The organism is Pseudomonas sp. SWRI99, assembly GCF_014270125.1.
Lineage (GTDB): Bacteria > Pseudomonadota > Gammaproteobacteria > Pseudomonadales > Pseudomonadaceae > Aquipseudomonas > Aquipseudomonas hamedanensis.
Window position 1 is genome coordinate 54,266 of record NZ_JABWQR010000021.1, and the last position, 56,395, is coordinate 110,660.

At 59.8% G+C, this 56,395-nt stretch carries 53 protein-coding genes, 1 other RNA gene and 1 riboswitch (2 of these 55 cut by a window edge); of the genes, 38 read left to right on the forward strand and 16 right to left on the reverse strand.

Translation table 11 applies throughout. From position 1 onward, the window contains the following. Together HU743_RS17920 and HU743_RS17925 are read left to right on the forward strand one after the other, a co-directional pair. On the forward strand, positions 1-133 hold the 3' end of the coding sequence (locus HU743_RS17920; RefSeq protein WP_186650251.1) for a hypothetical protein. The gene continues 347 nt to the left of window position 1, outside the view; only the last 133 of its 480 coding nucleotides appear in the window; the start codon falls outside the window, past its left edge; the stop codon is at positions 131-133. Between the two features lie 63 nt (positions 134-196). Continuing rightward, positions 197-484, forward strand: a complete 288-nt coding sequence (locus tag HU743_RS17925; protein WP_186650254.1) for a PA4642 family protein — start codon at positions 197-199, stop codon at positions 482-484. Between the two features lie 194 nt (positions 485-678). On the opposite strand, the gene mqo is transcribed toward HU743_RS17925, so the two are convergent. Both mqo and HU743_RS17935 read right to left on the reverse strand, forming a co-directional pair. Further along, positions 679-2,187 carry a malate dehydrogenase (quinone) gene (gene mqo / locus HU743_RS17930; RefSeq protein WP_186619789.1) on the reverse strand — a complete coding sequence of 503 codons (1,509 nt, stop codon included), beginning with the start codon at positions 2,185-2,187 and terminating at the stop codon, positions 679-681. 704 nt (positions 2,188-2,891) lie between these two features. Next, positions 2,892-3,125, reverse strand: coding sequence for a hypothetical protein (locus HU743_RS17935; protein WP_186619790.1), 234 nt, complete (start codon positions 3,123-3,125; stop codon positions 2,892-2,894). 205 nt (positions 3,126-3,330) lie between these two features. Between HU743_RS17935 and HU743_RS17940 the strand changes: the two genes are divergently transcribed. Next, a complete protein-coding gene (locus tag HU743_RS17940) occupies positions 3,331-3,915 on the forward strand; it encodes a YajG family lipoprotein (protein ID WP_186551188.1) in 585 nt (194 codons plus the stop codon). Between the two features lie 193 nt (positions 3,916-4,108). Here HU743_RS17940 and HU743_RS17945 read toward each other — a convergent pair whose 3' ends face one another. Further along, on the reverse strand, positions 4,109-4,315 hold the full coding sequence (locus tag HU743_RS17945; protein ID WP_186636861.1) for a hypothetical protein: 207 nt from the start codon (positions 4,313-4,315) through the stop codon (positions 4,109-4,111). Positions 4,316-4,508: 193 nt separating this feature from the next. Here HU743_RS17945 and HU743_RS17950 point away from each other — a divergent pair, with 193 nt between their 5' ends. Continuing rightward, entirely contained in the window at positions 4,509-4,787 is a 279-nt protein-coding gene (locus HU743_RS17950; RefSeq protein WP_186551189.1) for a hypothetical protein, read from the forward strand. A 132-nt stretch (positions 4,788-4,919) separates the two neighbouring features. Here the strand turns inward: HU743_RS17950 and HU743_RS17955 are convergent, their stop codons facing one another. Next, positions 4,920-6,083: a 1-acyl-sn-glycerol-3-phosphate acyltransferase gene (locus HU743_RS17955; protein WP_186551190.1), complete on the reverse strand. Its 1,164-nt coding sequence runs from the start codon at positions 6,081-6,083 to the stop codon at positions 4,920-4,922. 142 nt (positions 6,084-6,225) lie between these two features. Between HU743_RS17955 and HU743_RS17960 the strand changes: the two genes are divergently transcribed. Genes HU743_RS17960 through HU743_RS17970 form a run of 3 tightly spaced genes read left to right on the forward strand, consistent with a single transcriptional unit; the run spans position 6,226 to position 7,344 of the window. Then, a complete protein-coding gene (locus tag HU743_RS17960) occupies positions 6,226-6,408 on the forward strand; it encodes a CPXCG motif-containing cysteine-rich protein (RefSeq protein ID WP_186650258.1) in 183 nt (60 codons plus the stop codon). 10 nt (positions 6,409-6,418) lie between these two features. Next, on the forward strand, positions 6,419-6,685 hold the full coding sequence (locus tag HU743_RS17965) for a DUF2007 domain-containing protein (RefSeq protein ID WP_186650261.1): 267 nt from the start codon (positions 6,419-6,421) through the stop codon (positions 6,683-6,685). Positions 6,686-6,720: 35 nt separating this feature from the next. Continuing rightward, positions 6,721-7,344, forward strand: coding sequence for an SOS response-associated peptidase (locus tag HU743_RS17970; protein ID WP_186619792.1), 624 nt, complete (start codon positions 6,721-6,723; stop codon positions 7,342-7,344). A gap of 112 nt (positions 7,345-7,456) precedes the next feature. Here HU743_RS17970 and HU743_RS17975 read toward each other — a convergent pair whose 3' ends face one another. After that, on the reverse strand, positions 7,457-9,598 hold the full coding sequence (locus HU743_RS17975; RefSeq protein ID WP_186650264.1) for a methyl-accepting chemotaxis protein: 2,142 nt from the start codon (positions 9,596-9,598) through the stop codon (positions 7,457-7,459). 258 nt (positions 9,599-9,856) lie between these two features. On the opposite strand from HU743_RS17975, the gene HU743_RS17980 reads away from it, so the two are divergent. Continuing rightward, entirely contained in the window at positions 9,857-10,672 is an 816-nt protein-coding gene (locus tag HU743_RS17980) for a M48 family metallopeptidase (RefSeq protein ID WP_186650267.1), read from the forward strand. Positions 10,673-10,746: 74 nt separating this feature from the next. Here the strand turns inward: HU743_RS17980 and HU743_RS17985 are convergent, their stop codons facing one another. The 3 genes from HU743_RS17985 to HU743_RS17995 all read right to left on the reverse strand — a co-directional run bounded on the left by HU743_RS17985 (position 10,747) and on the right by HU743_RS17995 (position 13,581). Continuing rightward, entirely contained in the window at positions 10,747-11,331 is a 585-nt protein-coding gene (locus tag HU743_RS17985) for a TMEM165/GDT1 family protein (RefSeq protein WP_186619794.1), read from the reverse strand. Between the two features lie 89 nt (positions 11,332-11,420). Then, positions 11,421-11,543: riboswitch (yybP-ykoY riboswitch) on the reverse strand. A gap of 40 nt (positions 11,544-11,583) precedes the next feature. Further along, entirely contained in the window at positions 11,584-12,582 is a 999-nt protein-coding gene (locus HU743_RS17990) for a class I SAM-dependent methyltransferase (protein ID WP_186650270.1), read from the reverse strand. A gap of 33 nt (positions 12,583-12,615) precedes the next feature. After that, positions 12,616-13,581 (reverse strand): 2-hydroxyacid dehydrogenase, encoded by a 966-nt coding sequence (locus HU743_RS17995; protein ID WP_186650273.1) that lies wholly within the window; start codon positions 13,579-13,581, stop codon positions 12,616-12,618. 293 nt (positions 13,582-13,874) lie between these two features. On the opposite strand from HU743_RS17995, the gene HU743_RS18000 reads away from it, so the two are divergent. From HU743_RS18000 to HU743_RS18020, 5 genes are all read left to right on the forward strand, one after another. Further along, a complete protein-coding gene (locus HU743_RS18000; RefSeq protein WP_186619797.1) occupies positions 13,875-14,504 on the forward strand; it encodes a LysE family transporter in 630 nt (209 codons plus the stop codon). A 265-nt stretch (positions 14,505-14,769) separates the two neighbouring features. After that, positions 14,770-16,452, forward strand: coding sequence for a fatty acid--CoA ligase (locus HU743_RS18005; RefSeq protein WP_186650276.1), 1,683 nt, complete (start codon positions 14,770-14,772; stop codon positions 16,450-16,452). 337 nt (positions 16,453-16,789) lie between these two features. Further along, a complete protein-coding gene (locus HU743_RS18010) occupies positions 16,790-18,679 on the forward strand; it encodes a DUF1302 domain-containing protein (protein WP_186619799.1) in 1,890 nt (629 codons plus the stop codon). 27 nt (positions 18,680-18,706) lie between these two features. Continuing rightward, on the forward strand, positions 18,707-20,071 hold the full coding sequence (locus HU743_RS18015) for a DUF1329 domain-containing protein (protein WP_186619800.1): 1,365 nt from the start codon (positions 18,707-18,709) through the stop codon (positions 20,069-20,071). Positions 20,072-20,277: 206 nt separating this feature from the next. Further along, on the forward strand, positions 20,278-23,013 hold the full coding sequence (locus tag HU743_RS18020) for a LuxR C-terminal-related transcriptional regulator (protein WP_186650279.1): 2,736 nt from the start codon (positions 20,278-20,280) through the stop codon (positions 23,011-23,013). Positions 23,014-23,112: 99 nt separating this feature from the next. On the opposite strand, the gene HU743_RS18025 is transcribed toward HU743_RS18020, so the two are convergent. Next, complete coding sequence (locus tag HU743_RS18025) at positions 23,113-25,917, reverse strand: M10 family metallopeptidase (protein ID WP_186650281.1); 2,805 nt, start codon at positions 25,915-25,917, stop codon at positions 23,113-23,115. A gap of 194 nt (positions 25,918-26,111) precedes the next feature. Here HU743_RS18025 and HU743_RS18030 point away from each other — a divergent pair, with 194 nt between their 5' ends. Both HU743_RS18030 and HU743_RS18035 read left to right on the forward strand, forming a co-directional pair. Then, positions 26,112-26,765: an MBL fold metallo-hydrolase gene (locus HU743_RS18030; protein ID WP_186650305.1), complete on the forward strand. Its 654-nt coding sequence runs from the start codon at positions 26,112-26,114 to the stop codon at positions 26,763-26,765. A gap of 117 nt (positions 26,766-26,882) precedes the next feature. Then, positions 26,883-27,617, forward strand: coding sequence for an OmpA family protein (locus HU743_RS18035; RefSeq protein WP_090286156.1), 735 nt, complete (start codon positions 26,883-26,885; stop codon positions 27,615-27,617). Between the two features lie 226 nt (positions 27,618-27,843). Here the strand turns inward: HU743_RS18035 and HU743_RS18040 are convergent, their stop codons facing one another. Next, positions 27,844-28,278, reverse strand: coding sequence for a DUF1043 family protein (locus HU743_RS18040; protein WP_016773251.1), 435 nt, complete (start codon positions 28,276-28,278; stop codon positions 27,844-27,846). 144 nt (positions 28,279-28,422) lie between these two features. Between HU743_RS18040 and HU743_RS18045 the strand changes: the two genes are divergently transcribed. From HU743_RS18045 to HU743_RS18060, 4 genes are all read left to right on the forward strand, one after another. Further along, positions 28,423-29,052, forward strand: a complete 630-nt coding sequence (locus HU743_RS18045; RefSeq protein WP_186635880.1) for an alpha/beta fold hydrolase — start codon at positions 28,423-28,425, stop codon at positions 29,050-29,052. A 24-nt stretch (positions 29,053-29,076) separates the two neighbouring features. Then, positions 29,077-30,432, forward strand: coding sequence for a tryptophan--tRNA ligase (locus HU743_RS18050; RefSeq protein ID WP_186650284.1), 1,356 nt, complete (start codon positions 29,077-29,079; stop codon positions 30,430-30,432). Between the two features lie 90 nt (positions 30,433-30,522). Beyond that, complete coding sequence (gene zapE / locus HU743_RS18055; RefSeq protein WP_186650287.1) at positions 30,523-31,617, forward strand: cell division protein ZapE; 1,095 nt, start codon at positions 30,523-30,525, stop codon at positions 31,615-31,617. Positions 31,618-31,732: 115 nt separating this feature from the next. Then, positions 31,733-32,779 (forward strand): acyltransferase, encoded by a 1,047-nt coding sequence (locus tag HU743_RS18060; protein WP_186650289.1) that lies wholly within the window; start codon positions 31,733-31,735, stop codon positions 32,777-32,779. Positions 32,780-32,866: 87 nt separating this feature from the next. Here the strand turns inward: HU743_RS18060 and HU743_RS18065 are convergent, their stop codons facing one another. Further along, positions 32,867-33,763: a GlxA family transcriptional regulator gene (locus tag HU743_RS18065; protein WP_186549152.1), complete on the reverse strand. Its 897-nt coding sequence runs from the start codon at positions 33,761-33,763 to the stop codon at positions 32,867-32,869. Between the two features lie 251 nt (positions 33,764-34,014). Here HU743_RS18065 and HU743_RS18070 point away from each other — a divergent pair, with 251 nt between their 5' ends. Then, positions 34,015-35,151 (forward strand): acyl-CoA dehydrogenase family protein, encoded by a 1,137-nt coding sequence (locus HU743_RS18070; RefSeq protein WP_186548984.1) that lies wholly within the window; start codon positions 34,015-34,017, stop codon positions 35,149-35,151. Between the two features lie 156 nt (positions 35,152-35,307). Here the strand turns inward: HU743_RS18070 and HU743_RS18075 are convergent, their stop codons facing one another. Beyond that, the gene (locus HU743_RS18075; protein ID WP_186619806.1) at positions 35,308-36,348 is read right to left on the reverse strand and encodes an NADP(H)-dependent aldo-keto reductase; all 1,041 of its coding nucleotides are present in this window, start codon (positions 36,346-36,348) and stop codon (positions 35,308-35,310) included. Positions 36,349-36,592: 244 nt separating this feature from the next. Here HU743_RS18075 and rplM point away from each other — a divergent pair, with 244 nt between their 5' ends. The 7 genes from rplM (at position 36,593) to HU743_RS18110 (ending at position 41,478) form a co-directional block, all read left to right on the forward strand. Further along, positions 36,593-37,021, forward strand: a complete 429-nt coding sequence (rplM, locus tag HU743_RS18080; protein ID WP_007917032.1) for a 50S ribosomal protein L13 — start codon at positions 36,593-36,595, stop codon at positions 37,019-37,021. Positions 37,022-37,035: 14 nt separating this feature from the next. Beyond that, a complete protein-coding gene (rpsI, locus tag HU743_RS18085) occupies positions 37,036-37,428 on the forward strand; it encodes a 30S ribosomal protein S9 (RefSeq protein WP_003228056.1) in 393 nt (130 codons plus the stop codon). 272 nt (positions 37,429-37,700) lie between these two features. Beyond that, complete coding sequence (gene petA, locus HU743_RS18090; protein ID WP_007917031.1) at positions 37,701-38,294, forward strand: ubiquinol-cytochrome c reductase iron-sulfur subunit; 594 nt, start codon at positions 37,701-37,703, stop codon at positions 38,292-38,294. Next, positions 38,294-39,505: a cytochrome bc complex cytochrome b subunit gene (locus HU743_RS18095; protein WP_186650291.1), complete on the forward strand. Its 1,212-nt coding sequence runs from the start codon at positions 38,294-38,296 to the stop codon at positions 39,503-39,505. Before petA ends, HU743_RS18095 begins: the two co-directional genes overlap by 1 nt. Beyond that, a complete protein-coding gene (locus tag HU743_RS18100) occupies positions 39,505-40,287 on the forward strand; it encodes a cytochrome c1 (protein ID WP_186650293.1) in 783 nt (260 codons plus the stop codon). The genes HU743_RS18095 and HU743_RS18100 overlap by 1 nt, the downstream gene beginning before the upstream one ends. A 146-nt stretch (positions 40,288-40,433) precedes the next feature. After that, entirely contained in the window at positions 40,434-41,051 is a 618-nt protein-coding gene (locus tag HU743_RS18105) for a glutathione S-transferase N-terminal domain-containing protein (RefSeq protein ID WP_186530436.1), read from the forward strand. 16 nt (positions 41,052-41,067) lie between these two features. Next, complete coding sequence (locus tag HU743_RS18110) at positions 41,068-41,478, forward strand: ClpXP protease specificity-enhancing factor (protein ID WP_186548993.1); 411 nt, start codon at positions 41,068-41,070, stop codon at positions 41,476-41,478. 87 nt (positions 41,479-41,565) lie between these two features. On the opposite strand, the gene HU743_RS18115 is transcribed toward HU743_RS18110, so the two are convergent. The 4 genes from HU743_RS18115 to HU743_RS18130 form a co-directional block, all read right to left on the reverse strand. Further along, the gene (locus tag HU743_RS18115) at positions 41,566-42,144 is read right to left on the reverse strand and encodes a BON domain-containing protein (protein ID WP_186548995.1); all 579 of its coding nucleotides are present in this window, start codon (positions 42,142-42,144) and stop codon (positions 41,566-41,568) included. Next, complete coding sequence (locus HU743_RS18120) at positions 42,141-42,734, reverse strand: phosphoheptose isomerase (RefSeq protein ID WP_008082788.1); 594 nt, start codon at positions 42,732-42,734, stop codon at positions 42,141-42,143. The genes HU743_RS18115 and HU743_RS18120 overlap by 4 nt, the downstream gene beginning before the upstream one ends. Before the next feature lie 104 nt (positions 42,735-42,838). Then, positions 42,839-43,201, reverse strand: coding sequence for a YraN family protein (locus HU743_RS18125; protein WP_186635726.1), 363 nt, complete (start codon positions 43,199-43,201; stop codon positions 42,839-42,841). Beyond that, positions 43,201-45,012 carry a penicillin-binding protein activator gene (locus HU743_RS18130; RefSeq protein WP_186650295.1) on the reverse strand — a complete coding sequence of 604 codons (1,812 nt, stop codon included), beginning with the start codon at positions 45,010-45,012 and terminating at the stop codon, positions 43,201-43,203. Before HU743_RS18130 ends, HU743_RS18125 begins: the two co-directional genes overlap by 1 nt. Before the next feature lie 177 nt (positions 45,013-45,189). Between HU743_RS18130 and rsmI the strand changes: the two genes are divergently transcribed. The 11 genes from rsmI to ftsW all read left to right on the forward strand — a co-directional run. Beyond that, a complete protein-coding gene (rsmI, locus tag HU743_RS18135; RefSeq protein ID WP_186619810.1) occupies positions 45,190-46,095 on the forward strand; it encodes a 16S rRNA (cytidine(1402)-2'-O)-methyltransferase in 906 nt (301 codons plus the stop codon). Between the two features lie 73 nt (positions 46,096-46,168). Then, positions 46,169-46,522, forward strand: an RNA gene (gene rnpB / locus HU743_RS18140) — RNase P RNA component class A. 401 nt (positions 46,523-46,923) lie between these two features. Next, positions 46,924-47,379 carry a division/cell wall cluster transcriptional repressor MraZ gene (gene mraZ, locus HU743_RS18145; RefSeq protein ID WP_122590036.1) on the forward strand — a complete coding sequence of 152 codons (456 nt, stop codon included), beginning with the start codon at positions 46,924-46,926 and terminating at the stop codon, positions 47,377-47,379. Between the two features lie 2 nt (positions 47,380-47,381). After that, complete coding sequence (rsmH, locus tag HU743_RS18150; RefSeq protein WP_186650308.1) at positions 47,382-48,323, forward strand: 16S rRNA (cytosine(1402)-N(4))-methyltransferase RsmH; 942 nt, start codon at positions 47,382-47,384, stop codon at positions 48,321-48,323. After that, complete coding sequence (ftsL, locus tag HU743_RS18155) at positions 48,320-48,613, forward strand: cell division protein FtsL (RefSeq protein WP_095123194.1); 294 nt, start codon at positions 48,320-48,322, stop codon at positions 48,611-48,613. The genes rsmH and ftsL overlap by 4 nt, the downstream gene beginning before the upstream one ends. Beyond that, positions 48,613-50,352: a penicillin-binding protein 2 gene (locus HU743_RS18160; protein ID WP_186619895.1), complete on the forward strand. Its 1,740-nt coding sequence runs from the start codon at positions 48,613-48,615 to the stop codon at positions 50,350-50,352. Before ftsL ends, HU743_RS18160 begins: the two co-directional genes overlap by 1 nt. Further along, on the forward strand, positions 50,352-51,815 hold the full coding sequence (locus HU743_RS18165) for a UDP-N-acetylmuramoyl-L-alanyl-D-glutamate--2,6-diaminopimelate ligase (RefSeq protein WP_186635735.1): 1,464 nt from the start codon (positions 50,352-50,354) through the stop codon (positions 51,813-51,815). Before HU743_RS18160 ends, HU743_RS18165 begins: the two co-directional genes overlap by 1 nt. Continuing rightward, positions 51,808-53,175, forward strand: coding sequence for a UDP-N-acetylmuramoyl-tripeptide--D-alanyl-D-alanine ligase (murF, locus tag HU743_RS18170; RefSeq protein WP_186650297.1), 1,368 nt, complete (start codon positions 51,808-51,810; stop codon positions 53,173-53,175). Before HU743_RS18165 ends, murF begins: the two co-directional genes overlap by 8 nt. After that, positions 53,175-54,257, forward strand: a complete 1,083-nt coding sequence (gene mraY, locus HU743_RS18175; RefSeq protein ID WP_126366224.1) for a phospho-N-acetylmuramoyl-pentapeptide-transferase — start codon at positions 53,175-53,177, stop codon at positions 54,255-54,257. Before murF ends, mraY begins: the two co-directional genes overlap by 1 nt. Before the next feature lie 5 nt (positions 54,258-54,262). Then, entirely contained in the window at positions 54,263-55,609 is a 1,347-nt protein-coding gene (murD, locus tag HU743_RS18180; protein WP_186650299.1) for a UDP-N-acetylmuramoyl-L-alanine--D-glutamate ligase, read from the forward strand. Between the two features lie 2 nt (positions 55,610-55,611). Continuing rightward, positions 55,612-56,395 carry the 5' portion of a putative lipid II flippase FtsW gene (gene ftsW, locus HU743_RS18185; RefSeq protein ID WP_186549160.1) on the forward strand. Its footprint extends 428 nt past the window's final position, so 784 of the gene's 1,212 nt are visible here — the first part of the coding sequence; it begins with the start codon at positions 55,612-55,614; its stop codon lies off the right edge, out of view.

The following is a 56,395-nucleotide window of genomic DNA, read 5'->3' on the forward strand; positions in this document are numbered from 1 at the left end:
GTTTTACCCGCTCGCCCAATACCGCGTGGTGATGGACCTGCTGCGCAACGACACGGTGTATGTGCAGTTCCTCAGTTACGCCAACGGCCACATCTGGGCCGATTTGCACACCGGCGCGGTGCGAGCGCGTTGAGCCGGGCGGCCGGGCAGGGGTAAACTGCCGGCCCCGTATGATGTCTGCGAGCTGGAGTCGGCAATGCGTAAAGATAAGAAACAAGTGATTGGTGACGAGATCGGCGATGAGCAGATCAAGCTGTTCCTCGATTTTGAGCCGGTCGACGCCACTTCGCCGTCGCTGCACAAACTGATCAAGGCCTACCGTGGGCTGCGCATCGATGATTTCGAGCGTTTTCTGGGCTTCTTCGTCGCGGCAGGTTACGACCTCGATGGCAAGGACGCGCAGGGCAAGACTTTTGTTGATCACATCAAGGATCAGCGTAATGCCCCGGATTACATTGAGCTTGTTGAGAAATACCGCGCCTAGCGCCATCCCTGTGGCGAGGGAGCTTGCTCCCGCTTGAGTGCGCAGCGCTCACAAGATGTCGGGGCCGCTGCGCAGCCCAGCGGGACGGTGCGACGATTCGACAAGCTCCCTCGCCACAGAGGTCAGGTTTCAAATTTCGGGTAAAAAAAACGCCCCGCACTCAATGAGTACGGGGCGTTTTTCATGCGGCGCGATCAAGCGAAGCTTGGTGTCTCGCTGCTTTCTTCAACCAGTTCCAGCGCAATGTTGTTCTGCGTATTGATCTTGCGATACAGCGCAGCATCGGTTTCCAGCACCTTTTCACGGGCCGGGAAGATTTCCGCCAGTTTGGCCGCCCACTCGCCGGACGCCTTGGCCGGGAAGCACTTCTCGATCAGTTCCAGCATGATCGAAACAGTCACCGACGCGCCAGGCGATGCGCCGAGCAGGGCGGCGAGGGAGCCGTCTTTCGCGGCAACCAGTTCGGTGCCGAACTGCAGGATGCCACCCTTTTTCGGGTCTTTCTTGATGATCTGTACCCGTTGGCCCGCCACTTCCAGGCGCCAGTCTTCGGCTTTCGCCTGCGGGTAGAAACGGCGCAGGGATTCCAGACGCTGTTCCATCGATTGCATCACTTCGCTGACCAGGTACTTGGTCAGGTCCATGTTGTTTTTTGCCACCGCCAGCATCGGCCCGATGTTGCCGGCGCGCACCGACAGCGGCAGGTCCATGAAGGAGCCGTGCTTGAGGAACTTGGTGGTGAAGCCGGCGTATGGCCCGAACAGCAGGGATTTCTTGCCATCGACTACGCGGGTGTCCAGGTGCGGCACCGACATCGGTGGCGAACCTACGGCAGCCTGGCTATAGACCTTGGCCTGATGCTGCTTGACCACTTCCGGATTGTCGCAGCGCAGCCACTGGCCACTGATCGGGAAGCCGCCGAAGCCTTTGCTTTCTTCGATGCCCGAGGCCTGCAGCAATGGCAGCGCCGCGCCACCGGCGCCGAGGAAGACGAATTTGGCGTCGACTTCACGGGTGTTGCCGTTGTTGACGTCCTTGATGCTGACGGTCCAGCCGGCGCCGTTGCGCTTGAGGCCGGTAACGCGCTTGCAGTATTTGACCTGGGTGTCCGGCGCGCTGGTCAGGTGCTTGAGCAACTGGTTGGTGAGGGCGCCGAAGTTGACGTCGGTGCCGTTCATCACGCGAGTGGCGGCAAGGACTTCGTCTGGCGAGCGGCCCGGCATCATCAGCGGCATCCACTCGGCCATCTTGCCTTTGTCTTCGGTGTATTCCATGTCGGCAAACGCATGGTGCTTGCTCAACACGTTGAAGCGTTGCTTGAGGAACGACACACCACTGTCACCCTGCACGAAACTCAGGTGCGGGACCGGGCTGATGAAGGATTTGCACGAGCCGAACGTGCCTTTTTTGGTCAGGTACGACCAGAACTGCTTCGACACCTCGAACTGAGTGTTGATGTGCACGGCTTTCTTGATGTCGACGCTGCCATCGGCCGCCTGCGGCGTGTAGTTCAGCTCGCACAGGCCGGCGTGGCCGGTACCGGCGTTGTTCCACGGGTTGGAACTCTCCGCGGCACCGGAATCCATCAGCTCGACGACTTCCAGCTTGATCGCGGGGTCGAGCTCTTTGAGCAGCACGGCCAGGGTGGCACTCATGATGCCGGCCCCTACCAGAACTACGTCGACTGCTTCGTTATGCGCCATTTAACGCGTCTCCCAAATCTGCAGCACCAAATTGTCGGCATGGCTGCCAGGCGTTCCAGGGCAGGTCAGTGGCCCGGGCTATCCGTGGTCAGGTTCGCCATGTCCGAATCTTCGCAATTTTTCGCAACTTCGACGGATGCGTGCGGCCTGGTTTCAAGCGTTCAATGAACGCATTTTCGCGCAGGGCTGGCAATTCGACTTATGGTCGAGACATCCGTTTTCGTGCAACCAAATCCGTAGCGGACAGGCTTCAGGCTCCGATGTTCGAGGTATACCCGGTCCTGTGTCGTTGGGCTGTTTCAGACGCTAATGGTGCATGTTCAGACGCAAAACTATTCATTTGCTCGCCACACTCTTGTGAAGTTGTGAAAACCCGTTTTTTTCACGCTCTTTTGAAGACGTGAACCTCAAAAAAGGGCTGCCTTGGCCTGGCACCTGCCCGCAAGGGCAAAACAACGCGGTGGCCGAGCGTATGACAGCTCTGCAGATTCGCGAAAAGCAGGGGTTTTGCCGGAAGAACAGGCAAGCGCGCCAACTTCACTCGATCTGTGTGGGCGGCTCTCTGTGGGCGATTTTGATGTCGATGCAAGCGCATTGACGCTGTTGCGGGGCCCGATCAGGAGACGTCCTTATAATCGGGGGGAGATTGTAGCGAAGAAATGCGCGCAGTTGCTCGTGTTTAATGACTTTTATTAGGTATCCGGTCAGATGCTCAACTGCACCTGGGGCCGTGCGCGCATTTGTCGCGCTACCACCCGGGCGCTGGCGGGCAGCGGCTGGTTCAACCAGGTCAGGCGGATTTCTTCGATTTCCACCCAGCCGTCACCCATCGGTTGCAGGCTGCACTGTTTGAAAGCCTGGCAGTGACCGTTGCGATCGAGCAGGGCGAAGCTGCGGTGCAGCGGGCGTGGCGCGAACAGCGAGATCAGATAACGCATGGCAGAGTTCCTTGAAGGAGGACTGTTTCAAAGCTTGCCGGCGAGCCATGACGTCGCGGTGTATGGATGGTGAAGAATGTATGACAGGAACCGCCTTCGCCGGGGTGTGTCAGACATTTCAGTATTCACCGCGTCCCGCTGGTGAGCTGCAGTGGCCCACCGCTATACTGCCGGCCTGTTTGTGCCTGATTCTGGAGAGAAGAGCATGTTGCAACGCCTGTTGTTCGGTTTGATCACTGTCGCCGGTTTGACCCTGGCCGGCTGCGCCCACAGCCCGCAACAACTGAATCCGGAGCCGAAGCTGACCACGCAACTGGCACCGGTCGGTCGCGGCCAGCCTGTGGTCGTGCGTGTCGTCGACGGCCGTCCTTCGCCAACCCTGGGCACCCGTGGCGGTCTGTACCCGGAAACCAGCGCCATCACCGTGCAGCGCGAGCAGATCCTGCCCAAGCTGCAGGCCCAGGCTGAAGCCGCTGTGCGTTTGCTGGGGTTCACCCCGACCAACAACGCGCCGAACGCGCCGCAGTTGACCGTGACCCTGGCCGAGCTGAAATATCAGTCGCCGAAAGAAGGCATGTACGTGACCGAGGCGACCATCGGCGCGACCTTCCGCTCTGACGTGCAAAACGCCAACCGTCGTTACAGTGGCCGTTACGGCGCTTCGCTGGACCAGCGCTTCGGCATGGCGCCGAACCAGGAAACCAACACTAAACTGGTCAGCGATGTGTTGAGCGATGCGCTGACACGTCTGTTCAAGGATCCGACCGTGGGTCAGGTGCTGGCCGAGTAAGTTATCGGCAGCTGTGAAAAAGCCCGGGGCCAGTGATGGTTCCGGGCTTTTTTGTGCCTGCCGATATTCTTGATTCACCACCGCCCCCTCTAGGAGTGAGCCTGCTCGCGATGGCGCTCTGTCAGCAACATCAATGCTGGCTGACAATACGCTATCGCGAGCAGGCTCACTCCTACAGGGGAACGGTGGTGTGTCAGGCAGCCTGCGAGTAGAAGTCCAGCACGCTCACCCCTGTCAGCCAATCAGTCTCGGGCAAGTCCGCATGCTGATGCCCGCCCAGCGCGCAATACACCAGCCAATGGCGATCCTGCACATTGAAGGCAAGGCTGCCGACCAGACTTTGCTGTTCGTCGTAAGGGGTGATGAGGTACAGGCGATCCTGGTTTTCAGCGTGCAGCATGTCCCGTTCCATGTGTGTTTCGAGGCGCGCAGGGTGAAGCATCCACATGACGGTGCCGTGACACAGGACAGCCATCGGTCGATTGTCAGGTTATTTATCGCAAAGGCCGGGGCAGGGTGGCCAGGTTTGGGTAGAATTCGCGCCGCGGTCGTCGATCTGGCGCCTGCCACACCGATTTAAATTGAGGTCTGTGATGTCGTTGCACTTGATGACGCTGTTTACCGCCCATCCCGCCAAACTGATCAACCTGCTGGCCTTGCTGCTCGCGTTCCCCGGCAGTTGGCTGCTGCACGCAACCCGTCGCCGTGAGCAACGCGCGCAGGCCAGTCTTGCCGCACAGCGTCAGGCGCAGCCGAATGTCGAGCCGATTCTGGATTGGGCGACGCTGCGCATGAACCGGTTTTTCTATCGTTTCGGTTTCGCCTGCCTGGGGCTGGCCCTGATCGTCTCCTGGATCAGCACGCGCTTCTAAAGCTGAATACAAAACCTCTGTGGCGAGGGAGCTTGCTCCCGCTTGAGTGCGCAGCGCTCACAAACTCCTGGGGCCGCTTCGCAGCCCAGCGGGAGCAAGCTCCCTCGCCACAGAGATGTTTGGCATAACTGCTTACAGTGGCAACCCGGCCTTGACCCGGTACTGATTACGCACCGGCGTCGCATATTGCAGCACCAGGTACGGACGATGCTCCTCGGGGCAGGCGTCCAGCCGGTTCTGCCATTCTTCCTGCGCCTTGGCCAGTTCGTCCGCCGGGAAGACTTCGGCCGCCTTCGGCACATTCAATTGCGGATCGGCATCGGCCCACTGTGCATACGCCAGATAATGCACCGGGAACAGCCGATAGCCGCCGAGAATCTGCTTGTCCATCTCGATCGCCAATTGTTTGGTGTCTTCGAACAACTCGGTGATCGGCGCAGCGAAGTTCACGTGCACCCGGCCCTTGTAGCCAGTGATGCCCTTGGCGATGCTCACATCATCTTCACCGGGCGCCTTGGTGTAGGTGCCGGTGGTGGCGCGGATGTACAACTCGCGGGCCTTGGCCTGGTCGCACGGGTCGTATTCATAGCTGATCGACACCGGCGTGAGGTTCAGCGAACGAATCACTTCACCGAACGGCTCGTCCTTGCGGCTCATGTGGAACATCTTGAGGATCGCCGACTCGGTGCGGTCATCGCCATCCTTCGCCCGGCCTTCGGCCTGAGCGATCCAGATCGAGGCGCAATCGTTGCGGATCGAGTGGTTGATGTAGGCCGACAACAGTTGATAGGCGGCCATTTTCTCGCGGCGGCCAGTGATCGAACGGTGGACGATAAAGCTCTTGTTCAAACGCATCAGGTCACTGACAAACGGCTTTTGCAGCAGGTTGTCGCCAATCGCAATGCGCGGCGTCGGCAGGCCCGCGTGGTACACGGCGTAATTGACGAAGGCCGGGTCCATGACGATGTCGCGGTGGTTGGCGATGAACAGATAAGCGCTGCCGGACTTGAATTGCTCGACCCCGGTGTAGGTCACGCCGTCGGTGGCGCGCTCGATGGTGTGGTCGACGTAGAACTCGACTTTGTCCTGTAAGGTAGCCACGGACGTCACGTCGGCAAACTCACGACGCAGCCGATGGGCTATAAGAGGTTTGAGCATCCAGCCGAAGGCACCGGCAAAACGCGGGAAGCGGAAGTGGGTGAGGATATCTAGAAACGCCTTGTCGCCGAGCAGCCTTGCCAGTACCGCAGGTACTTCGCTGTCGTCGTAAGGTCGGATGGCATCGAATTCGCCCATCATGCTCTCTTGTTGGAAACGGCTAGGGTAAGTTAGGGGTTTGATCGAAAACCCGCAGGGCACGGTCTGAAAAAGTAGCCAGACAAAAATAGCCCTGCAAATAGACCGGCGATTATACGCACAAGTCACCTGGGAGACCGCGATGCTGGAAGCCGCTGAGTATGAATGTCCGTATTGTGGGGAGGAAGTCGAGACTACGCTGGATCTGTCCGGCGGCGATCAGACGTATATCGAGGACTGTCAGGTGTGCTGCCGACCGATCACGTTTGTTTTGCAGGTGCATGGTGAAGAATGGCACCTGGAAGTCTTCAGCGAAAACGAATGAGGGGGCGCTCATGCAGCGAATCTACGAACCGGCCAGCCTGATGGAAGGCGAAATGCTCAAGGGCATGCTCGCCAGCGAAGGCATCGAGGCGCATCTGGTCGGGCAGAATCTGCTAGGCGGCACGGGCGAACTGCCGATTTTCGGCCTGCTCGGCCTGTCCGTCGATAACGATCAGGCCGAATACGCCCGCGAGCTGATCACCGCGTACAATGCCGCGCTGCCGCTGCCGCTGCCCGGCGACGAACCGGAGAGCTTCCCCGGGACGCTGGTCTGTTAGGCTGACGTTCGTTTGATCAAGAGTCGTGTTGCCCCATGTGTGGACGTTATGCCCTGTTTCGCTGGAACCGCGATTTCGCGGCCCTGCCAGGTTTTCCCGCCGATCAGCAGGCGCAGTGGAACATTTCCCCCAATGATTCGGTATTGATGCTGCGCGCCGCTGAAGACGGCGAGCGCACATTGGCCCGTGCGCGCTGGGGTCTGACGCCGCCGTGGCTGACCGACCTGTCGAAAACCCCCGCCCATGCCCGGGCCGAAACCGTGGCCGAGCAGCCGATGTTCCGTGAGGCGCTGCGCCTGCGTCGCTGCCTGCTGCCGGCCAACGGTTTCTACGAATGGCGCGGCACCCAGCGCAAGCGGCCCTATTGGCTGACGCCGGGAGAGGGCTCATCGCTGTTTTTCGCGGCGATCTGGGAGGCGTATCCGGTGCAGGAACAGGTCTGGCTGAGCACGGCGGTGATTACCCAGCCGGCGGCCAGTCAGCGCCGGCCTTTGATTCTCGATGAGGCGGGGCAGGCGGCATGGCTCGATCCCGAGACGCCGCTGCATGTGTTGCAGGGATTGCTCGCCAGTGAGCCGGCGGCGCTGCGTGAGCGGGTGCTGGCGAATCTGGTGAATGATCCGAAGCTCAATGGGCCGGAGTGTTTGACCCCGGGGTGATGCACTGCCCGCAAGGGCCTTATCGCGAGCAGGCTCACTCCTACATGGGAACGCATTCCAAATGTAGGAGTGAGCCTGCTCGCGATAAGGTTCGAAGAACCTTCCGGCGTCTTTAGACCTTGAACTGATTGATCAACCGCCGCTGCTGCTCGGCCAGTTTGGTCAAACTGGCACTCGCCGAACTCGACTCATCCGCGCCACCGGCCACTTCGTTCGCCACCTGGCCGATATTGATCACATTGCGGTTGATGTCATCGGCCACCGCGCTTTGTTCCTCGGCCGCACTGGCAATTTGCGTGTTCATGTCGTTGATCACCGACACGGCCTGGGTAATTGTCTCCAGCGCCTCGGCCGCTTTCGCCGCGTGTTGCACGCTTTCGTCGGTGCGGTTCTGGCTGTCCTCCATGACCCGCACCACATCGCGGGTGCCTTGCTGCAACTGCTGGATCATCGCCTGGATTTCTTCGGTGGCCTTCTGGGTTTTCTGCGCCAGATTGCGCACTTCATCCGCAACCACGGCAAAACCACGCCCCTGTTCACCGGCCCGCGCCGCTTCGATCGCGGCGTTCAGTGCCAGCAGGTTGGTTTGTTCTGCGATCCCGCGAATCGCCGTGAGGATCGCGTTGATGTTTTCGCTGTCCTTGGCCAGGGTCTGCACCACATCGACCGCCTTGCCGATTTCCACGGCGAGCACGCCAATCGAGTTCGAGGTGTCGCGGACGATCTGCATGCCCTGGCTGGCGGCCTGATCGGCATGGCTGGCCGCTTGCGCCGCTTGCGTGGCATTGCGCGCCACGTCCTGGGCGGTGGCGGTCATTTCCTGGACCGCTGTCGCCACTTGATCGATCTCGGCCAGTTGTTTTTGCACGCCGATGTTGGTGCGAATCGCGATGTCGGCCGTGTGTTCCGAGGAATCACTGACGCTCTGCACCGAGGTCACCACTTGCGTGATCATCGCCTGCAACTTGGCAAGGAAGGTATTGAAGCCTTTGGCAATCGAGCCCAGCTCATCACTGCGATCGCTGCTCAAGCGGCGGGTCAGATCGCCTTCGCCCTGGGCGATATCGTCGAGCATGGCGACCATCTGCTTGAGGGGCCGCGCGATGCCGTGACCCACCAGCCAGATCACCAGCAGACCGACAGCCGCGATGATCAAACCGACCATGGCCATGCCAAAGGTGTCGGATTTGCGTTGGGCATCGAGTTCGGCCTGCAGGTTTTGCAGATCAGCCATGACCGCGTTGAGCGGCAGTTGCAGCATCAGCGTCCAGCGTGCATCGGTCTGGCCGATGCCGAACGGCAGGTACAGCTCGATGCGGCCCTTGTCGGTGTTGACCGAGTAGGTGACTTCGCCACGCTTGAGACTGGCCATGTTGGCGGTCTGTTCGGCATCGAGGATGTCACTGACTTTTTCGCCGAATTTGTTCGAGTCTCTGGTGTAGGCGACGATGCGGCCATTGCCGCCGATCAGCGCCATTTCACCCGCGCCGCTGTAGAGTTTCTGGTTGGCGGCGAGGAGCATGTCCTGAATGAAGTTCACCGACAGGTCAGCGCCAACGATGCCCTGGAAGGCGCCGTTGACCATGATCGGTTCGATAAAGGAGGCGAGCATGACGATCTTGTCGCCGACCTTGTAGGGCGCCGGATCGATCACACAGGGTTTTTTCGTTTCTTTCGAGCACAGGTAGTACTCGCTGGCGCGCACGCCGGTGGACAGGGTTTTCTGATCGTCGACATCGGCCAGTTTATCCACGCCGAGAGTGCCGTCGGTGTTGCGGAACCACCATGGCAGGAAGCGTCCGTTGGCGGGATCGATGCCGACCACGGCGCTGCCGATGTAGGCCGCGTCATTGTGGTCCAGTGCGTTTTTTTCCCAGCCAATATAGGTGCCGAGAATCTTCGGGTTCTTTTCGACGTTTTCCTTGATCAGGCTGATCAGTTGCTCACGGCTGATGCTCAGGCGCGGTTGGCCATCGGCACCCGCCGTGCCGAGCAGGGCATTGACCCGCACCAGGCCACCGGCAATCAGCAGCGGCGCTTCGAGTTCGCGCTGGATCTGGCTGACCTGGGTCTGCGCCAGCGAGGTCAGGCGCTGCTCGATGACTTGCTCGAACTGCACCTGGGTGCGCTGTTGCACCATCTCTTGCGTGCGTGCGCCGGCAAACAGCGCATACAGCACCAGCGCCGCGACCACGCTGAGGACGATGGCGCCGGCCAGGGCGGCGACGGAAAACTGGATCGACTTGAACTTCATGGGAACTCCGCACGCAAGAGGACAATCTGCGAGGGATTTATCGGCGGTGCCGGCAGGGCCATGAGCGGCGTTGGTCGGAATGAGCGGCCGGACGTCGCAAATGGATCGGTACGCGACGCAGTGGTTGTGTCGGGGCTATGCAGTTTTTCGGCGGGCATGGCGGGAAACGTCTGAAAGTCGCTGCAACACGTCTGTTGTCTCTGGCGCCGATACCATTACCCGCCTAGGATACGCGACAGGTTTTCAGGGAGCTTTTGAATGAACAAGACATTGGTTGTAAGTGCACTGAGCGCAGCGCTGCTGCTGGCCGGGTGTCAGTCGGTCAACACCACCAGCGGCGGCGCCGTCGGGGTGGAGCGCAAGCAATACATGTTCAGCATGCTGTCCTCGCAAGAGGTCGACCAGATGTACGCGCAGTCCTATCAGAAGACCATCGGCGAGGCGTCGAGCAAAGGCGTGCTGGACAAGAGCAGCCCGGAAGCCAAGCGGGTGCAGGCCATCGCCAATCGTCTGATCGCCCAGGCGCCGAACTTCCGTCCGGATGCGGCGCAATGGCAATGGGAAGTCAATCTGATCAAGAGCGATGAGCTCAACGCCAACTGTGGTCCCGGCGGCAAGATCATTTTCTACACCGGGCTGATCGACAGTCTGAAACTCACCGACGATGAAATCGCCGCCATCATGGGCCATGAAATCGCCCACGCGTTGCGCGAGCACGGGCGTGAAGCGATGTCCAAGGCCTATGGCATCGAGATGGCCAAGCAGGGTGCCGGCGCATTGTTCGGTCTGGGTCAGGACAGCCTGGCGCTGGCCGACACTGTGGCCAACTACGGCATGACGCTGCCCAACAGCCGCGCCAACGAAAACGAAGCCGACCTGATCGGTCTGGAGCTGGCCGCTCGCGCTGGCTACAACCCGAACGCGGCGATTACGTTGTGGAACAAGATGAGCAAGGCTTCCGAGGGTTCACCACCGGAATTCATGAGCACTCACCCGGCTTCCACCAGCCGGATTGCCTCGCTGCAGGCGGCGATTCCGAAAGTCATGCCGCTTTACAACAGCAGCAAGCGATAAGCTGCAAGCTGCAAGCTAAAGCAGATGTGCGTGGCTTGCAGCTCTTTGCTTGCAGCTAAAAGCTTGCAGCTGCTTCAAACCCAGCCGCTGCTCTGCATCGCTTTATAAACCGCAACAATCGCCAGGATCAGGAACGCCGAAGCCGCCAGGCGCCGGATCAGGGTCAGCGGCAACTTGTCCGCGGCAAAATTACCCGCCAGTACCACCGGCACGTTGGCAATCAGCATGCCCACGGTCGTGCCGATAATCACCAGCCACAGTTCCGGGTATTGCGCGGCCAGCATCACCGTGGCGATCTGGGTCTTGTCACCGATTTCAGCGAGGAAGAAGGCAATCAGCGTGGTCAGGAACGGCCCGAACTTGCGCGCGGTGCTGGCTTCGTCGTCATCCAGTTTGTCCGGGACCAGTGTCCACAGCGCAGTGGCGGCGAAGCTCGCGGCGAGAATCCAGTGCAGCACGGCGTCGGAAAAGAAACTGCCGAACCAGGCTCCTACCGCACCGGCTGCTGCGTGGTTGGCCAGGGTCGCGGCGACAATCCCGGCAATGATCGGCCAGGGTTTGCGAAAGCGAGCGGCGAGAATCAGCGCGAGCAGTTGCGTCTTGTCGCCGATTTCGGCCAAGGCAACGATTGCGGTGGGAACGAGTAACGAGTCCAGCATCAGGGATTTCCTAAGGGGCGGGTCGACACGGCTATGACACGTACAGCCTTCCCGCCCCGGGTAAGGTGTGCGTGTCATAGGTCTTGTCAAACCCTGCGATCCGTCTGTTGCGGACGCTGGGGTCGCATACGCCATGATCTGAGGATCAAGTATGTTGACGTATGCCGGACGAGCTTGGCGCTCGTGGGAGACTACTCCCCTAGGACGGAGCGGATTCTGCCTAGGCAAATCCGATTGGGCAAGAACAAATTTTCAACCGCGCTTGGCCCGGTAAATCCGGAAGCCATTGCCTTCAGCCTTGATCGCACAAACGCCCAGATGCTCTTCGATCAACGGCTGATACTTCAGGAAGCTGTTGGCCACAAGTCGAAGTTCGCCACCGTTTTTCAGATGTTTGGCCGCTTTTCGCAGCAAGTTCTCCGTGGCGAAATAATCGGTATGCACGCCGACATGGAACGGCGGGTTGCTCAGAATCGCGCTCAAACCCATCGGCGCGGCGTCGATACCATCGCCGGTCAGCACCTCGGCTTCCAGGCCATTGGCGGCCAGGGTCAGACGGCTGCTCGCGGCAGCAAACGCATCCACGTCCAGCAGCGTCACCTGATTGTGCGGGTAGCGGCGTTTGACCGCCGCGCCCAGCACGCCGGCGCCACAACCGAAGTCGAGCAGATGGCCGCTCGGCAGTTTGTCCAGATGATCGAGCAACAGCGCGCTGCCGCGATCGAGCCGACCATGGCTGAACACGCCCGGCAGGCTGATGACTTTCAACGGGCCTTCAGCCAGCGGCAGTTCGTAGGTCTGCGCCAGGCTTTCCAGCGACTTGGCTTGCGGCGCGTTGGCTACGGTCACTTGCCAGAGCTGGCAATGGCGCGCGCTGTCGAGTTTGCGCGGCTTGCCGAACGGGTTGAGTTGCTTGGAGGCGCCTTCGATGCCGCTGCGCTTCTCCCCGACCAAGAACACTTCACGCCCGGCCAGACGCGACGCCACGGCGTTGAGGATGTAATCGGTCAGGTCTTTAGACTTGGGCAGGAACACCATGGCGCTGTCGAACTCACGCTCCGGCACGTTCACGCCGAACTGGCTGCGCCCTTCGAAGCGGGCTTCCAGCGCGGCTTGATCGCCCGCGTGCCAGCACCAGCCAAACGCGTTGGGCAGACGCCCAAGCAGATCGTCGGCGGGCAGCCCGGCCAATAACAACGGACCCTGGAATAACTCGGCCTGACGAAGCAGTACTTCACTGCGCGGATCCATAACTGCTCCTCGAAAAAAAAGTGCCGCAGTTTATCAACTGACGACCCGCAGCGCCTCACCGCTGAAGAACGCCCGGGCGTTTTCGCTCAGTTGGCCGACGATGCGTTGCCGCGCCTCGCGACTGCCCCAGGCGTTATGCGGAGTGACGATCAGGCGCGGGATGTCGGCGGCGAGCAGCGGATTGCCGTGGCTCGGCGGTTCAACGCTGAGCACGTCCGTCGCTGCACCGCCGAGGTGGCCGCTGCGCAAAGCATCGGCCAGCGCCTGCTCATCGATCAAGCCACCCCGGGCGGTGTTGACCATGAACGCGCCGGGTTTCATCGCGGCCAGCTCGCGGGCACCAATGAAGTGGCGGGTGTGTTCGTTGAGCGGGCAGTGCAGGGTGAGGGCGTCGATCTGCGGCAGCAGTTGATCCAGCGGCAAGCGGTCTGCTCGAGCGGGGCGTCCGGGAATCTGCCCGAGCAACACGCGCATGCCGAACGCTTCGGCCAGCCGCGCCACGGCGCCACCGAGTTCGCCGTGCCCGAGCAGGCCAAGGGTTTTGCCCTGCAGTTCAACGATTGGGTAGTCGAGCAGGCAGAACTGCTTGGCCTGCTGCCAGCGGCCTTCAGCGACGGCTTTTTGGTAATCGGCCAGACGTGTGGCGAGGTTGAGCAGCAGCATGATCGTGTGTTGCGCAACGGACGGCGTACCGTAACCCTGACAATTGCACACGGTGATGCCGTGGGCGCGGGCGGCGCTGAGGTCGACGTTGTTGGTGCCGGTGGCGCTGATCAGGATCAGTTGCAACTGCGGGTTGGCAGCCATGGCGGCGGCGTCGATCACGACTTTATTGGTGATTGCCACGCTGGCGCCTTGCATCCGTTCGCTGACTTGCTCGGGCAGGGTTTGCGCGAAGAGTTGCAGATCGCTGAAGCATTTGCGCAACGGACCGAGGTCCAGATCGCCGAGGTCCAGCGAAGGGTGATCAAGAAATACCGCGCGGCGCGAGTTCGTCATCAACTGTACCTTTTGTGCTGTGAGCGGAGGGCGTACTCTGCCGAGCCTACCAGATGAAACAATTGGTTACTCAACACCATGAGCCGGTGTAATACCTGTGGCGAGGGAGCTTGCTCCCGCTGGGCTGCGAAGCAGGCCCAAACCCATTGAAGTTGTACCAGCGCTATCGGGTGTACCGGTTGTACGACTGCTGCGCAGCCGAGCGGGACGGTGCGACTATTCGACAAGCCCTCTCGCCACAAATGAGTGGTGGCCGCAGATCCAATGTTTATAGCGAAATTCTAGGAGCCCCCATGTACTGGACCGAATTCCTGACCGTTGCCCTTATCCACTTGCTGGCCGTTGCCAGTCCCGGCCCGGACTTTGCCGTGGTGGTGCGCGAAAGCGTGACCCACGGGCGTCGCGCCGGCACCTGGACGGCGCTGGGGGTGGGCACGGCGATTTTCCTGCATGTCGGCTATTCGCTGTTGGGCATTGGCCTGATCGTGTCGCAGTCGATCGTGCTGTTCAACGCGTTGAAGTGGGCGGCGGCTGCGTATCTGCTGTACATCGGCTTCAAGGCCTTGCGCGCGCAACCGGCCAAAGCCGTTGCCGATGATCTGCACCAGGAGGCCGGCGTCCGCACGGCGCGTGGCGCGTTTACCTCGGGCTTCGTCACCAACGGCCTGAACCCGAAAGCCACACTGTTTTTCCTGTCGCTGTTCACCGTGGTGATCAACCCGCACACGCCACTGGCCGTGCAGGCGGGTTATGGAGTTTACCTGGCGGTGGCAACGGCATTCTGGTTTTGCCTGGTGGCGCTGCTGTTCAGCCAGCAACGCGTGCGCGCCGGGTTCGCGCGCATGGGCCACTGGTTCGACCGCACCATGGGCGCTGTGCTGATTGCTCTCGGCGTGAAAATCGCGTTTACCGAGATGCATTGAGGACTGGCTGCGATCAAAATTGTGGGAGCGAGCCTGCTCGCGAAAGCGCTAGTACAGTCACCGAAGATGTCGACTGACCCGACGCCTTCGCGAGCCGGCTCGCTCCCACAGGTAGTGTTTTCTTCCAGATCAGCTCGAAATGCTGGCGCAAAGCTAGCATTTGTTCGGCTCTGCAAATCATTCCTTTGGCTGATTTTACGGTCACGCAGGCGCACTAGAGTACGAATCTCTCCGCCAACACCGTGCAGTCAGAAAAGGGATTCCTATGTTGCAGACTCGCGTCATTCCTCCGGCCGATGGGGCCTACCAGTATCCATTGCTGATCAAGCGGCTGCTGATGTCTGGCGCCCGTTATGAGAAAACCCGCGAGATCGTCTACCGTGACCAGTTGCGCTACAGCTACCCGACGCTGATCGAGCGCGTCGCTCGTCTGGCCAACGTGCTGACCGCTGCCGGTGTGAAGGCCGGTGACACGGTGGCGGTGATGGACTGGGACAGCCATCGTTATCTGGAGTGCATGTTCGCCATCCCGATGATCGGTGCGGTGATTCATACGATCAACGTGCGCCTGTCGCCCGAGCAGATTCTCTACACGATGAATCATGCCGAGGACCGCTTTGTGCTGGTCAACAGCGAGTTCGCCGGGCTGTATCAAGCCATTGCGCCGCACCTGACCACGGTCGAGAAAACCTTGCTGCTGACCGATCTGCCGGAGAAAACCGCTGACTTGCCGAATCTGGTCGGCGAGTACGAGCAGCTACTGGCCGCGGCGAGCCCGCAGTATGACTTCGAGGATTTCGACGAAAACTCGGTCGCCACGACGTTCTACACCACAGGCACGACCGGTAACCCGAAAGGCGTTTATTTCACCCACCGGCAACTGGTGCTGCACACGATTGGCGTGGCGACGATCATGGGTTCGATCGACAGCGTGCGCCTGCTTGGCACCAACGATGTGTACATGCCGATCACGCCGATGTTTCACGTCCACGCCTGGGGTTTGCCGTACGTGGCGACGATGCTCGGCCTCAAACAGGTGTATCCGGGGCGCTACGACCCGGAATATCTGGTGGAGTTGTGGCGCAAGGAGAAGGTCACGTTTTCCCACTGTGTGCCGACCATCCTGCAAATGCTGCTCAACGCCAAAGCCGCGCAAGACACCGATTTCGCCGGCTGGAAAATCGTCATTGGCGGCAGCGCGCTCAACCGCTCCCTGTATGAAAACGCCAAGGCCCGTGGCATTCAGCTGACGGCGGCCTATGGCATGTCGGAAACCGGGCCGTTGGTGTCCTGCGCCCATCTGAATGACGAGTTGATGGCCGGCAGCGAGGACGAACGCACCACCTACCGGATCAAGGCCGGCGTGCCGGGGCCGCTGGTGGAAGCAGCGATCGTCGACAGCGAGGGCAACTTTCTCCCGGCCGATGGCGAGACTCAAGGCGAACTGGTGCTGCGTGCGCCCTGGCTCACCGAAGGCTATTTCAACGAACCGCAGAAGGGCGCCGAACTCTGGTCCGGCGGCTGGCTGCACACCGGTGATGTGGCGACGCTCGACAGCATGGGCGTGATCGACATCCGCGACCGGATCAAGGACGTGATCAAGACCGGCGGCGAATGGATCTCCTCGCTGGACCTCGAAGACCTGATCAGCCGACATGCGGCGGTACGTGAAGTAGCAGTGGTGGGGATTGCCGATCCGCAGTGGGGCGAGCGGCCGTTTGCCTTGCTGGTGGTCCGTGAAGGCCATGTGATCGGTGCGCGGGAACTCAAGGAACACCTCAAGCCGTTCGTCGAGCTGGGGCACTTGAGCAAGTGGGCGATTCCGAGTCAGATCGCCCTTGTTACCGAAATTCCCAAGACCAGTGTCGGCAAGCTCGACAAGAAGCGCATCCGCCTCGACATCACCGAATGGCAGGCCAACAACAGCACCTTTCTGTCGACCCTCTGAGCACCTGCTGGCGCGCTGAAACCGGCGCGCCAGACCTCCCGAGCAAGCGCTTGGCTTGTGAAATCGAAAAAATCAGCCATCCTTGCCCTGCCGACCTGTGTCGGACTGGCGAAAGGACTGTTCCAGAGTGGTTGGCTGCTGCAAATCACACTTTAGAGGGATCAAGCAGTACCCCCTGCTGGCTATAGTCCGCTCAAGGACTTTTTAAGAACGGAGCACACGCACTGATTGGGGCGAGCAACTCTGGAGGTATTACGGGCAGCCCTGGCGCCCGGCCCTTCACAGCGTTTTTAAAAGTACTCACTGCCATAACAATAATGCACATGGAGTAGCGTCGATGACCTCAGTAAACCAGTTCTGGCGCCGGGCGAAACTGCCTCTGGCGGTCAGTCTTGCCTCCTCGCTCGCCGGGCCTGCATTCGGCGTCAGCTTCAACGTCGGTGAAATCGAAGGCCAGTTCGACTCGTCCCTGTCGATCGGTGCCAGTTGGTCTACTCAGAGCCCGAACAAGAACCTGATCGGCGTCAACAACGGCGGCCATGGCCTGTCGCAGACCTCCGATGACGGTCACGCCAACTTCAAGAGCGGCGAAACCTTTTCGAAGATCTTCAAGGGCATCCATGACCTTGAACTGAAATACGGCGACACCGGCGTGTTCGTCCGTGGCAAATACTGGTACGACTTCGAACTCAAGGACGAAAGCCGTCAGTTCAAGGACATCAGCGACAGCAACCGCAAGGAAGGCGCCAAGTCTTCCGGCGGGCAGATTCTCGACGCCTTCGTCTACCACAATTACTCGATTGCCGATCAGCCGGGCTCCGTGCGTCTGGGCAAGCAAGTGGTGAGCTGGGGTGAAAGTACTTTCATTGGCGGCGGCATCAACTCGATCAACCCGATCGACGTTTCCGCGTTCCGTCGTCCTGGCGCCGAGATCAAGGAAGGCCTGATTCCGGTCAACATGTTCTACGTCTCGCAGAGCCTGACCGACAACCTCTCGGCCGAAGCGTTCTACCAGCTGGAATGGGACCAGACGGTCGTCGACAACTGCGGCACGTTCTTCTCGCAGCCAGACATCATTGCCGACGGTTGCGACAACAACCTGCGCGTGCTGAACAAGCGTTCGCAGATTCCGGCCATTGCCCTTGGGCCGCTGGCGGGCGCCGGCGTCGATGTCAACCAGGAAGGCGTGCTGGTGCGTCGCGGTCCGGATCGCGATGCCCGTGACAGCGGCCAGTACGGCGTGTCGTTCAAGTACATGTACGAACCGCTGGACACCGAGTTCGGCGCCTACTTCATGAATTACCACAGCCGTGCGCCGATCTTCAGCGCAACCGGTGCGCCGCAGTCGGTCTACAACACCGCCGCCTCGCTGCCAGGGCCTTTCGCCGCGCTCGCGCCATTGCTGGTGGCGGGCAACTCTCAGTACTTCGTTGAATACCCTGAAGACATCCGCCTCTACGGTTTGAGCTTCTCGACCACCCTGCCTACCGGTACGGCGTGGAGCGGTGAGATCAGCTACCGTCCGAATGCGCCGGTGCAACTGAACTCCACCGACATCCTGTTCGCCGGTGTGCGCCCACTGGGCGGCGCGCTGACCAACGCTTCGCTGCTCACGGGCGTGCCGGGTCAGGATCTGCACGGCTACGAGCGCAAGGAAATCACCCAGCTGCAAACGACCTTCACGCACTTCTTCGATCAGGTCATGGGCGCCAGTCGTCTGACCCTCGTCGGCGAAGTCGGCGCGACGTATGTCGGCGGGCTGGAAAGCCGCTCCGAGAAGCGTTACGGCCGCGATCCGGTCTACGGCCCGGGTGAGTTGCCGGCCACTGGCACCGCCAACACCTGCGCCAACATCCTCAACGCCAGCACCATCAACGGCGCAGGCCCCGGTTCACCGCAGAACAACCGCAGCCGCAATTGCGACAACGACGGATTCACCACCTCGATGTCCTGGGGTTATCGCGGTCGGGCCATCTGGGATTACAACGACGTGTTCGCCGGCGTGAACCTCAGACCCAACGTGGCCTGGTCCCATGACGTCAGCGGTTACTCGCCAGGCCCTGGCGGCAACTTCGAGGAAGGTCGCAAGGCGGTCAGCCTCGGCGTCGATGCCGAATACCAGAACACCTACACCGCCAGCCTGGCCTACACCAACTTCTTTGACGGCAAGTACACCACCGTGGATGACCGCGACTTCGTGGCACTCAGCTTCGGCGTGAACTTCTAAGCACTGCTTTTCAGGACGAACACACATATGAAAATAACAAAGAGTCTGTTCCACGCCGGTGTACTGGGCCTGTCGCTGCTGGCGACCGGCGTCATGGCCGCGGTGCCTGCTGCCGAAGCCGACAAGCTGGGCAAAAGCCTGACCCCGATGGGCGCCGAGATGGCCGGCAACGCCGATGGCTCGATTCCGGCCTGGAAACCGATGGCGAAGAACGCCGGCAGCGTCGACAGCAAGGGCTTCCTGTCCAACCCTTACGCCAGTGAGCAACCGCTGTTCACCATCACCGCCAAGGACGTCGACAAGTACAAGGACAAACTTGCTCCGGGTCAGTACGCGATGTTCAAGCGTTACCCGGAAACCTTCAAGATGCCGGTCTATCCGTCCCATCGCGGTGCCACCGTGCCGGATGCGGTGTTCGCCGCCATCAAGAAAAACGCCACGACCACCAATCTGGTGTCCGGCGGCAACGGTCTGGAAAACTTCGACACTGCCGTGCCGTTCCCGATTCCGAAAACCGGCGTGGAAGTGATCTGGAACCACATCACCCGCTATCGCGGCGGCAGCGTGACCCGCCTGGTAACCCAGGCCACGCCACAGCCGAACGGCTCGTACAGCCTGGTGTACTTCCAGGATCAGTTCGTGTTCCGCGACAAGATGAAGGACTACGATCCGGCGAACCCGGGCAACATCCTGTTCTACTTCAAGCAGAAAGTGACCGCACCGGCGCGTCTGGCCGGCGGTGTACTGCTGGTGCACGAAACCCTCGATCAGGTCAAAGAGCCACGTTCGGCGTGGGTCTACAACGCCGGTCAGCGCCGTGTGCGCCGCGCACCGCAAGTGTCGTATGACGGCCCGGGTACTGCCGCCGACGGCCTGCGCACCTCGGACAACCTCGACATGTACAACGGTGCGCCGGATCGTTACGACTGGAAACTCGTGGGCAAGAAAGAGATGTACATCGCCTCCGACAGCTACAAACTCGACGATCCGAAACTGAAATACGCCGACATCATCAAGGCCGGCCACATCAATCAGGATCTCGCGCGTTACGAGCTGCGCCGCGTCTGGCACGTGACGGCGACGCTGAAGGAAGGTCAGCGCCACATCTACGCCAAGCGTGATTTCTACATCGACGAAGACACCTGGCAAGCGGCGGTGATCGACCACTACGACGGTCGTGGTCAACTGTGGCGCGTGGCCGAGGCGCATGCTGAGAACTACTACGACAAGCAAGTGCCGTGGTACGCCCTCGAAACACTCTATGACTTGCAGTCCGGCCGCTATCTGGCACTGGGCATGAAGAACGAAGAGAAGAGTGCGTATGACTTTGGCTTCACCGCCACCACCGGCGATTTCACCCCGGCCGCTCTGCGTCAGGACGGTGTTCGCTAAACCGCGACAAACCCGAGGCCGCACCCTCGCGAAACGCCCCGACTGGTTCGGGGCGTTTTTTTGCGTGCGGTTTTGCGCTGACCTGTGCACATCTCTTGTAGCCTTTTTGTAGCCATTTGTAGCAGCGACCTTCATTCCCTCTGCGTTTAAGGCTAGTCTGCGGACATCTGGCAACGCCGCCAATAGCATTCAAACAAGAGCCGGCCATGACTGATCTGTCCCCGCTTCCGGGTCCTGCAAGCATTACCGTCGCCGCACTGGACGGGCGTTTTTTTCGCCCCCCGCTGCCTGACGGTTATGTGCTGCGACCGCGTCTGTGCGAACGCCTTCAAGCCGGACTCGGTGGTCGGCTGTTGCTGGTCAGCGCCCCGGCCGGGTTCGGCAAGAGTTCGCTGGCGGTGGAGTTCTGTCAGAGCCTGCCGGCGCAATGGCAAAGCCTCTGGCTGGGCCTGAGTCCGCGTGACAGCGATCCCGGGCGTTTTCTCGAGCGCTTGCTCGAAGGTCTCCAGGACTATTTTCCAGCCTTGGGCGCCGGCGCCCTCGGCCTGTTGAAAATGCGTCAGCGCCATCAGCCGTTTGCTTTCGAAGAGTGGCTGGACGGTCTGCTGGACGAATTGGCGCTGCAGCTCGATCCGGCCGCGCCGTTGCTGCTGGTGCTCGACGATTACCATCTCGCCCAGGGGCCGGTGCTGGATCGTTGCCTGCAATTTTTCCTCAATCATTTGCCCGATGGCTTGTTGGTGATGGTCACCAGTCGGCAGCGTCCGGACTGGCATCTGGCGCGTTTGCGCCTGTCGCGCCAGTTGCTCGAACTGCACGAACAGGATTTACGCCTGACCCACGACGAAGCCCTGACCTTGCTTGACCGCCACAGCAGCTCATTGCGCGGTGAAGCATTGGAGAACCTGATCCAGCGCAGCGAAGGCTGGGTCGCCGGGCTGCGCTTCTGGTTGCTGGCGGTGTCCGAGGCGGGCAACGATGCCGCGCTGCCGCAAGCGCTGAATGGCGGGGAAGGGCTGATACGCGATTATCTGCTCGAGGAAGTCATCGATTGCCTGCCCGTCGAAGTGCAATCGTTTCTCTACGAAACCGCACCGCAGGAACGCTTTTGCAGCGAACTCTGTGACGCGGTGCGCGAAGCCCATGACAGCGCCGAGATCCTGCGCTTCCTGCTCGCCCACCAGGTATTTCTGGTGCCGCTGGACGAGCACGGTCATTGGTATCGCTACCATCATCTGTTCTCGGATCTGTTGCGCAGCCGGCCGATCGCGCAGGCGATGGTGCCTACCGCCACTCTGCATTTGCGCGCCTGTCGTTGGTTCAACGCGCAGGGTTTGCTCGACGAAGCCGTGGAGCAGGCACTGCGCGCCGGGCACCTCGATGTGGCGGCGAATCTCGTGCAGAACCTGTCCGAAGAACAACTGCTCGCCGAGCAGAACGTCGGCATGCTGCTGCGCTGGAAAATGGACTTGCCCGACAGCCTGTTGATCAGCACGCCACGGCTGATCGTGCTCTACAGTTGGGCGCTGGGGCTGGCTTGTCAGCTCGATGCTGCCGAAGAGTTGTCCAGCCACTTGAGCCGCTTCCTGCCGGCGCCTTCGGCCACGGCGCAGAAATCGATGCTGGCGCAATGGCTGGCGCTGAGCGGGATCATTGCTCGCGGGCGCGGCCATCGCGAGCTGACGCTGCGCTATTGCACTGAAGCGCTGGAGAGCCTGCCGGCCAAGCGTTATGGCCAACGGCTGATGTGTTTGTCGACGTTATCCAATCTGGCGATCGCCGACGGTGATCTGTGGCGCGCCCGGGGACTCAATCGCGAGTCTCTTGAACTGGCACAGCGGGTCGGCAATCCGTTGTTCGAGGCGCTGGCGCATTACGACCGTGCGCGGGTTTTGCAGTCGCGTGGCGAGATTCTGCGCGCACTGGATGAAGTGCAGCAGGGCCTGGAGCGCCTTCGCGGTTTGTCGCCGCAACGCTTGTACGCCGTGCGAGCGCGGCTAACGTTGTACGAAGGCTTTCTGTTGGCGATGCGCTTGCAGCACCAGGCGGCACGCGTGCGCCTGGTGGCTGGAATCGCTGAGGCGCGCGCCTGTCGCGATATCAGCGTCTTGATCGGTCACTGCGTCATCGCTCGCCTCGACGGTGCCAGCGGCGAGTTCGCCAAGGCCTTTGCCGAGCTCGCCGAAGCCGAACGCCTGATGCACATCTGGGACGTACCGCCGATCTACTATCTGGCGATGATCACTCTGGTCAAATGTGAGCTGTGGCTGGCGCAGGGTCGTACTGATCTGGCCGAAGCCTGGCTCGCTCGGCTGGGGCAGACCTATACCGGCGAACGTGCCGCCGCGCCGCCGGAGTTTCATCCACAGCTACCATTGCATGTGGAACTGCAACAGGCGCTGCTCGATATGCTTCGGGGTCAACCCATGCTTGCGGAAGGACGGCTCAATGCACTGCATGAGAACGGTCAGCAAACTGGACGACAGTTGCTCAGTGTAATGGCGCTGACGCAAAAGGTCGCGTTGTTGCTTCAGACAGGGGGGCGCGAGCCGGAAGCACGCAGAGCGTTGGGGCAAGCGCTGGAGGCGGCGGCGGGGGGCGTGCTGCAACCGTTCGATACTTTATATAAGGGGCACGGGGACTGGTTGCGCGGGCAATTGCAGACGTCAGTGTCCTCGTCAGGGCAGCAGTTGCTTGAATATTTTCCGTCTGCCGCAGTGCGTCAAGCCGCAGAATCCGGCGGCACTGAGCCGCTCAGCAGCAGGGAGCTCGCGGTGTTACGTTTGATCGCCCAGGGTTGTTCAAATCAGGAAATTAGCGAGCAGTTGTTCATCTCGCTGCATACCGTGAAAACCCACGCGAGCCATATCAACAGCAAATTGGGCGTCGAGCGCCGCACGCAGGCAGTGGCAAGGGCCAAGGAGCTAGGGGTGCTTGGTTAAAGAGGAGGTACTTGATAAGCAAAAAAAACACCCCGAATCAATCGGGGCGTTTCTGGTATGGCGACCTGTGTGAAAGGCCACGTGCGATTGCAATAAGTGTTAGGCCACGAGGTCGGAGGTGCTGAAATTGTTGACGCCCACCAGCTGGATTTCGAAGTCCGCGCCAGCATTGCCACTGACATTGCCCGACAGCACATGATCAACGAAACGCAATTGACCTGCACCGGTGAAATCGGCAGCGCCAATGAAACTGAAACTGTTGAAGCCCCCCTGCAACAGATTAGCGTCAAATGCCCTCAGATCTATCTTGTCACCTTCCATTTGGCTGAAATCAGTAATCACATCGCGCAGTATGCCGAGTCCGGTCTCACGCCAGTCATTGAATACAAACAGATCGGCACCTAAACCGCCGGTCATGGTATCCGCTCCCAGCCCGCCGATTAGCGTGTCATTGCCGGCCATCCCGTTGAGCGTGTTGCTGCCCTCGTTACCCAGCACGCGGTTGTTGAGTTCGTTGCCGGTGGCACTCAGGTTTGCGGTACCCGTCAGGATCACATTTTCCACGTTGGCGCCGAGGGTGTAGTCGATAGCGGTGAAGACGCGGTCGTACTGGGTGGCGGCATTGTTGCTTTCGGTCACGACATCGCCAATGTTGTCGACGTAGTAAGTGTCGTTGCCGTCGCCACCGATCATGGTGTCGGCGCCCGTCAGACCATTGAGGGTGTTGCTGCCTTCGTTGCCGGTCAACAGGTTGTCCAACTGGTTGCCATTCAGGGTGAGATCGGCGGTTCCAGTCAACAACCCGTCTTCAACGTTGGCGCCGAGGTTGTAGCTGACGGAGGACTCGACCTGGTCGTGACCTTCGTTGGCCAGCTCGGTGACGGTATCGGCGGCATTGTCGACGAAATATGTGTCATTTCCGGCACCGCCAATCATGGTGTCGGCGCCGGCCATCCCATTGAGGATGTTGTTGCCGGTATTGCCCAGCACGCGGTTGTTGAGTTCGTTACCGGTGGCATTGAGGTTCGCGGTACCCGTCAGGATAACGTTTTCTACATTGGCGCCGAGGGTGTAGTCGATGGAGGTGAAGACACGGTCGTACTGGGTGGCGGCGTTGTTGCTTTCGGTTACGACATCGCCAATGTTGTCGACGTAGTAAGTGTCGTTGCCGTCGCCGCCGATCATGGTGTCGGCGCCCGCCAGGCCGTTGAGCGTGTTGCTGCCCTCGTTACCCAGCACGCGGTTGTTGAGTTCGTTGCCGGTGGCACTCAGGTTTGCGGTACCCGTCAGGATCACATTTTCCACGTTGGCGCCGAGGGTGTAGTCGATAGCGGTGAAGACGCGGTCGTACTGGGTGGCGGCATTGTTGCTTTCGGTCACGACATCGCCAATGTTGTCGACGTAGTAAGTGTCGTTGCCGTCGCCACCGATCATGGTGTCGGCGCCCGTCAGACCATTGAGGGTGTTGCTGCCTTCGTTGCCGGTCAACAGGTTGTCCAACTGGTTGCCATTCAGGGTGAGATCGGCGGTTCCAGTCAACAACCCGTCTTCAACGTTGGCGCCGAGGTTGTAGCTGACGGAGGACTCGACCTGGTCGTGACCTTCGTTGGCCAGCTCGGTGACGGTATCGGCGGCATTGTCGACGAAATATGTGTCATTTCCGGCACCGCCAATCATGGTGTCGGCGCCGGCCATCCCATTGAGGATGTTGTTGCCGGTATTGCCCAGCACGCGGTTGTTGAGTTCGTTACCGGTGGCATTGAGGTTCGCGGTACCCGTCAGGATAACGTTTTCTACATTGGCGCCGAGGGTGTAGTCGATGGAGGTGAAGACACGGTCGTACTGGGTGGCGGCGTTGTTGCTTTCGGTTACGACATCGCCAATGTTGTCGACGTAGTAAGTGTCGTTGCCGTCGCCGCCGATCATGGTGTCGGCGCCCGCCAAGCCGTTGAGATTATTATCGAGCGAGTTGCCCGTCAGAGTGTCGTTGAAGGCAGAACCCAGTGCATTTTCAATTTTGGCCCCGATGGCAATCGCCAGACCCAGCTTTGTGGCTGTTTGAGTGCTCAAATCCACAAACGCCTTGCCGATCTGGCTGAGGGTACCCTCATTAAGGTTGATGCTGACAGCAGAGAGCTGGTTGCTGCCATCAATGGTGTCGTTACCACCCGCGTCCCAGATCGTTTCGAAGACAGACTGGTTAGCGTCCCATTTATAAACGTTGTCGCCGGTCTGCCACAGCATGTTGGCGCCATAAAGGCTCTGGATTACGACGATGTCCAGCACCATGGGGGTGGTTGGCAGATACGAGTAGTTGTTGTTATAGCTCATCACCGTGAAATGAACGTCATCCAGTGATGGATCCAGCAGCGTCTTGTTCGTCGGGCTCACATCAAATGGATGCTTGAGACCCAGCGCGTGGCCTATCTCGTGTACAAATGTCAAATAGTCGTAGCTGCCTTTACCTGGGTTTGGATCATTCGTCTGCGGTCCGATCCAGACATCGCCAGCCACTGGGGTATTGCCCGGAAAGTAAGCCCAGGCGGCGGTTTGGTCGTCCATCAGGCGATAGGCACCAAAGCGCAGATCACCCACGTTACTGATATTGTCACTCGTCAGGGTGAACGTCAGATTTGCAACGGCACTCCAGGCTCCCAAAGCCGCAGTCACTGCACTTTGCTGCCCGGAAGTCAGTGCGTACAGCGCGTTGTACTCGTTGTCCGGGCTATAATCGGTAACGAAATACGACGTTACAGGCGCCATAAAGCTATAGCTCAGACTTGTCGCTCCCAAGGGACTCCAGTTTGATCCCAGCCAATACGTGCCGGAGATCAAGCTGTCGATCAGCGAATTGCCAGTCAGGGAAGCGGTGAAACTAGGGGAGTACGTCGACGGAGTAGGCATTTCTGTATATTTCCTGATGCGCTGCGGCCCTTCCTGATGCGACCGCTACAAAAGACGATTTTGCACTAAAGTTTATACATTTGATATCATTTCGACATCACTTTCTGATTGCTGGTGTCAATTACTGACCTTGGGTGTTATCTATCGGCTTGAGTGATAAATTCTGGATAACTGCATGTTGCCGTTTGTCGAGAATCTATTTATGTCCCCTACCTGACCTTGGGCTCATCCGTGAAACCTTCCCCGTCGGCCCTTTGCAGTGCAACTGCACCATCATCGGCGACCCCCTCAGCAAAAAAGCCATCGTCGTCGACCCGGGCGGCAACCCTGACCTGATCATGGCGCGCCTTGATGCCCATGGTCTGAAAGTCGTCAGCATCATCCACACCCACGCGCATCTCGATCACTTCCTCGCTTCCGGGCAAATGAAAGAAAAAACCGGCGCAACCCTGCATCTGCACAAGGAAGACCAGTTCCTCTGGGACAACCTCGAGATGCAATGCCAGATGTTCGGCGTGCCGTACACCCCGGTGCCAGCGCCGGACCGCTGGCTGAGCGACGATGAAGAACTGGCCTGCGGTTGCGGCGTGGCAATTCACACGCCGGGACATACGCCCGGTTCCATGAGCTTTTGGTTTTCCGAGGCTAAGCTGTTGATAGCCGGCGACACGCTGTTTCGCCGCGGAGTAGGGCGCACGGATTTGTGGGGCGGCGATCAAGCCACCATTGTGCGTTCGATCAAGCAGCGCCTGTACACGCTGGACGAGGACGCAACCGTCGTGACCGGGCATGGTCCCGATACGCGTCTGGGTGACGAGATGCGCGAAAACCCGTTTGTGCGGGCTTAAAAATTTCGTCACGAGTGTCGCGCGGAATTTTTGCGCATTGTCATGATCCAACGCCCGCGCAGGTCCATTAGCCAAGTGGCCGCTGCACCATAGAATGCAAAAAACCAGGAGCTCTCCATGTTCACCACGCGTCGTTTGATTATTGTCGCTACTGCCGTGGCCTTGCTGTCCGGCTGCGCCTCGCCCAACCCGTATGACAATCAGGGTCAGGCCGACGGTGGCTCGCAAGGCATGAGCAAAACCGCCAAATACGGCGGCCTCGGGGCGCTGGCCGGTGCACTCGCCGGCGCCGCCATCGGCCACGACAACCGTGGCAAGGGCGCCCTGATCGGTGCGGCTGTCGTCGGTGCCTCCGCTGCCGGTTACGGCTATTACGCCGACCAGCAGGAAAAGAAACTGCGCGCGAGCATGGCCAACACCGGTGTTGAAGTGCAGCGTCAGGGCGATCAGATCAAGCTGATCATGCCGGGCAACATCACCTTCGCCACCGATTCGGCGAACATTGCCCCGAGCTTCTACCAGCCGCTGAACAACCTGGCCAACTCGCTTAAAGAGTTCAACCAGAACCAGATCGAAATCGTCGGCTACACCGACAGCACCGGCAGCCGCCAGCACAACATGGATCTGTCTCAGCGTCGGGCACAGAGCGTGGCGACCTACCTGACCTCGCAAGGCGTCAGCGGTGCCAACCTGTCGGCCCGTGGTGCCGGTCCGGATAATCCGATTGCCAGCAACGGTGACGTCAATGGCCGCGCGCAAAATCGTCGCGTCGAGGTCAACCTGAAGGCGATTCCGGGCCAGCAATATGGTGGTCAACAGCAACAGCCGGGTACGGTTCAGCAGTATCCGTAAGCGATTGTCTGAATGAAGAAATGCCCGGTCCTGTGATCGGGCATTTTTTTGTGTCGCCTGTAGCGGCCCTTTCGCGAGCAGGCTCGCTCCCACAATTGAAATGCATTCCCCTGTGGGAGCGGGCTTGCCCGCGAAGAGGCCGGTACTGGCACCGACGATTGCAGATACAAAAAAAGCCCCCGGACACATCACTGTCCGGGGGCTTTTTGTTTTCAGCGAAGACTGCTTACTTCTTCAGTCCGTAATGCTCATCGAGCATGCCCGGTGAGTTCGGGCTCTTCGGCGCATAATCACGCGGCGGTTCCTGATCACGCGGTGGCGTCAGGCGTTCACGCGGTGCCTGCGCGGCGTCGGCGTGCAGTGCGGCGATCAGGCGCTGGCGGGTCTGCTCGTCCAGGGCCAGCCGGTTGGCGCCCTCGGCGAGATGATCCTGCACTTCCTGATAACTCTGGGTCAGCTTCTTGACCAGCATCGCCGTGCTGTTGAAGTGGGTGACCACTTCGTTTTGATAACTGTCGAAACGCTCCTGGATATCATCCAGTTGACGCTGCGTACGGCTCGGTGCGGCGTTCGGCGCAACGCGCGCGATCAGGAATCCAATGGCGACACCCACAACCAGGGCAAGAGTCGGTAACAACCAAACTAAGAGCGAGTGTTCCACGAGTCCTTCCTCTATAAACGGCTTTGCTTTACGTTAACGGCTCGAACCTGCGCTGTATACCGCGATTCACTCGCAATAGATTGGCACAGACAATTTGCTAGACGAGTCGACCCGATTCGAGGTCACGGAGTTCCTCCCTTGCTGATGCGTGAAACCCCTGTAGTAATTGACGGCCCAGTCGGGCAAATCGAGGCTTTGTACCTGGAGACTGAGCAGCCACGCGGCATCGCGCTGATCTGCCATCCGAACCCGGTGCAAGGCGGCACCATGCTCAACAAGGTCGTCTCGACCCTGCAGCGCACCGCGCGCGACGCAGGACTGATCACCTTGCGCTTCAACTATCGCGGCGTCGGCGCCAGCCAAGGCACGCACGACATGGGCAGTGGTGAAGTCGATGACGCCCAGGCCGCCGCTGCCTGGCTGCGGGAAAAACACCCCGACTTGCCGCTGACCCTGTTCGGTTTCTCCTTCGGCGGATTTGTTGCAGCAAGTCTCGGCGGCCGTCTCGAAGCTCAAGGCGTGCAGCTTGAGCACTTGTTCATGGTCGCCCCGGCGGTGATGCGTCTGGGCGAGCAGGATCAACTGCCGCTACGAGGCAAGCTGACGGTGATCCAGCCAGAAACCGACGAAGTCATCGATCCGCAGTTGGTCTATGACTGGTCGGAAAAACTCCAGCGCCCCCATGAGCTGCTGAAAGTGGCAGAATGCGGACACTTTTTTCACGGCAAGCTGACTGATCTCAAGGATCTTCTGCTGCCGCGTCTCTCGAATTGATTGCAGTCTGACAAGCGATTACCCATGACCAACCGTACCCGCATTCTCACCGGCATCACTACCACTGGCACGCCGCACCTGGGCAACTACGCCGGCGCCATCCGCCCGGCGATTCTCGCCAGCCGTGACAGCAATGCCGACTCGTTCTACTTCCTGGCCGACTACCACGCCCTGATCAAATGCGATGACCCGCTGCGCATCCAGCGCTCGCGCCTGGAAATCGCTGCGACGTGGCTGGCCGGTGGCCTGGATGTCGACCGCGTGACGTTCTACCGCCAGTCGGATATCCCGGAAATCCCCGAGCTGACCTGGCTGCTGACCTGCGTTGCCGCCAAGGGCCTGCTCAATCGTGCGCATGCCTATAAGGCGTCGGTGGACAAGAACGTTGAAACCGGTGAAGACCCGGATGCCGGTATCACCATGGGCCTCTACAGCTACCCGGTGTTGATGGCGGCGGACATCCTGATGTTCAACGCGCACAAGGTGCCGGTCGGTCGAGATCAGATTCAGCACGTCGAGATGGCCCGTGATATCGGCCAGCGCTTCAACCATCTGTTCGGCCAGGGCAAGGAGTTCTTCACCATGCCCGAAGCGCTGATCGAGGAAAGCGTGGCGACCTTGCCAGGCCTTGACGGTCGCAAGATGTCCAAGAGCTACGACAACACCATTCCGTTGTTCTCTAGCGCCAAGGAAATGAAGGACGCGATCTCGCGGATCGTCACCGATTCCAAGGCCCCGGGCGAAGCGAAAGATCCAGACAACTCGCACCTGTTCACCCTGTTTCAGGCCTTCGCCACACCGGCGCAGTCCGACGAATTTCGCAGCGAACTGCTCGGTGGTCTGGGCTGGGGCGAGGCGAAGAATCGCCTGTTCCAGTTGCTCGACAGCGAGCTGGGCGAGGCGCGCGAGAAGTATCACCAGTTGATCGAGCGCCCGGCGGATCTGGAAGACATTCTGCAGATCGGTGCGAAGAAGGCTCGTGCGGTTGCGACGCCATTTCTCAACGAATTGCGCGAAGCTGTCGGCCTGCGTTCTTTCGTCAATCAGGTGCAAGTCGCCGCGACCACCAAAAAGAAAGCCGCGAAAGCCGCGCGTTTCGTCAGCTTCCGTGAAGACGATGGCAGCTTCCGTTTCCGTCTGCTGGCGGCCGATGGCGAGCAACTGCTCCTGTCGCGCAACTTCGCCGACGGCAAAACTGCCGGGCAGGCGACCAAGCAACTGCAATCCGGGCAACCTTTGGACGTACGCAGCGAAGGCCTGAATTTCAGTGTCTGGCTGGAAGGCAAGTGCATCGGCGACAGCCCGGTTTTCGCCGACGCTGACGCGCGTGACGCCGCCATCGAGGCGCTGCGCATCGCCCTGACCCCGGCTCAGGACTAAACGGCGGCACGACCCGACCAAGGGCCGATTGCCATTCCCACAGGCCGTCGCTACAGTGACGGCCCGTTTTTGTTGCCTTGCTAACGAATTATGACGCCCCTAGAACGATATCAAGCTGATCTGAAACGCCCGGATTTCTTCCATGACGCCTCGCAGGAAACGGCTGTGCGTCACTTGCAGCGTCTTTACGACGACTTGATCGCCGCCGACCAGAACAAGCCGGGCCTGCTGAGCAAGCTGTTCGGCAAAAAAGATCAGGCGCCGGTCAAGGGCCTGTATTTCTGGGGCGGCGTCGGTCGCGGCAAGACTTACCTGGTCGACACCTTCTTCGAAGCGCTGCCGTTCAAGGAAAAGACCCGCACCCACTTCCACCGCTTCATGAAGCGCGTGCACGAAGAAATGAAAACCCTGGGCGGCGAGAAGAACCCGCTGACCATCATCGCCAAGCGTTTCGCGGCCGAGTCGCGGGTGATCTGCTTCGATGAATTCTTCGTCTCCGACATCACCGACGCGATGATCCTCGGCACGCTGATGGAAGAGCTGTTCAAGAACGGCGTGACCCTCGTCGCGACCTCGAACATCGTTCCGGACGGCTTGTACAAGGATGGCCTGCAACGCGCGCGGTTCCTGCCGGCCATCGCGCTGATCAAGCAGAACACCGAGATCGTCAACGTCGACAGCGGCGTCGACTACCGCCTGCGTCACCTCGAGCAAGCGGAGCTGTTCCACTATCCGCTCGACGAAGCCGCTCACGAAAGCCTGCGCAAGAGCTTCCGCGCGCTGACGCCGGAGTGCACCGCAGCGGTCGAAAACGATGTGCTGATCATCGAAAACCGCGAAATCCGCGCGTTGCGCACCTGTGACGACGTGGCCTGGTTCGACTTCCGCGAATTGTGCGACGGCCCACGCAGCCAGAACGACTACATTGAGCTGGGCAAGATCTTCCACGCCGTGCTGCTCAGCGGTGTCGAGCAGATGAGCGTCACCACCGACGACATCGCCCGCCGCTTCATCAACATGGTCGACGAGTTCTACGATCGCAACGTCAAGCTGATCATTTCCGCTGAAGTCGAGCTGAAGGATCTGTACACCGGCGGCCGCCTGACGTTCGAGTTTCAGCGCACGCTGAGCCGCTTGCTGGAGATGCAATCGCACGAGTTTCTGTCTCGGGCGCACAAGCCTTAAGCCTGTTGTTGAAAGGCCTGCGACCTCAGGCCTTTTTTCGTTAATGCAATGCGCTTTTTCCCGGGATTAACGTCACCGGTTTGAACGCACTAGCCGGGTGATCGAGGGTTATCGAATGAAGTTCGTCGGTGCGGATGGTTTGAGAGGGATCGCCTGCTTGATTGTGTTGGTCCTGCACTCGTACTACTTTTTTTTCGATGGTATGAATGGCTTTATAACGGGATTGCCAAAAATCGGCGTTTGGTTGTTCTTTGTATTGAGTGCCTTCTTGCTGACGGTAAAATTCGAATCTGAAGGTTTTTCCGCACGGGTGTTATTGATATATCTGGTTGGGCGGGTGATGCGGATATTACCTCTCTATATTATTTTTGTGCTGGTGTATTGGTGGTGGGGGACTGCTGGAATAAACACGTTGCATGATTTAACCCAAGCATTGACGCTTGGTGGGACTTATGCACATCTTTGGACCGTGCCTGTCGAATTCAAATATTATATTTTTCTGCCGCTGGTGGCTTATCTACTCATAGCGAGCAAGCAAAGGTTTGGTGTGGCAGGCTGTTTTTCAGTCGGACTACTACTGATATTTTTAGAGCAAATACTATGGCCATACTGGATGACGCCCATCGCCAACTCAGAGGTGAAGTGGTATTTGTCTTCGTTTGCATTTGGCTCTCTGGCCGCGATGCTCAAGAGCGAGTCAGTCAAATGGGCCAATGCTCGTAACTCCGACATTGTCGCATTGACTTTTCTGGTTGTGGTCGTATTGATAAGCCCTTACAGTCGCTATAAATTGTTCGGCGTTGATCCTGACCAGTATCTGGTCAATAAATTTGTATATCTTAGTGCGCTCTGCGCAGTGTTGATGCTCTTCGTAGTCCATGGTCAAGGGATGATCGGTCGGGTGGTCAGGTCTAGGCTTCTAAGGAGTATCGGTTTCTGGAGTTATCCGATTTATCTAGTGCATTGGCTCATAGTAGTAAAACTCTCATCGCTTTATCCCGGAAGCCTGGGTGCGCTATTTTTGGCAGTTATGGCTTCACTCCTTGCAGGCGGTGCTCTTCACTATAGTTTGGAACTGCCACTCGAGCGCTTCAGACGTTGGGTTCTCGGGCGTTTGTCTGTATCAGACGCTGTGACGTTATTAGCCGGTCGTTCACGATAGCCCGACAGGCATTGAGTCACTGAGGTTAACTGAAATAATTTTACGGCGGTCATGGCCGCCGTAAAAACATCTATTGATGAAGTTGTTCTAAGCAGCCTGCTGAAACTGTTGCCGATACTGGTTCGGCGACAGTTCGGTGTGCTGGCGGAACAGTCGCGCAAAGAAGCTCGCATCGTCGTAACCGACTTCATAACTGATGGTCTTGATGCTCTTGCGCGTGCCGGACAACAAACCCTTGGCCGTCTCGATGCGCAGTCGTTGCAGGTAGTGCAGCGGCTTGTCACCGGTGGCGGTCTGGAAGCGGCGCATAAAGTTGCGGATGCTCATGCCATGCTCGCGGGCGACGTCTTCGAAGCGGAATTTGTCGGCGAAATGCTCTTCGAGCCAGTGCTGGATCTGCAGGATGATCACGTCCTGGTGCAGCTTCTGCCCGCCGAAACCGATGCGGCCCGGTGAATAGCTGCGCTGCACTTCGTAAAGGATGTCGCGGGCCACGGCTTGCGCCACGTTCGAGCCGCAGAAGCGTTCGATCAGATAAATGTACAGGTCGCAGGCCGAGGTGGTGCCGCCCGCGCAGTAGAGATTGTCGGCATCGGTGAGGTGCTTGTCCTGATTCAGGTACACCTTGGGGAAGCGTTCGGCGAAGGCGTTGAAGAAGCGCCAGTAGGTGGTGGCTTCCTTACCGTTGAGCAACCCGGCCTCGGCCAGCCAGAACACTCCGGTCGCTTCGCCGCATAGCACTGCGCCGCGCGCGTGTTGTTCGCGCAGCCACGGCAGGACTTGGGGGTAACGGGCGCACAGCGTATCGAAATCGTCCCAGAACGCCGGGAGGATGATCACATCGGCGTTTTCCAGGCCGCCATCGACCGGCATGATCACATCGCTGAAGCTCTTCACCGGTTTGCCATCGGGACTGACCAGGCGCGTTTCGAATGCCGGTGTCAGGCCATGGCCCAGTTGCTTGCCATAACGCAGGCTGGCCACATGGAAAAAATCCTTGGCTTGCATGAGGGTGTAAGCGAATACCCGGTCAATGGCCAGGATGCTGACGCGCCGCAGGGGCGGGGAGACTTGCTTGGACATAATTCAACTTTTTGTTTTGTTTTTATAAGGGAAAGTGGTCACCAGACGGCTGGATCGTCTTATTTTTTGTCGGATGTGTCCAGTGTCCTGTAGCACAAGCCAGGCTTAGTCTCTGAAGGTCGTATTCCTTCAACAAGAAAGACAGGTGCCGCATGATCCCCAGAACCTTGTTCAGCCCCGAGCACGAATTGTTTCGCGACAGCGTACGAACATTCCTCGAAAAAGAGGCGGTGCCGTTCCACGGGCAATGGGAAAAGCAGGGGCATATCGATCGCCAGCTCTGGAACAAGGCGGGGGAGGCGGGGATGCTCTGCTCGCATTTGCCGGAGGAGTACGGCGGGCTGGGCGCGGATTTCTTGTACAGCACCGTGGTGATTGAAGAGGTCGGTCGCCTGGGCTTGACCGGTATCGGTTTTTCGCTGCACTCGGATATCGTCGCGCCGTACATCCTGCATTACGGCAGCGAGGCGCTGAAGCACAAATACCTGCCGAAACTGGTTTCCGGGGAGATGGTCACCGCCATTGCCATGACCGAGCCGGGCGCCGGATCCGACTTGCAAGGGGTGAAAACCACGGCGGTGCTGGACGGTGACGAGTACGTGATCAACGGTTCGAAAACCTTTATCACCAACGGCTTTCTCGCCGATCTGGTGATCGTGGTGGCCAAGACCGACCCGAAGGCCGGCGCCAAGGGCACCAGCCTGTTTCTGGTGGAGGCGAATACGCCCGGCTTTGAGAAGGGCAAACGCCTGGAGAAAGTCGGAATGAAGGCGCAGGACACGTCGGAATTGTTCTTTCAGGATGTGCGCGTGCCGAAGGAAAACCTGTTGGGGCAGGCGGGAGCCGGGTTTGCCTATCTGATGCAGGAATTACCGCAAGAGCGCCTGACGGTGGCCATCGGCGGGCTGGCCTCGGCGGAAGCAGCGCTGCAATGGACGCTGGATTACACCCGTGATCGCAAGGCGTTCGGCAAGGCGATTGCCGACTTTCAGAACACCCGATTCAAATTGGCCGAGATGGCTACAGAGATTCAGATCGGCCGGGTCTTCGTCGACCGCTGCCTGGAACTGCACCTGCAGGGCAAACTCGATGTACCGACGGCGGCGATGGCCAAATATTGGGGGACCGACTTGCAATGCAAGGTGCTCGACGAATGTGTGCAACTGCATGGCGGCTACGGCTTCATGTGGGAATACCCGGTGGCCCGAGCGTGGGCGGACGCACGGGTGCAGCGAATTTATGCCGGCACCAATGAAATCATGAAGGAGATCATTGCGCGGTCGCTTTGATGATCGTTCCCACGCGCAGCACAGGAATGCCGCCGGGGACGCTCCGCGTTCCGCTGTTGAGGTGATCTGACTGGCCCCTTCGCGAGCAGGCTCGCTCCCACAGGACATTGTTTTCTCTGCGGGAGCGAGCCTGCTCGCGAAGCTTTTAGCGGTAGGTCACGGCGCCGGATTCGGATGATCCTTGTGAATCGCCTCGATCCCGGCCAGCACTTCATCGGAAAGCTTCAGGTCAAAACTGGCAATATTGCTATCCAGCTGTTCCAGCGTTGTCGCGCCAATGATGTTGCTGGTCACGAACGGTTGCTGCGTAACAAACGCCAGAGCCATTTGCGCCGGATCCAGGCCGTGTTCACGGGCCAGCGCGACATAACGGCTGCATGCCGCTTCCGATTGCGCGTTGAAATAGCGGCTGAAGCGGCTGTAGAGGCTCAGGCGGCCTTTTGGTGGGCGGGCTCCGCCTTCGTACTTGCCCGACAGGAAGCCGAACGCCAGTGGTGAATAGGCGAGCAGGCCGCATTGTTCGCGGATGGCGATTTCCGCCAGTCCGATTTCAAAGCTGCGGTTGAGCAGGTTGTACGGGTTCTGGATCGACACCGCCCGGGGCCAGCCACGGGCTTCAGCCAGGGCGAGAAAACGCATGGTGCCCCACGGCGTCTCGTTGGACAGACCGATATGGCGGATTTTGCCGGCCTTCACTTGTTCGTCGAGGGCTTCGAGGGTGTCTTCGAGCGGGGTGAGGTTGGCTTCGACCTTGTGCTTGTAGCCCAGCTGTCCGAAAAAGTTGGTGCTGCGCTCCGGCCAGTGCAACTGGTACAGGTCGATGTAATCGGTCTGCAGGCGCTTGAGGCTGGCGTCCAGCGCTTCGGTGATGTGCTGGCGGTTGTGGCGCAGGTTCTTGTCGCGGATGTAGTCGATGGTGTTGCCGGGACCGGCGATCTTGCTGGCGAGAATCCAGTCGGCCCGGTCGCCGCGGCTTTTGAAGTAATTGCCGATGTAACGCTCGGTGGTGGCGTAGGTTTCGGCTTTCGGCGGCACCGGGTACATCTCGGCGGTGTCGAGGAAATTGATCCCGGCCTCTTTGGCTCGTTCGATCTGGGCGAAGGCTTCAGCCTCAGTGTTTTGCTCGCCCCAGGTCATGGTGCCGAGGCAGATTGCACTCACGTTCAGGTCGGTACGGCCTAGCTGGCGATAGTCCATCGGGTGCTCCTTGGGCAAAACAATCATAAAAGCAGGTTGAAAAATTTTTCGCAATCTGCATAATTGCCGACCTCTTTCTGCAGTGGAAGTGATGCGCCGCCGCCGAAGAATCTTGCCGTTGAACGGACGCGCCGACCCGAGCCCCCGAAAGCGTCTGTATCCGGCTGCCTTTGACTTGTCAAAGTACGCACTATTCAGTAAGATCCGCCGTCTAATTTACAGGCGGCCCCTGAGGCTATAAAGAATGAAAACTTTTACTGCTAAACCGGAAACAGTAAAGCGCGACTGGTTTGTCGTCGACGCTGCTGGTCAGACCCTGGGTCGTCTGGCCACCGAAATCGCGAGCCGTCTGCGTGGCAAGCACAAGCCTGAGTACACTCCTCACGTTGACACCGGCGACTACATCGTCGTCATCAACGCCGAGCAGATCCGTGTTACCGGCGCTAAAACCACTGACAAAATGTACTACTCCCACTCCGGTTTCCCGGGCGGCATCAAGTCGATCAACTTTGAAAAGCTGATCGCCAAAGCCCCTGAGCGCGTGATCGAGACCGCGGTTAAAGGCATGCTGCCTAAAAACCCGCTGGGTCGCGACATGTACCGTAAGCTGAAAGTCTATGCGGGCGCTGCACACCCTCATACTGCTCAGCAGCCCCAAGAACTGAAGTTTTAACGGAATAGTACATTATGTCGGCGACTCAAAATTACGGCACTGGCCGTCGCAAGACCGCAACCGCACGCGTTTTCCTGCGTCCGGGTACTGGTAACATCTCCATCAACAACCGTTCGCTGGATAACTTCTTCGGCCGCGAAACTGCCCGCATGGTAGTTCGTCAGCCGCTGGAGCTGACCGAGACTGTCGAGAAATTCGACATCTACGTCACCGTGATCGGCGGTGGTGTAAGTGGTCAGGCTGGCGCAATCCGCCACGGCATCACTCGCGCTCTGATGGACTACGACGAAACCCTGCGTAGCGCTCTGCGCAAAGCTGGCTTCGTTACCCGTGACGCCCGTGAAGTTGAACGTAAGAAAGTGGGTCTGCGTAAAGCGCGTAAGCGTCCGCAGTACTCGAAGCGTTAATTCCGCTTCCACGTTCAAAAAAGAACGCCCGATTCCTCACGGAAGCGGGCGTTTTTTTATGCCTGCGATTTATCAAAGAATTGCGTTGTGACAACTTGCCACATCCGTAGACCCCCTATACTCCAAGGCTTGAGGGGGTTAGCCCCGGGTAATTAACCTTGTCAGAATTGGGGGTTTTCATTACCATTCGGGCAAAATTTTTATAAGTAACATTTGATTTATTTAGTAGACGCCTGATTTAACAGGCCAAAAAGCTGATGGGAGAGGACTGAATGAGCAATGACGGCGTGAATGCAGGCCGGCGTCGCTTCTTGGTAGCAGCCACATCCGTGGTGGGTGCTGCAGGAGCGGTGGGGGCTGCGGTCCCGTTCGTGGGGTCATGGTTTCCCAGTGCCAAGGCGAAAGCCGCCGGTGCACCGGTGAAAGTGAATGTCAGCAAAATCGAGCCAGGGCAGCAGATGATTGCTGAATGGCGCGGCCAGCCGGTGTTCATTGTCCGCCGTACCGAGGAAATCCTGGGGAATCTCAAGAAGATCGAAGGCCAGCTCTCCGATCCGACTTCCAAAAACTCCACGCAACCCACCTATGTCGACCCTGAGGTGCGCTCGATCAAGCCGGAAATTCTGCTGCTGATCGGGATCTGCACGCACCTGGGTTGCTCACCGACTTTCCGTCCCGAAGTGGCACCTGCGGATCTGGGCAAAGACTGGGTAGGCGGGTATTTCTGCCCGTGCCACGGTTCCCATTACGATCTGGCTGGCCGCGTCTACAAGTCGCAACCTGCGCCTTTGAACCTGCCAGTTCCCCCGCATTCCTATGAGACCGATGACCTGATTGTCATCGGCGTCGATACGGAGAAAGCGTGATGAGCAAGTTCATGGATTGGGTTGATGCGCGCTTTCCCGCGACCAAAATGTGGGAAGACCATCTCAGCAAATATTACGCGCCAAAAAACTTCAACTTCTTCTACTTCTTTGGTTCCCTGGCGCTGCTGGTGCTGGTCAACCAGATCGTCACCGGTGTCTGGCTGACGATGAGCTACACACCGTCGGCAGAAGAAGCCTTCGCTTCCGTCGAATACATCATGCGCGACGTCGAGTACGGCTCGATCCTGCGGCTGCTGCACTCGACCGGCGCCTCGGCGTTCTTCATCGTCGTCTATCTGCACATGTTCCGTGGCCTGCTTTACGGTTCGTACCAGAAGCCGCGTGAGCTGGTCTGGGTGTTCGGCATGCTGATTTATCTGGCGCTGATGGCCGAAGCGTTCATGGGTTACCTGCTGCCGTGGGGGCAAATGTCCTACTGGGGCGCGCAGGTGATCATCTCGCTGTTCGGCGCGATCCCGCTGATCGGCGATGACCTGACCCAGTGGATTCGTGGTGACTACCTGATCTCCGGAATCACCCTGAACCGCTTCTTTGCCTTGCACGTCGTGGCGCTGCCGATCGTGATTCTCGGACTGGTGGTGTTGCACATTCTGGCGCTGCACGAAGTCGGTTCGAACAACCCTGACGGCATCGACATCAAGAAGCACAAGGACGAAAACGGCATCCCGCTGGACGGCATCGCCTTCCACCCGTACTACACGGTGAAAGACATTGTCGGCGTCGTAGTGTTCCTGTTCATCTTCTGCTTCATTGTGTTCTTCTTCCCGGAAATGGGCGGCTATTTCCTCGAAAAACCGAACTTTGAGCCGGCTAACCCGTTCAAGACGCCTGAACATATTGCCCCGGTCTGGTACTTCACACCGTTCTACGCAATCCTGCGCGCGGTGCCGGACAAGCTCCTCGGCGTTATCGCCATGGGCGCGGCGATTGCGGTGCTGTTTGTGCTGCCTTGGCTGGATCGCAGTCCGGTCAAGTCGATGCGCTACAAAGGCTGGCTGAGCAAAATCTGGCTGGTGGTGTTCTGCATTTCGTTCGTGATCCTCGGCGTTCTGGGTGTGCTCGCCCCGACACCTGGCCGCACGCTGCTGTCGCAGGTCTGCACCTTCCTGTACTTCGCCTACTTCATTCTGATGCCGTTCTACACCCGGCTCGAGAAGACCAAACCGGTTCCGGAAAGGGTGACTGGCTGATGAAAAAGTTATTTTTTGCTCTGATTTTTGCTGTGCTGCCTTCCCTCACTTTTGCTGCCGGGGGCCACGGTCCAGAATTGGAAAGTGTCGACATCGACGTCTCCGACAAAGCCGCCTTGCAGGATGGTGCGCGGACCTTTGCCAACTATTGCATGGGGTGCCACAGCGCCAAGTTCCAGCGTTACGAGCGAGTCGCCGATGACCTTGGCATCCCGCACGAGTTGATGCTGGAGAAGCTGGTATTCACCGGTGCCAAGATCGGCGATCACATGAATATCGGCATGCAGCCGAACGACGCCAAGACCTGGTTCGGTGCGGCGCCACCGGACCTGACTCTGGTGGCTCGCGTGCGTGGCACTGACTGGCTGTACGGTTACCTGAAGTCGTTCTACGAAGACCCGGCACGTCCGTGGGGCGTGAACAACAAGGTCTTCCCGAACGTCGGCATGCCTAACGTGCTGGTCGGCCTGCAGGGTCGTCAGGTTGTCGGTTGCAAACAGGTGCAGATCGTTGAGGACGGCAAGAAGCAATATGATCCGCTGACCGGCACGCCGCTGACCCATGAAGCGTGCGATCAGTTGACCATCGTGCCGAAATCCGGTGCTCTGAACGAAGAGCAGTTCGATGAGAAGGTCAAGAATCTGGTAACCTTCCTGGCTTACTCGGCTAACCCGGTTAAGCTGCAACATCAGCGCATCGGTACTTATGTCTTGCTGTACCTGGCGTTCTTCTTTGTGTTCGCCTACCTGCTCAAGCGTGAATACTGGAAAGACGTGCACTGATACGCTTCAAGCATTGCTGTTAATCGCGCGCGCCCAAGGGCGCCTCCGCTAAAGCAGGGTCTGCTCAATCAGACCCTGCGGGAGGTGCCCTCTGGGCGCGCGCGTTTTTCCGGTTCCGACAATTTCAACAAGCGAGGAGGATCGCCATGGGCGTGACCAATCGGTTGGCCTGTTACTCCGACCCCGCCGACCACTATTCCCACCGAGTGCGCATCGTGCTTGCAGAGAAGGGTGTCAGCGCAGAGATCATTTATGTGGAAGCTGGTCGTCAGCCGCCTAAACTGATTGAAGTGAACCCTTACGGCAGTCTGCCCACGCTGGTCGATCGTGACCTGGCGTTGTGGGAGTCGACCGTGGTGATGGAATATCTGGATGAGCGTTACCCGCACCCGCCGCTGCTGCCGGTTTATCCGGTGGCGCGGGCCAATAGCCGTCTGCTGATTCACAGGATTCAGCGTGACTGGTGCGGGCTGGTGGATCTGATTCTGGATCCTAAAAGCAAAGAGGCCGCACGGGTCGTGGCACGCAAGGAATTGCGCGAAAGCCTGACGGGTGTTTCGCCGCTGTTTGCCGACAAACCGTTCTTCCTCAGTGAGGAACAAAGTCTGGTGGATTGCTGCCTATTACCCATACTCTGGCGTTTGCCGATTATGGGTATTGAACTGCCGCGGCCGGCCAAGCCGCTGCTTGATTATATGGAGCGCCAGTTTGCGCGTGAGGCATTCCAGGCGAGTCTGTCTGGTGTCGAACGCGATATGCGCTAAGGCTTAAGGAGCCGCTATGAACTCCAGTCGACCTTATCTGGTCCGCGCGCTCTACGAGTGGATTGTGGATAACGATTGCACCCCGCACATGCTGGTCAATGCCGAGTACCCGGCAGTGCAGGTGCCGCAGGGTTTCGCCAGCGACGGGCAGATTGTCCTGAACATCTCGCCCAGTGCCGTGCGTCATCTGCACATGGACAACGACGTGGTGACCTTTGAAGGCCGCTTCGGTGGTGTCCCGCACAGCCTGTACGTGCCGATCAGTGCGATCCTGGGTATCTACGCCCGGGAGAATGGACAGGGGATGGTGTTTGATCTCGAGTCGCCGCTGGACGACGAGGAAGAGATCGATCCGGACGATCTTCCGCCACCCGACAGCGAGCCACCGCGGCCAAGCGGCCGGCCAAGCCTGAAGGTTGTGAAGTAATAAAAAAGGCGATCCGAATGGATCGCCTTTTTTATTACGTAGGAGCTGACGAGTGCATGGCTCCTACACAGCTCCTGCGCAATCAGATCAGTCGATGTACTCGAACAGCTTCACGATCTTCTGCACGCCGGAAACACCCTGAACCAGATTGGTCGCCTGGGCGGCTTCCTGTTTGGTCAGCAGGCCCAGCAGGTAGACGATGCCGTTTTCGGTAATGACTTTGATGCGCGAGCCAGGAATGCTGGCGTCGGTGAGCATCTGCGTCTTGATCTTGGTGGTCAGCCACGCGTCGTTCTGGCGGGCCAGCAAGGAGGATGGTTGCAGCACTTGCAGCTCGTTGTGCACCTTCTTTACGCGCTGGACGTTGGCGGCAGCCTGTTCCGCCTTGGCCTTGAGGTCTTCGCGCGGGGTCTGGCCGGCCAGCAGCACGACGCCGTTGAAACTGGTGACGACAATGTGCGAATCGTTATCCAGGGCCGGATCGGCCTTCGCCACGTTCACACCGACTTTGGTTTCGATCAACGAATCGTCGATCTTGCTGCCGAAGGTGCGCGTGCCGCGGTCGTCTTCGATAGGCGCTTCACGGCTGGCGTTCACCACCGAGGTGCAGCCGCTGATGCCGAGGCACAGGGTCAAGGCCAGAAGGCCAAGGCGATTAGGGGTCATTCTTCACTCCCGAACAGTTGGCTGTCGATCAGATCGCAGAGGCAATGGATCGCCAGCAAGTGGACTTCTTGAATACGTGCAGTGACATTGGCCGGTACGCGAATCTCGACGTCCTCGGGCAACAGCAGCGACGCCATGCCGCCGCCATCGCGTCCGGTCAAAGCTACGACAATCATTTCGCGATCATGTGCGGCCTGGATCGCTTGAATAATGTTCGCCGAGTTGCCGCTGGTCGAAATCGCCAGCAGGACATCGCCCGGCTGACCCAGTGCGCGAATCTGTTTGGAGAACACTTCGTTGTAGCTGTAGTCGTTGGCGATCGAGGTGATCGTCGAGGTGTCGGTGGTCAGGGCAATCGCCGGCAGGCTCGGGCGTTCGCGCTCGAAGCGGTTCAGCAGCTCCGAAGAAAAGTGCTGGGCGTCGCCGGCGGAGCCACCGTTGCCGCACGAAAGCATTTTGCCTTCGTTCAGCAGGGCGTTGACCATGATCTGGCTGGCTTGCTCGATGTGCGGTGCAAGTACGTCCATCGCCTGTTGCTTGGTGTCGATACTGGCCTGGAAAAGCTGGCGAATTCGGGATTGCATGTCCATCTGTGTGACCTTAAGTAGCGCGGCTGTCCGGCACATGAATGTGCAGCCCGCAAAGCAAAGAGCAAAATTTATCGGTGGGATTGTCCGGGACGCAGCGCAGACGATCAACTGTCGAAAGCATTCTGCAGCCAGTTCAACTGATCCGGATGGCTGTCGATGGCCACCACGTCGAAGCGGCAGGGGGCGTTGGCCCAACGCGTCTCGCGCTGAAGAAAATACTGCGCAGCGAGAATCAGCTTCTGCTGCTTGCGCCCATCGATGCTAGCGAGCGCGCCGCCCCATTGGGTGTCTTTTCTGTAACGAACTTCAACGAATACTACTGTATCGCCATCAAGCATGACCAGATCAAGCTCGCCGCGTTTGCATAACCAGTTCTGCGCCAGCAGGCGCAGACCGTGTTGTTGCAGATGCTCGAGCGCCTGGCGCTCGGCATCCTTGCCGCTTTGCGAGCGTGACCTGTCGGGCATCAGCGTGGGGTGTCCGGCAGGCGTTGAACCTGGCCGCTGACGAACTGCGCCCAAGGCAACTGACGCACAACACGCTGGGTCTGGGTCATGCCGAGGCTGCCCGACTGACCTTCGATGCGGCTGTCCGGCAGGGCTTTGAGCTGGCCCAGGCGCGGTGCCAGGCGATACGCATCGGCGCCCATCGCATACAGGCGGCCGAGACTGCCGGCAGCCTGTGGCCATTGCGCGACGACTTGCTGGCGCAGCGGGTCGCTGGTTTCAAGCAACCATGGGGTTTCGCAGAAGCGAATGCCGGTCATGTCGTTGTACTGGTTAACGTCGCCACTGGCGCTGTACACATGGGAGGTCGCATAGACCGGAACGTCACCGGCGTACTGGAAGTTCAGGGTTGGCTTGATCTGCTGGGCCTGTTGCGGCGTCGCGGCGAGGAAGATGAACTCGATGTCCTGGCGACGCGAAGGCTGCGCGGCAACGTTGGTGCCGGCGGCATTCTGCAGGCTCTTGGCGCGGGCTTCGCTCTGGCGCAGCTGGAACATGTCGGCGATCTGCTGGGCCAGTTGCACTGGCTGATCGACACGTTCGGTGGCAACGATGCTGCCGCCATTGGCTTGCCAGTCCTGGCTGAACGCACGCAATACGCGGTCGCCCCATTCGCCTTCCGGCACCATGATCGCGGCGCGGTGCAGGCCGTCGGCGCGGGCGCGACGCGAGACTTCGCGGGCTTCGTCCTCCGCGGCAAGACCGAACTGGAACAGTTGCGCAGGGCCCTGATCGCCTTCGCTGTAGTTCAGCGCAAGGGTGGTGATCGGCAGTTGCGGACGGGTGCTCAGTTGTTTGACCAGCGGTTTTTCCAGCGGACCGACCACCAGTTGCACACCGTCAGCCTGGGCCTTGCGGTAGAACTCGTCCATCGAAGTCAGTTTCGAGCTGTCATAGAACTCGATGACAGGCGGCTTTTGTCCGGCCTGTTGCGCCTGATAATGCGCGGCCATGAAACCTTCGCGCAGCGCTTTGCCGACAGCGGCCAGTTGGCCGTCCTGTGGCAGCAGCAGGGCGATTTTGCTCAGCGGCTGGCTGGCCAGTTCCTTGAGTTTGGTCAGCGGCAGCGGCAGAGTGATTGCGGCCGGGTGCTTTGGATTCTGTGCGCGCCAGGTGTCGATTGCGGCTTGCTGCTGTTCCAGCGTGCCTGCAGTTTTCACCGCTTGCGCCAGCGCCATCCAGCCACCGAGGTCATCGGTCGCGTTCGGTTGCAGTTGATCGGTCGGCAGTGAAGCGATCAGGGTCCAGATCGCTTCGTGGTTCTTGCCTGCGGCTTCGCCTTCGAGCATTGGCGCGATGAACACTCGCTCGCGTGCGGCGGCCAGGGTCTGGCCATCGGCTTCCAGGGCGCGGGCACGAACGGTGCCGGTGCGCACTTGCTGCTCTTCAGGCATCTCGCCCAATTGTTGCAGGCTTGGATGGCTCAGGGCGGTCAGCGCGGCTTTCGGCTGGTTGCGCGTCATCGCCAGTTCGGCGGACAGTGTGTTGGCGAAAATCTGCTGGCCGGGTTTGAGTTGCTCCATCGGCACTTGTTGCAGGATTTGCGCGGACTGTCCGGCGTTGCCCTGGCGATAAGCCAGGTCTGCCGCGCTCAGGCGCAACAGGGCGGCTTTTTCCGGGGTTTTCGCCTGGCCAGCCTGTTCGAGCAACTGCTCGATGCTGGCGTCCGGGGTCCGTGGAAGTTCGCCAAGGCTGGAGGAAGGGGAGCTGGCACACGCCGCCAACAAGGCAGCGAGGCAGAGGGCAGTGAACAGCCGCAGGCAAGCGATCATGTAAGTGTTCCTGATACTCGATCAAATTAGCGTGGAATTGTACCCAAGCACTGGCCGGGGCGCGATGTTACTGGCGTGAATCGATCAATTTAGCTGGCGCAAAGGGTGTCGCGCCGCACAACGGTGTGAAAAACCCGGGGCGGGTGAAGCGCATCGCAAGCTGCGTGACGCGCTACAATGGCCGCTTTTACCGATCACGAGGTGTGCGCTTTGACTGCTCCAGGTTCCCTGAATTCCGCTGCTGGCTCGCTTTATGTGGTGGCGACGCCCATCGGCAACCTGGACGACATCAGCGCCCGGGCCCTGAAAATCCTTCGTGAGGTGGCGCTGATTGCGGCCGAGGACACGCGTCACTCGGCGCGGCTGATGCAGCATTTCGGGATTTCCACGCCGCTGGCGGCTTGCCACGAACATAACGAACGAGATGAAGGTAGCCGTTTTATCACCCGTTTGCTGGCGGGCGACAACGTCGCGCTGATTTCCGATGCCGGCACGCCGCTGATTTCCGATCCGGGTTATCACCTGGTGCGTCAGGCCCGTGCTGCCGGAATCAATGTGGTGCCGGTACCGGGTGCTTGTGCCCTGATCGCTGCACTGTCGGCGGCGGGGCTGCCGTCGGACCGTTTCATCTTCGAAGGTTTTCTGCCGGCCAAGTCGGTCGGGCGCAAGGCTCGACTCGAGGCAGTTAAAGAAGAGCCACGCACGCTGATTTTTTATGAGGCCCCGCACCGCATTCTCGAATGTTTGCAGGACATGGAAGCGGTGTTCGGTGGCGAGCGCCACGCCTTGCTGGCCCGAGAGATCACCAAAACCTTCGAAACGCTTAAAGGCCTGCCGCTGTCGCAGTTGCGTGAATTTGTCGAATCCGACAGCAATCAGCAGCGCGGCGAATGCGTGGTGCTGGTGGCTGGCTGGACCGCCCCGGAGTCTGAAGAGGCGGTCAGCAGCGAGGCGATGCGCATCCTCGATCTGTTGCTTGAGGAAATGCCACTCAAGCGCGCCGCCGCGTTGGCCGCGCAGATCACCGGTGAGCGCAAAAACGTGCTGTACCAGGTGGCGCTGGATAAACAGAAGGGCGAGTAACCCGTCGCGCAGACAGGTTTTGCGGCTATTAGCGCTTGTTCTTCAGGCGCGCTGCCGTTAACCTTCGCGGCGGAGAGTCGATCGGACAGTCGCTGCCCTCTATGAAAATTAGGGGGGGGAGGAAAGTCCGGGCTCCATAGGGCGAAGTGCCAGGTAATGCCTGGGAGGCGTGAGCCTACGGAAAGTGCCACAGAAAATAACCGCCTAAGCGCGCAAGCGCCGGTAAGGGTGAAAAGGTGCGGTAAGAGCGCACCGCACGACTGGCAACAGTTCGTGGCTAGGTAAACCCCACTTGGAGCAAGACCAAATAGGGTCCCAAGGCGTGGCCCGCGCTGGGACCGGGTAGGTTGCTAAAGATGTCCAGTGATGGCCATCGTAGACGAATGACTGTTCAAGACAGAACCCGGCTTACAGATCGACTCTCCACCTTTTTCTTTCCCTGCATGAAGCAAAGACCACAGGGCTGTGTAATATCGGCAGGCCTGCTCTGAAGTTCGGCAGCGGCAAACGCAGTAATAGCCATTTCCCACCTGCTTCAATCCAACAGCAGAAGCGCTTTTGTAATACCGAAAAAATCTTACTCTTAACAAATTACTTTAACTTTCGAGCGCAGCTTTCAGTGCAGCCTCAAGTTATGGGTCAAAAGTCTCCGCCAGTTTCCCGTTGCACCTCCTTTTAAGCTCCTAAATCTCCGTTCTGTAAGGGTTTTCCTTTAATCCGCGCCTTGACGGTGTGGTGGGCGCATTCCTATAGTGTGCGCAAGTGGCGGAAAGTGGCATGAAGTGGGTTTTTTGAGCTCAAAACGATAAAAATTGGAGAAACGCAGACGTGTTTCGCGGAGCTAACGCTATCAGTCTCGATGCAAAGGGCCGTCTCGCCATGCCGAGCCGGTACCGTGACGAGCTCGATTCGCGCAGTTCTGGCCAATTGATCGTGACTATTGATGCCGTTGATCCGTGTCTGTGTGTCTATCCGCTCGACGAGTGGGAAATTATTGAAACCAAGTTGCGCGCGCTCCCTTCGCTACGCGAAGAGAACCGTCGCCTGCAACGTTTGCTGATTGGTAATGCCGTCGACCTCGAACTCGATGGCAGCGGTCGTTTCCTAGTTCCGCCGCGTCTGCGCGACTACGCCAAGCTGGATAAGCGCGCGATGCTGGTCGGCCAACTGAACAAGTTCCAATTGTGGGACGAGGATGCATGGAACGCGGTGTCTGCCGCTGACCTTGCTGCTATTCAACAACCGGGCGCGATGCCTGATGAACTGCGTGATTTGATCCTGTGACTATTGATAGCGGCTTTAACCACATCACCGTACTGCTTGACGAAGCCGTCGAGGCTCTCGCCGTACGTCCTGATGGCTGCTATCTGGACGGCACGTTCGGGCGCGGCGGGCACAGCCGGTTGATCCTCAGCCAGCTCGGGCCGGACGGTCGACTCATCGGATTCGACAAGGATCCACAAGCGATTGCCACCGGGCAAACGCTAGCGGCCGAAGACGGCCGCTTTGTCGTTGTGCAGCGCAGCTTTGCCGAGCTGGGTTCGGTGGTTGCCGAGCAAGGCCTGACCGGCAAGGTCAGCGGCATTCTGCTCGACCTGGGCGTGTCGTCGCCGCAGCTCGACAATGCCGAGCGCGGCTTCAGTTTCCTCAACGACGGTCCGCTGGACATGCGCATGGATCCGTCCCGTGGCATCAGCGCGGCCGAATTCGTCAACACCGCGCCGGCTGAAGAAATCGCCCGGGTGTTCAAGGAATACGGCGAAGAGCGGTACTCCGGGCGCATGGCCCGTGCCGTCGCCGAGCGTCGTGATATCAAGCCGTTCGAGCGCACTGCCGATCTGGCCGAAGTGTTGAAAGTCGCCAACCCGGCGTGGGAAAAGGGCAAGAACCCAGCCACCCGTGCGTTCCAGGGCTTGCGCATTCACGTCAACAACGAGCTGGGCGATCTGGAGGCTGGCCTCGAAGCCGCGCTCGAAGCTCTGGAAGTGGGCGGTCGTCTGGTGGTGATCAGCTTCCACTCGCTGGAAGACCGCATCGTCAAACTGTTCATGCGCAAGCTGGTGAAGGGCGAAGCCGACAACCTGCCGCGCAACCTGCCGGTTCGCCACGTCGCGTTCGAACCGAAAATCAAAATCCATGGCAAAGCGCAGACGGCCTCCGACGCCGAACTCAAGGCCAACCCACGTTCCCGTAGCGCCGTCATGCGCGTCGCGGAGAAGTTGCGGTGAGCAAGCTTTTCGCCAAGCCTCTGCCCGGCGGCAGCTTTCTGATGCTGCTGCTGTTTGTCGGCGTGCTCGTATCGGCGATCGCCGTGTCTTACAGCGCGCACTGGAACCGGCAGTTGCTCAACACCCTTTATAACGAACTCAGCGTGCGCGACAAGGCGCAGGCCGAGTGGGGCCGGCTGATTCTCGAGCAAAGCACCTGGACCGCGCACAGTCGCATCGAAGTGCTCGCCACCGAACAATTGAAGATGCACATCCCTGGCGCGGCTGACGTGAAAATGGTGGCGCCATGATGAAACTCGAAGGCGCACTGTTCCCTTGGCGCTTCCGCCTGATGGTCGCACTGCTTGGCTTGATGGTCGCGGCGATCTGCTGGCGCATCATCGACCTGCAAGTGGTTGACCGTGACTTCCTCAAAGGTCAGGGCGATGCGCGCAGTCTGCGGCACATCCCGATTCCGGCGCACCGTGGCCTGATCACCGACCGTAACGGTGAGCCGCTGGCCGTGAGTACGCCGGTGACCACGCTGTGGGCCAACGCCAAGGAAATGCAATCGGCCAAAGAGAAGTGGCCGGCACTCGCCGCTGCGCTGGGCCAGGACCCGAAGGCCCTGAGCGAACGCCTCGAAGCCCAGGCCAACAAAGAATTCATTTACCTGGTGCGCGGGCTGACCCCCGAGCAGGGCCAGTCCGTGCTCGACCTGAAAGTGCCGGGCGTCTATGGCATCGAAGAATTCCGCCGGTTCTATCCGGCCGGTGAAGTCACCGCGCACATGGTCGGTTTTACCGATATCGACGATCACGGTCGTGAAGGCGTCGAACTGGCCTATGACGAATGGCTGGCCGGGGTGCCGGGCAAACGACAAGTCATCAAGGATCGCCGAGGCCGGCTGATCAAGGATGTCCAGGTCACCAAAAACGCCAAGGCCGGCAAGCCCTTGGCGTTGTCGATTGACCTGCGCCTGCAATACCTGGCCAACCGCGAGCTGCGCAACGCGATCATCGAGAACGGCGCCAAGGCCGGCAGCCTGGTGATCATGGACGTGAAGACCGGCGAGATCCTCGCCATGGTCAACCAGCCTACCTACAACCCGAACAACCGTCGCAACCTGCAACCGGCGATGATGCGCAACCGCGCGATGATCGACGTGTTCGAACCGGGTTCGACCATGAAAGCCATCTCCATGAGCGCCGCGATTGAAACTGGCCGCTGGAAGCCGACCGACACCGTCGAGGTGTATCCGGGCTCGCTGCAGATCGGCAAATACACCATTAAGGACGTGTCGAAATCCGAAGGCCCGGTCCTCGACCTGACCGGCATTCTGATCAATTCCAGTAACGTCGGCATGAGTAAGGTCGCCTTTGATATCGGCGGCGAAACCATTTTCCGTCTGGCGCAGAAAGTCGGCCTCGGCCAGGACACCGGTCTGGGCTTCCCGGGCGAGCGCGTTGGCAACCTGCCGAACTACCGCGAGTGGCGCAAGGCTGAAACCGCGACGCTGTCGTACGGCTACGGTATTTCCGTGACCGCGATCCAGCTGGTGCATGCGTTCTCGGCGCTGGCCAACAACGGTCGCCTCGCGCCGCTGACCCTGATCAAAACCGACAAGATGCCGCAGACCACGCAAGTGCTGCCCGAAGCCGTGGCGAAAACCATGCAAGGCATGCTGCAGCAAGTGATCGAAGCCCCGCGCGGCGTGTTCCGTGCGCAGGTGCCGGCGTATCACGTCGGCGGCAAGTCGGGTACGGCGCGCAAGACCTCGGTCGGCACCAAGGGCTACGCAGAAAACTCTTACCGCTCGCTGTTCGCCGGTTTCGGCCCGATGAGCGATCCGCGTTACGCCATTGTTGTCGTGATCGATGAACCGACCAAGGCCGGTTACTTCGGTGGCCTGGTCTCGGCGCCGGTGTTCAGCCGTGTGATGTCCGGCACCCTGCGTCTGATGAACGTGACCCCGGACAACCTGCCGACCACGCAGCAGGCCAATGCCACCCCGGTCGTTCCGCTGAAAGCCAATGGAGGGCGCGGCTGATGTCATTAAGTCTGAACAAGATATTCCCCCACGCCGGCCACGATCTGTTGATCCGTGAACTGGCGCTGGACAGCCGCAACGTGCGCGCTGGCGACCTGTTCCTCGCCGTGCCTGGCGGCAAGTTCGATGGCCGCGCGCACATCGCCGATGCCTTGCAACGCGGTGCTGCGGCAGTGGCTTATGAAGTGGAAGGCGCCACCGTGCTGCCGATTACCGACGTGCCACTGATTCCGGTCAAAGGCCTGGCGGCGCAGCTGTCCGACATCGCCGGGCGCTTTTACGGTGAGCCGAGCCATCACCTGAACCTGATCGGCGTCACCGGCACCAACGGCAAGACCAGCGTGACCCAACTGGTCGCGCAGGCGCTGGATCTGCTCGGCCAGCATTGCGGGATCGTCGGCACACTCGGTTCCGGCTTCTATGGCGCGCTGGAAAGCGGTCTGCACACCACGCCGAATCCGATCGCCGTGCAAGCGACCCTGGGCGACCTGAAAAAGGCCGGTGCCAAAGCCGTCGCCATGGAAGTCTCGTCCCACGGTCTGGATCAGGGCCGCGTGACGGCGCTGGCCTTCGACGTGGCAGTGATGACCAACCTCTCCCGCGATCATCTCGATTATCACGGCACCATGCAGGCGTACGCCGAGGCCAAGGCCAAGCTGTTCGCCTGGAATGACCTGAAGTGCCGCGTGGTCAACCTCGACGACGACTTCGGCCGGCAATTGGCGGCGGAAAAACGCGAGTCGCGGCTGATCACCTACAGCCTGCTCGACAGCAGTGCGTACCTGTATTGCCGCGAAGCACAGTTCGACGACCACGGCGTGCGCGCCACGCTGGTCACGCCGCAGGGCGAGCATCACCTGCGCAGCACATTGCTCGGGCGTTTCAACCTGAGCAACGTCCTGGCCGCGGTCGGTGCCTTGCTCGGTCTGGATTACGCCCTCGACGAAATTCTCAAGGTGCTGCCGAAGCTCGAAGGCCCGGCCGGACGCATGCAGCGTCTGGGCGGCGGCACACAGCCGCTGGTAGTGGTCGATTACGCCCACACGCCGGATGCGCTGGAAAAAGTCCTGACCGCACTGCGTCCGCACGTCAAAGGCCAGCTGCTGTGCCTGTTCGGCTGCGGCGGCGATCGCGATCGCGGCAAGCGTCCGTTGATGGCCGAAGTGGTCGAGCGTCTGGCCGATCAAGTGTTGGTCACCGATGACAATCCGCGCACTGAAGACCCGGCAGTGATTTTCGATGACATCCGCGCTGGTTTCACCGCTGTGGATAAAGTCACCTTCGTGGCCGGTCGTGGCCAGGCCATTGCGCAATTGATTGCCGGCGCGACCGCTGACGACGTCATTGTCCTCGCCGGCAAAGGTCACGAGGACTATCAGGAAATCAACGGCGTGCGCCATGCGTTTTCCGATCTGGTCGAGGCCGATCACGCCCTGACCGCTTGGGAGGTCGCCCATGCTTAAGGCCCTGACGCTCAGCGAACTGGTCAATGCACTCGACGCCCGCCTGATCGGCGACGATGCCAGTTTCAATGGCGTGAGCATCGACAGCCGCGCCATTCAGCCCGGCCAGTTGTTCATTGCCCTGACCGGCCCGCGTTTCGACGGCCATGACTATTTGAACGACGTCGCCGGCAAAGGCGCCGTGGCTGCACTGGTCGAGCGCGAAGTCGCCGACAGCGCGCTGCCGCAATTGCTGGTCAAGGACACCCGTCAGGCGCTGGGCCAGCTCGGCGCGCTGAACCGTGCCGCGTTTACTCAGCCAGTGGCGGCGGTGACCGGTTCCAGCGGCAAGACCACGGTCAAGGAAATGCTTGCGAGCATCCTGCGCACGCGCGGTCCGGTGCTGGCGACCCGTGGCAACCTGAACAACGACCTCGGCGTACCGCTGACCCTGATCGAACTGGCGCCGGAGCACACCTCGGCCGTGATCGAACTGGGCGCCTCGCGTCTGGGCGAGATCGCTTACACCGTCGGGCTGACCAAGCCGCACGTTGCGATTCTGAACAATGCCGGCACCGCCCACGTCGGTGAGTTTGGCGGTCCGGAAAAAATCGTCGAAGCCAAAGGCGAAATCATCGAAGGGCTGGCGGCCGATGGCATCGCCGTGCTCAACCTCGATGACAAGGCTTTTGCTATCTGGAAGGCCCGTGCAGCCAGTCGCCAGGTGTTGACCTTCGCCCTGAGCAACACCGAGGCGAATTTCCATGCCAGCGATCTGGCCACTGACGCCCGTGGTTGCCCGGCGTTCAATCTGCACACCCCTGAAGGCAGCGAGCGTGTGCAACTGAACCTGCTCGGCATCCATAACGTTGCCAACGCCATGGCCGCCGCCGCTGCCGCTCACGCCCTGGGCGTGTCGCTGTTCGGCATCGCCACCGGGCTGGGCGCTGTACAACCGGTCAAGGGCCGCACCGTCGCGCAACTGGCGAAAAACGGCATGCGCGTGATCGATGACACTTACAACGCAAACCCCACCTCGATGTGCGCGGCCGTTGATATACTCGCCGGCTTTTCCGGCCGCACCGTCCTGGTGCTCGGGGATATCGGCGAGTTGGGCGACTGGGCGGAGCAGGGGCACCGCGACGTGGGCGAATACGCCCGAGGCAAGGTTTCCGCGCTTTATGCCGTCGGACCCAACATGGTTCACGCCGTAAACGCATTCGGTGAACAGGCGCATCACTTCGGCAGCCAAGCTGAACTGATCCAGGCCCTCGACGCCGAGCAGGACACAAACACCACCATTTTGATCAAGGGTTCGCGCAGTGCAGCGATGGAAAACATCGTTGCGGCTCTGTGCGGGTCCAGTCTGGAGAAACATTAATGCTGCTGCTGCTAGCGGAGTATCTGCAACAGTTCCACAAAGGCTTCGCGGTCTTTCAGTACCTGACCCTGCGCGGGATCCTCGGTGTGCTGACCGCGCTGGTCTTGTCGCTGTGCTATGGCCCGTGGATGATCCGCACGTTGCAGAACCGTCAGATCGGCCAGTCCGTTCGCAATGACGGCCCGCAATCGCACCTGTCCAAATCCGGCACGCCGACCATGGGTGGCGCGCTGATTCTGTCGTCGATTGGTGTCAGCACGCTGCTCTGGGCAGACCTGAGCAACCGTTACGTCTGGGTGGTGCTGTTGGTGACCCTGCTGTTCGGCGCCATCGGCTGGGTCGACGATTACCGCAAAGTCATCGAGAAGAACTCCCGCGGCTTGCCGAGCCGCTGGAAGTATTTCTGGCAGTCGGTGTTCGGTCTCGGCGCGGCAATCTTCCTTTATATGACTGCTTCCACGCCGGTGGAAACCACGCTGATTCTGCCGATGCTCAAGGACTACAGCATCCCGCTGGGCGCCGGTTTTATCGTGCTGACCTATTTTGTGATCGTCGGCTCGAGCAACGCGGTCAACCTGACTGACGGTCTCGACGGTCTGGCAATCATGCCGACGGTGATGGTTGGCGGTGGCCTGGGCATTTTCTGCTACCTGTCGGGTAACGTGAAATTCGCCGAATACCTGTTGATTCCTTACGTGCCGGGCGCGGGCGAGCTGATCGTGTTCTGCGGCGCGCTGATCGGTGCCGGCCTCGGCTTTCTCTGGTTCAACACCTATCCGGCGCAAGTGTTCATGGGCGACGTCGGTGCCCTGGCACTCGGCGCGGCATTGGGCACCATCGCGGTGATCGTCCGTCAGGAAATCGTCCTGTTCATCATGGGCGGCGTGTTCGTGATGGAAACCCTGTCCGTGGTCATTCAGGTTGCCTCATTCAAGCTGACCGGTCGCCGCGTGTTCCGCATGGCGCCGATTCACCACCACTTTGAACTCAAGGGCTGGCCCGAGCCGCGTGTGATTGTCCGTTTCTGGATCATCACCGTGATTCTCGTCCTGGTCGGCCTTGCCACCCTGAAGCTGAGGTAGAACGAGTGTCTCTGATCGCTTCTGACCACTTCCGCATCGTTGTCGGCCTCGGCAAGAGCGGCATGTCCCTGGTTCGCTTCCTGGCGAACCGGGGCACGTCGTTTGCCGTGGCTGACACGCGGGAAAATCCACCGGAACTGGCCACGCTCAAGCGTGACTATCCGCACGTGGAAGTGCGTTGTGGCGAGCTGGACGTCGAATTCCTCTGCCGTGCCGACGAGCTCTACGTGAGCCCCGGCCTGGCGCTGGCGACCCCGGCCCTGCAAGCCGCCGCGGCCCGTGGCGTGAAACTGTCCGGCGATATCGAACTGTTCGCGCGTAACGCGCGGGCGCCGATCGTCGCCATCAGCGGCTCCAACGCGAAAAGCACCGTGACCACCCTGGTCGGCGAGATGGCGGCTGCGGCCGGCAAGCGCGTCGCCGTCGGCGGCAACCTCGGCACCCCGGCGCTGGACCTGCTCAGCGATGACATCGAGCTGTACGTGATGGAGCTGTCGAGTTTTCAACTGGAGACCACCGACCAGCTCAACGCCGAAGTCGCCACCGTGCTGAACATCAGCGAAGACCACATGGATCGCTACAGCGGTCTGCCGGCGTACCACCTGGCCAAGCACCGGATCTTCCGCGGCGCGAAGCAGTTCGTGGTCAACCGTCAGGATGCGTTGACCCGGCCGTTGATGGGCGAGGGCCAGCCATGCTGGACCTTCGGCCTGACCAAACCGGATTTCAAAGCCTTCGGTATCCGCGAAGAAGACGGCGAGAAATACCTGGCCTTTGAATTCCAGAACCTGATGCCGGTGCGCGAGCTGAAGATTCGCGGTGCGCACAACCAGGCCAACGCCCTCGCGGCGCTGGCGCTGGGTCACGCTGTCGGCTTGCCGTTCGATGCCATGCTCTCGGCGCTGCGCACTTTTGCCGGTCTCGAACATCGCTGCCAGTGGGTGCGCGATCTTGACGGCGTGGCGTATTACAACGATTCCAAAGCCACCAACGTTGGCGCTGCTCTGGCCGCCATCGAAGGCCTTGGCGCGGACATCGACGGCAAGGTCATTCTGATCGCCGGCGGAGACGGCAAGGGCGCCGAGTTCAAGGATCTGCGCGATCCGGTGGCGGCCAACTGCCGCGCCGTGGTGCTGATGGGCCGTGACAGCGACAAGATCGGTGAGGCCATCGGCGATGCCGTGCCACTGATTCGCGCGTCCTCGCTGGTCGACGCCGTCGCGCAATGCCGCGCCGCTGCCCAACCGGGTGACGTGGTGTTGCTGTCGCCGGCCTGCGCCAGTTTCGACATGTTCAAGAATTACGAAGACCGTGGTCACCAGTTCGTCCGCGCTGTGGAGGAATTGGCATGAACCTGAGAAACATCATCAAGCCGTATCCGTCGCCGCTGATCACCGGGCGGGGCATTGACCTCGACTTCCCGATGCTTGCCGGTTGTCTGGCGCTGCTCGGTCTGGGCCTGATCATGATTGCTTCGGCCTCCACCGAAGTGGCGGCGGCGCAGTCGGGCAGCCCGCTGTATTACATGATTCGCCACCTTATCTATGTGGTGCTGGGGCTGGGCGCGTGCATCGTCACCATGATGATCCCGATTGCCACTTGGCAACGCCTCGGCTGGTTGATGCTGCTCGGCGCCTTCGGTCTGCTGGTGATGGTGATCATCCCGGGCATCGGCCGCGAAGTGAACGGTTCGATGCGCTGGATCGGCTTCAGCTTCTTCAACGTGCAGCCCTCGGAAATCGCCAAGGTGTTTGTGGTGATCTACCTCGCCGGTTATCTGGTGCGCCGCCAGAAAGAAGTCCGCGAGAGCTGGATGGGCTTCTTCAAGCCGTTCATCGTGCTGCTGCCGATGGCCGGCCTGTTGCTGATGGAGCCGGACTTCGGTGCCACTGTGGTGATGATGGGCGCGGCGGCGGCGATGCTGTTTCTTGGCGGGGTCGGGCTGTTCCGTTTCTCGCTGATGGTGGTGCTGGCGGTTGGCGCAGTGGTGCTGTTGATTCAGATGCAGCCGTACCGAATGGCGCGTCTGACCAACTTCGCCGACCCGTGGGCCGACCAGTTCGGCGCCGGCTATCAGCTTTCCCAGGCTTTGATCGCCTTCGGTCGCGGCGAGTGGCTGGGCGTTGGCCTGGGCAACA

Excerpts from the sequence above, each read along its gene's own strand:
- HU743_RS18095 (WP_186650291.1), top strand. The coding sequence starts at position 38,294 with ATGAGCAAGTTCATGGATTGGGTTGATGCGCGCTTTCCCGCGACCAAA.
- HU743_RS17995 (WP_186650273.1), bottom strand. The coding sequence starts at position 13,581 with ATGACGAACTCGCGCCGCGCGGTATTTCTTGATCACCCTTCGCTGGAC.
- HU743_RS17925 (WP_186650254.1), top strand. The coding sequence starts at position 197 with ATGCGTAAAGATAAGAAACAAGTGATTGGTGACGAGATCGGCGATGAG.
- HU743_RS18045 (WP_186635880.1), top strand. The coding sequence starts at position 28,423 with ATGCGTGAAACCCCTGTAGTAATTGACGGCCCAGTCGGGCAAATCGAG.
- HU743_RS18005 (WP_186650276.1), top strand. The coding sequence starts at position 14,770 with ATGTTGCAGACTCGCGTCATTCCTCCGGCCGATGGGGCCTACCAGTAT.
- HU743_RS17955 (WP_186551190.1), bottom strand. The coding sequence starts at position 6,083 with ATGGGCGAATTCGATGCCATCCGACCTTACGACGACAGCGAAGTACCT.
- HU743_RS17945 (WP_186636861.1), bottom strand. The coding sequence starts at position 4,315 with ATGCTGCACGCTGAAAACCAGGATCGCCTGTACCTCATCACCCCTTAC.
- HU743_RS17940 (WP_186551188.1), top strand. The coding sequence starts at position 3,331 with ATGTTGCAACGCCTGTTGTTCGGTTTGATCACTGTCGCCGGTTTGACC.
- HU743_RS17985 (WP_186619794.1), bottom strand. The coding sequence starts at position 11,331 with ATGCTGGACTCGTTACTCGTTCCCACCGCAATCGTTGCCTTGGCCGAA.
- HU743_RS17950 (WP_186551189.1), top strand. The coding sequence starts at position 4,509 with ATGTCGTTGCACTTGATGACGCTGTTTACCGCCCATCCCGCCAAACTG.
- rplM (WP_007917032.1), top strand. The coding sequence starts at position 36,593 with ATGAAAACTTTTACTGCTAAACCGGAAACAGTAAAGCGCGACTGGTTT.
- HU743_RS18110 (WP_186548993.1), top strand. The coding sequence starts at position 41,068 with ATGAACTCCAGTCGACCTTATCTGGTCCGCGCGCTCTACGAGTGGATT.
- HU743_RS18130 (WP_186650295.1), bottom strand. The coding sequence starts at position 45,012 with ATGATCGCTTGCCTGCGGCTGTTCACTGCCCTCTGCCTCGCTGCCTTG.
- zapE (WP_186650287.1), top strand. The coding sequence starts at position 30,523 with ATGACGCCCCTAGAACGATATCAAGCTGATCTGAAACGCCCGGATTTC.
- murF (WP_186650297.1), top strand. The coding sequence starts at position 51,808 with ATGCTTAAGGCCCTGACGCTCAGCGAACTGGTCAATGCACTCGACGCC.
- HU743_RS18015 (WP_186619800.1), top strand. The coding sequence starts at position 18,707 with ATGAAAATAACAAAGAGTCTGTTCCACGCCGGTGTACTGGGCCTGTCG.
- HU743_RS18035 (WP_090286156.1), top strand. The coding sequence starts at position 26,883 with ATGTTCACCACGCGTCGTTTGATTATTGTCGCTACTGCCGTGGCCTTG.
- mraY (WP_126366224.1), top strand. The coding sequence starts at position 53,175 with ATGCTGCTGCTGCTAGCGGAGTATCTGCAACAGTTCCACAAAGGCTTC.
- HU743_RS18075 (WP_186619806.1), bottom strand. The coding sequence starts at position 36,348 with ATGGACTATCGCCAGCTAGGCCGTACCGACCTGAACGTGAGTGCAATC.
- HU743_RS17980 (WP_186650267.1), top strand. The coding sequence starts at position 9,857 with ATGAACAAGACATTGGTTGTAAGTGCACTGAGCGCAGCGCTGCTGCTG.
- HU743_RS17935 (WP_186619790.1), bottom strand. The coding sequence starts at position 3,125 with ATGCGTTATCTGATCTCGCTGTTCGCGCCACGCCCGCTGCACCGCAGC.
- rpsI (WP_003228056.1), top strand. The coding sequence starts at position 37,036 with ATGTCGGCGACTCAAAATTACGGCACTGGCCGTCGCAAGACCGCAACC.
- HU743_RS18060 (WP_186650289.1), top strand. The coding sequence starts at position 31,733 with ATGAAGTTCGTCGGTGCGGATGGTTTGAGAGGGATCGCCTGCTTGATT.
- mqo (WP_186619789.1), bottom strand. The coding sequence starts at position 2,187 with ATGGCGCATAACGAAGCAGTCGACGTAGTTCTGGTAGGGGCCGGCATC.
- HU743_RS18020 (WP_186650279.1), top strand. The coding sequence starts at position 20,278 with ATGACTGATCTGTCCCCGCTTCCGGGTCCTGCAAGCATTACCGTCGCC.
- HU743_RS18105 (WP_186530436.1), top strand. The coding sequence starts at position 40,434 with ATGGGCGTGACCAATCGGTTGGCCTGTTACTCCGACCCCGCCGACCAC.
- rsmI (WP_186619810.1), top strand. The coding sequence starts at position 45,190 with ATGGCCGCTTTTACCGATCACGAGGTGTGCGCTTTGACTGCTCCAGGT.
- HU743_RS18000 (WP_186619797.1), top strand. The coding sequence starts at position 13,875 with ATGTACTGGACCGAATTCCTGACCGTTGCCCTTATCCACTTGCTGGCC.
- HU743_RS18050 (WP_186650284.1), top strand. The coding sequence starts at position 29,077 with ATGACCAACCGTACCCGCATTCTCACCGGCATCACTACCACTGGCACG.
- HU743_RS18165 (WP_186635735.1), top strand. The coding sequence starts at position 50,352 with ATGTCATTAAGTCTGAACAAGATATTCCCCCACGCCGGCCACGATCTG.
- HU743_RS18115 (WP_186548995.1), bottom strand. The coding sequence starts at position 42,144 with ATGACCCCTAATCGCCTTGGCCTTCTGGCCTTGACCCTGTGCCTCGGC.
- HU743_RS18070 (WP_186548984.1), top strand. The coding sequence starts at position 34,015 with ATGATCCCCAGAACCTTGTTCAGCCCCGAGCACGAATTGTTTCGCGAC.
- HU743_RS18025 (WP_186650281.1), bottom strand. The coding sequence starts at position 25,917 with ATGCCTACTCCGTCGACGTACTCCCCTAGTTTCACCGCTTCCCTGACT.
- HU743_RS18100 (WP_186650293.1), top strand. The coding sequence starts at position 39,505 with ATGAAAAAGTTATTTTTTGCTCTGATTTTTGCTGTGCTGCCTTCCCTC.
- HU743_RS18160 (WP_186619895.1), top strand. The coding sequence starts at position 48,613 with ATGAAACTCGAAGGCGCACTGTTCCCTTGGCGCTTCCGCCTGATGGTC.
- HU743_RS17960 (WP_186650258.1), top strand. The coding sequence starts at position 6,226 with ATGCTGGAAGCCGCTGAGTATGAATGTCCGTATTGTGGGGAGGAAGTC.
- HU743_RS17975 (WP_186650264.1), bottom strand. The coding sequence starts at position 9,598 with ATGAAGTTCAAGTCGATCCAGTTTTCCGTCGCCGCCCTGGCCGGCGCC.
- HU743_RS18010 (WP_186619799.1), top strand. The coding sequence starts at position 16,790 with ATGACCTCAGTAAACCAGTTCTGGCGCCGGGCGAAACTGCCTCTGGCG.
- HU743_RS17990 (WP_186650270.1), bottom strand. The coding sequence starts at position 12,582 with ATGGATCCGCGCAGTGAAGTACTGCTTCGTCAGGCCGAGTTATTCCAG.
- HU743_RS18120 (WP_008082788.1), bottom strand. The coding sequence starts at position 42,734 with ATGGACATGCAATCCCGAATTCGCCAGCTTTTCCAGGCCAGTATCGAC.
- HU743_RS17965 (WP_186650261.1), top strand. The coding sequence starts at position 6,419 with ATGCAGCGAATCTACGAACCGGCCAGCCTGATGGAAGGCGAAATGCTC.
- petA (WP_007917031.1), top strand. The coding sequence starts at position 37,701 with ATGAGCAATGACGGCGTGAATGCAGGCCGGCGTCGCTTCTTGGTAGCA.
- HU743_RS18125 (WP_186635726.1), bottom strand. The coding sequence starts at position 43,201 with ATGCCCGACAGGTCACGCTCGCAAAGCGGCAAGGATGCCGAGCGCCAG.
- HU743_RS17970 (WP_186619792.1), top strand. The coding sequence starts at position 6,721 with ATGTGTGGACGTTATGCCCTGTTTCGCTGGAACCGCGATTTCGCGGCC.